This window comes from Actinomadura rupiterrae (assembly GCF_024172125.1).
Classification (GTDB): Bacteria; Actinomycetota; Actinomycetes; order Streptosporangiales; family Streptosporangiaceae; genus Spirillospora; species Spirillospora rupiterrae.
The window spans coordinates 683,831-741,501 of record NZ_JAMZEA010000004.1 but is presented as its reverse complement, the minus strand read 5'-3'; the positions used below and the strand labels follow the sequence as shown (position 1 = coordinate 741,501).

The window sequence follows — 57,671 nt, the reverse complement described above, 5'->3', positions numbered from 1 at the left end:
TACTTGCCGACCTTGACCCGCGGCCCCGGCTCGATCACGTGGGTGACCTTGAACCGGCCGGTCCCGAGCTTGATCAGGGAGGTCTTGCCCGGCAGCCCGTTCGCGCTCAGGCCCTTGTAGCCGAGCGACTTCTGGTACTTGGTGTAGGCCGCGGTCGTGGTCGTCCCGAAGTAGCCGTCCACGTACTTCTTGTCCAGCAGGTGGCGGTCGCGCAGCGCCTGCTCGACCAGCAGGACGCTCGCCTTCGCGCCCGGGGTCAGCTTGTTGTCGGCGCGCCGCGGGTCGATCGAGGCGGCCTTGACGACGGCCTCCATGTCCACGCTCGGCAGCGCCCTCTGCGCGGCGACGGCGCCCGCCTTGTGGTCCTGCGCCTGCGCCACGGTCGTCACGGCCGCACCGGCGATCGTGACGGTGAGAGCGGCCGCACCGACGGCGGCGTATCCGGACAGCTTCATCGTTTCTCCTGGTTGCAGGCGGGGGGTGATGCCCAAAGCGATGATCACCTTGGCGGATCCCCGCCGCGTTCCGCAAGAAATCAGGTGTTGTCAGCCTGTTCGACGAACTCTCCGTACACGCACACGCGCCGTCTGACAGCGCGGACCAGCCCGAACACCCCGTCCACCCGCCGTCGACGAGACCCGTTGGTGGACGCCTCGACGCTGCGCCAAGAACCCGAGGCGCGCGTCGGCGAGACCCGTTGGTGGACGGCCCGGACCGCGTGCCAGGACCGGGGCGCGCGTTGGCGAAACCTGTGGAGGACGGTCCGGACGCCGCGACAGGAACCCGAGGCGCGTGTTAGCGAGACCCGTTGGCGGACGGTCCGGACCCCGCGACAGGAAGCCGAACCGTCACGACGAGACCGCCATCAGGACGGGGAACGAGTTCAAGCGTCCCGTCGTGAGCGCGGACGATGCTGTGGACAATGGCCAGTCCAAGTCCGACGCCGGCGTGCTCATCGGTGCGCGCGCGTTCCGTTCCGCGCTGAAAGGGCTCGGTAAGGGTCGGTACCACTTCGTCCGGAACCGGGATGCCCGTGTTCTCGACCCGCAGCGTGCTGACGCCGTACTGAGATTCGGTGTGAACCGTCACGGTGCCATCACTGGGCAGATTGTGGACGATGGCATTCTGAATGAGATTCGTGACCATCCGCAAAAGAAGCGCGGCGGAACCAATGGCCGGAGTCGCATCGCCGGTCACCTCAAGGGTGATTTTCCGCTGCTCGGCAAGCGGAAGCAGCGTTTCGGCCGCCTCCTCGGCAATCAGCGACAGATCGACGGGCTCGCGAGTGAAACTCCTGCGGTCGCTGCGGCTGAGCAAGAGAAGGGCCTCGGTCAGGTCGATCGCCCGCGTGTTGACGTTGTGAAGCCGTTCGATCAACTCGGCGCGGTCGCGCGTCGGGTCGTTGCGGGCGACGTCCAGCAGCGTCCGCGAGATCGCCAGCGGCGTCCGCAGCTCGTGCGAGGCGTTCGCCGCGAACCGCTGCTGCTCGGCGACGTGGGATTCGAGCTGTTCGAGCATCGTGTCGAACACGTCCGAAAGCTCGCGGAACTCGTCCTGCGGGCCCTTCATCCGGATCCGGTGGGACAGCGACCCGCCCGCGGCCATCCGCGCCGCGTTCGTGATCTGCGTGAGCGGCCTGAGCATCCGGCCGGCCAGGAACCACCCGCCCAGCAGGCCGAACAGCAGCAGGAAGACGATCGACGCGCCCGCGGCGGGCAGGAAGCCGCGCACGAGGGTCACGCGGTCGGGCGCGAACTTGCAGCTGGCGATCGTGATCGCGCCCACCGGCACGTACCGGATCAGGAACGCCCACACCACCGCGAGCATGAACAGCCCCGCGACGAACAGGAACCCCGCGTAGCTGATCGTGAGCTTGAGCCGGACGCTGAACCCCGGCGCCCTATCCATCGCCGTCAACGTCGCCGTCCCCTTCACCGGTGTCAATGCGGTAGCCGACGCCCGGCACGGTGGTGATCAGCCAGGGCTCGCCGAGCCGCTTCCGCAGCGCGGAGACGGTGATCCGGACGGCGTTGGTGAACGGGTCGGCGTTCTCATCCCAGGCCCGCTCCAGCAGCTCCTCGGCGCTGATAACCCCGCCCTCGGCCGCGACCAGCACTTCGAGGACGGCGAACTGCTTGCGGGTGAGCGCGACGTACCGCCCGTCCCGGAAGACCTCGCGGCGGAACGGGTCCAGCCGCAGCCCCGCGATCTCCAGGACCGGCGGCCGCAGGTGCCCGCGCCGGCGGTCCAGCGCGCGCAGCCGCATGACCAGCTCGCGCAGCTCGAACGGCTTGGTGAGGTAGTCGTCCGCGCCGAGCTCGAACCCCGAGGCCTTGTCGTCGATGCGGTCGGCCGCGGTCAGCATCAGGATCGGCACCCCGCTCCCGGACGCGACGATCCGCCGCGCGACCTCGTCCCCGGACGGCCCGGGGATGTCCCGGTCCAGGACCGCGAGATCGTAGGAGTTGACGGCGAGCAGCTCCAGGGCGGTGTGGCCGTCCCCGGCGATGTCCGCGGCGATCGCCTCCAGCCGCAGGCCGTCCCGGACGGCCTCGGCCAGGTAGGGCTCGTCCTCCACGATCAGCACGCGCATACCCCCAGGCTAGGCAGCCGCCCGTATCGCCCGCATATGCAAAACGCCTCAGACCGGCCAGGACCCCCAGACCCGGAGCCCGCCGTCCTCGGCCAGCCAGGCCGCGGCCCCCGGATGCGGCAACCGCACCGGCTCGACCAGGCGGAACTCGAAATGCCACCACTCGTTGTCATATGTCCGGTAGAGCCCGTACCGCGCCCCGTGCCGTTCGAGCCACTGCGCGCCCTCCGTCGGCCGGACGTCCAGCGCGAGCCCCCGCACATGGCTGGACTCCTCCGGCGGCAACACCCGCCGCCGGGCCGCCTCCACCGACCCCGTCCGCCAGACCTCCTCGCCGAAGATCCGGTGCTGCTCCACCGCGTCCCGATGCCCCGAGGTGAGCCCGATCAGCTGCCCGTCCCGCCAGAACGCCTCGGCCCGCGCCCTCGTGAACGCCGCCAGCGCGTCCGGCGCCAACCCCCGCAGATCCTCGGCCGGAAACCGCATCCCCAGCGCCCACTGGCAGGCCACGAACCGAGCCCGCCCGGGCGCCCGGCAGAACGCGACGGGCACCAAGAGCACGCCGACGACCCGAGTGATCCCCGCCAGGACCCGAACCTTGATCCCCACGCCTCACCACCGAGACGCGAAGGCCGCTGACCAGCCCAAACCAGTACTTCTCATACCCCCACTGAAACCACCACCCCGTTGCACCCCCGTATGCGATTCCCCATACACCCGCGATACGCCTGCCGGAAACTCTCGACAAAGGACGTGTCGGATCGGGACGGCGGCGTTCGTAGCAGTAGTAAGGCACCAAGGGGCGCCGGACCGGCTACAGACGAGGACGGAACGATGAGCGAGACGACGACGAACGGCACGACCAGGCCCTTCCGATTCGGGGTCGTCGCCCCCGTCACCACAGACATGCCCACGTGGCGAGACCAGGTGCGCCGCCTCGCCGGCGACGGCTACTCCACGCTCCTCATGCCGGACGTCCCGCGATGGCAGCCGGCTCCCGCGCCCACGCTGGCCGTCGCGGCCTCCCTCACCGACATGCGCATCGGCTCCTGGGTGTACGCATCGCCGCTGCGCCCGCCGTGGAGCACCGCGTGGGAAGCGCACTCGCTGTCGGTCCTCACCGAGGGCCGCTTCGAGCTGGGCATCGGCACCGGCAGGCCCGGCATCGAGGACGAACTCCGCGACCTGAAACTGCCCACCGCACCGCCGGCCGAGCGGCTCGTCCAGATCCGCGAGACCGTGACGGCGCTACGCGATCTGGACGGCGCCCTGCAAACACCGGTAGTCATGGCAGTCCGCGGCCCCAAGGCCCAAGCCCTGGCCGCCGAAATAGCCGACACCGTCGCCTTCGCAGTGATGCCCGGAGACGACCGGACCGCGACCACACAAGCCGTGCACGACTTCCGCGCCCTCACCACCCGGGACATCGAATTCGCGCAGCACGTGGCGGTGATCGGCGACACCGTCGCGCCGTTCATGGCGTCCCCCGACACCGACCCCGCAGCGCTGCGCGCGATGGACTCCCTGAACGTCCTCCCGGACGACCCCGCGGCCGCCGCCGAGGAGATCCAGCGGCGCCGCGAGGAACTCGGCATCTCCTACTTCGTCTTCGGCGCCTGCTCCGCCGACGCCCTGGCCCCCGTAGTAGCCGCCCTGACCGGCCGCTAAGGGTTAGCAATCAACGAGCCGCCAGACTCCCGACCTGTCCTGACCCCGAGGATGACGCGCTCAGGCCTCGCCTCGTGCACTCCAGGCCCATCAAAGCGGACATCTCGGAACGAGACAGGGGCTTCGCCGGTGATCATGCTGTCGGCGAAGCCCCTGGTCAGATGCGGAGGATCGGGGATTTGAACCCCGGATGGGCGGTAAACCCAAACCGCATTAGCAGCTCTCTGTAACCGGTACTACGTCATGATTTGTGGTCCCCCAAATTACCGTTTTCCCAGCTCAACAGTCCACCAGGTGCACCGCCGTCGGCCATATCCACCGACAGTCCGTGCCCACCATGTGCCCACCAGAAGGCCAAAGTCGCCCTCCAACGAGGACCGTAAGTCAGTTACTTAACGTAATTGGAGCACTAGCCGACTGAGCGGCGACTTCGGCCATCCCTGTGCGCGAATGGCTCTGTCCAGTGTTCCGCGCGAGGCCGGGGGCGGAACATCCCCGCGGACGCGGGGAACACCACCGGCCCGAGCTCGTGCAGCGAACCACCCCCGCGTGCGCGGGGACGACGTCGGCCGCCGGGTCGCGAACCCTTGCCGGGGCGATGAGGACCGGCGATCTCCTTTCAACACCGCGCTCGCCGTGGCAGGTTGCGAACCCTCGTAGGGGCGATGAGGACGATGCTCATGACTGCTGCGCTCACCGAGATCCACGAGTTGCGAACCCTCGTAGGGGCGATGAGGACCCTCGATCCGCCGTTTCGGCATGGGCGTTCCGAACGTGTTGCGAACCCTCGTAGGGGCGATGAGGACCGTGGTGCGGGTGAGGAGGATGTTGGTGGTCGACGCCATGTTGCGAACCCTCGTAGAGGCGATGAGGACTCCAGCAGGAGCGGCACGACCGGGACGTCTGGTAGTTGCGAACCCTCGTAGGGGCGATGAGGACCTGCACCACGCCGACCCCATGACGCCCGGCGACGACTCGTTGCGAACCCTCGTAGGGCGATGAGGACTGGACGTCCCGGACCTGCAACACCTCGGGCTCTTCCAGTTGCGAACCCTCGTAGGGGCGATGAGGACCGCTGAACCGCGCCGAGGCGACCGCCTACACGGCGTTGCGAACCCTCGTAGGGGCGATGAGGACCGCTGAACCGCGCCGAGGCGACCGCCTACACGGCGTTGCGAACCCTCGTAGGGGCGATGAGGACCGCTGAACCGCGCCGAGGCGACCGCCTACACGGCGTTGCGAACCCTCGTAGGGGCGATGAGGACCGCCGAGAAGGCCGGGGAGGACGTGGCGACCTCCGCGTTGCGAACCCTCGTAGGGGCGATGAGGACCTGCGTGGGGCTCCACCGACCGTGTCGCGCTGCATGTTGCGAACCCTCGTAGGGGCGATGAGGACCCGTCATCTGGTCCGTCGTCCGCGGCGAATCCCCGTTGCGAACCCTCGTAGGGGCGATGAGGACGACACCCGCGTCCAGCGCGGCCTTGCTGACGCGGGGTTGCGAACCCTCGTAGGGGCGATGAGGACCTGTCGCCGCCGCGAAGGTTTCCGGCCGCTGGGTCATGTTGCGAACCCTCGTAGGGGCGATGAGGACTGCCGATCAAGGCGAACCACGGCCACTGGTGGCTAAGTTGCGAACCCTCGTAGGGGCGATGAGGACCTCCGGCGGTCGCGCCGGCCATGTCCCACACGCCGCCCTGTTGCGAACCCTCGTAGGGGCGATGAGGACCCGAAACCGGATCTGCCGCTCGCGGTGGTGATCGTGGAGTTGCGAACCCTCGTAGGGGCGATGAGGACGTCCGGGTCGGCGGTGGAGTCGATCAGCTCCTCCAGTTGCGAACCCTCGTAGGGGCGATGAGGACGGGTTCAGGCGCGCATCGGCCAAGCGCTCCTGACCGTGTTGCGAACCCTCGTAGGGGCGATGAGGACGACGTCGCCAACCGGCTCATGGGCGAACTCCGCCTCATGTTGCGAACCCTCGTAGGGGCGATGAGGACCCCACGGTAAAGCCGCAGGTGCGCTGAGGGAAGGTGGGCCCGCCGAAAGCGGATTTTGCAGCGATCCGCCGGTTGTGCTGTCGAGCCCGGCGTGTCGCTGAAAAATGCTTGATCAACTCGGTCCGTAGACTGGATGGTTGAAGAGGCTACAAGGCTGGTGAGAGCACGGTCGCGGCCCCGGACCGTCACCGCTCGAGCAACCATGGGCATCCGGCCCACCGCCATTGAGAACCATGGTCGATTCCACCGAAGCGCGCCAAGACCGTGCGCCTTCGTATCCTGGAGACTGAGCGCCTGCGCATCGCCGACAACGACACCTTCACCCACCATGCCCGTCACGCCAAGGTGGAAGGAAGTCGGGCGCCTGTGCCGAGGTCATGGTGTCCGGTGCGCCGGAGACGCTTTCGACCCTGCACTACTGGGGCCTCGGGCAGCCACAGTGCTGACAGTTGGGTCGGTGCCTGCCGCCGCCTCGGACGTCCAGACATCCGGCCAGGTAGAGGTGCCCGTCGACCCTTCGAGGGGTCGCAACGCGTAAGGGAAGAAATGCTCGGTGGCCACCACCATCAGGTCCTCATCGCCTCTACAAGGGGTGCAATAAACCGAAATCGCCCCGCTGCTGTAATTCCAGCAGTGTACTCATTATCCCTGCGAGGGGGTCGTTAGGTCACTTCGGCGGGGAAGGGTTCGTAGGTGTTGGAGGTGTTGTCGAATACGAAGGCCGTCCAGCGGTCGGGCTGGATGTTCGCAAGGCGCGCTCCGAGGGCGACGGAGATGGCTACCGGGCCGGTGAGGAAGGCGGCGTGGCGGCCGGTGCGGGCGGCGGACGGTAGTGGGGCGTCCCGCCAGGCGCGGCAGATTTGTTCGACGACTGCGGTGTAGGTCTCGGCGGTCTCGTCCAAGGGGCCGGCGGTCTTGCGGCGGAAGAGCAGCAGGGTGCCGATGCCGTGTCGGCGGCAGGCGGCGCGGACGGGCTGGACGAAGTCGGGGCCGAGGTTCTGCAGGTCCACGGCGAGGGCGGCCCGGGACGGAGCGCCGCCTTCGATGTTCTCCACCGGTTCCGCGATGAGCGGTTCAGCGGTGAGCGGGTTCTCGCGCAGGCTGGTGGCCGGGAAGTAGGAGGGGTTGCCGTCTTGCTGGCGCATGGCGTGGACGACGATCTCGCGGGAGTGGGTGTGCCCGATCCTGGCGCCGAATCGGAAGGCGGCCGGCAGGGGCATGGTCGGGATCACGTTGATGCGGGCCGCGCCGGCGACGAGGCGTTCGGCGATGCCTGCGGCGGCGAGGGTTTCGTCGGCGAGGGCGTCGATGCCTTCTTTCGGCCATGGATGTGTGGCGGGAAGGGTGAGGTGCGTCTTAACCGTGACGGTGTTCTCCCGGCTGTACTCGACCGCCTTGCTGTCCAGCAGTTCGGCTCGCCGAGCCCCCCGGACGGGATCGGCTGCGGTGACGACCAGCCCGATCTGCGTCTTGGCCGATTTGCGGAGGCGCAGCCAGGCGCCGACCCCCATCAGGGCGAGCCCGACCAGGCAACCGAGGACGAGCCCCCAGCGTCCGGCCGGTTGATCGGTCATGAGCGACTTGGCGGCTTCGATGCCGAACCCGCCCGCGAGGACCCCGCCGAGCCCGCTCCAGACCGCGCCGTCCTCGGTCAGGCGTCGGGCCGCCGAGGGGGTGGCGGATGGGCCGCCGACGACGGTCATCGTCGGTGCGTTCACGGTCTCGGACACTGCGAGCCTCTCTTCCGTCGTGGGGCACAACGTACCGATGGACGGCCGTTGCATCCCGTCCGTTTCCGGTCACGCGGGGACGCGATGAGCAGGTCATTCCGCCGTTGCCCGCCTGCGGCCTGCCCCGCCTCAGTCACCTCCTGGGAAGAGCCGAAGGGCGAGCAGGAAGCGTGGCGGTCGGCCGGAGTCGGTCATCGGGGGATACGGCGGTTTGGTCGCGATGCTGTAGGTCGGCGCCCTTAGCATGCCGCTCTGGACGACCGTGGAGGTTCGTCCATCAGTACCCGGTGTCAATGCGGTAGACGTGAAGGGGGGCCGGGGTGAAGGTGCACGCGGTGGTGCTGAGCACGGCGGGCAACCAGAACTACATCTTCGGCTCGAACAAGCGGCGGGAGAATGTCGGCGCGTCGCAACTGATCACCCGTGTCGAGGGCGAATGGCTGGACAGGGCCCTGGCGGCGGTCGGGGTGTCGGGGCCGGACGCCCGGCGGCGGCGCGTCGAGGAGCACGGCGTCGAGGTGGTGACCGCGAACGCGGGCGGCGTGACGATGCTCGTCAGAGACCAGGAGACGGGCAGGCGGGTGGTCGGCGTCATCACCGAGGCGGCGCTGCGGGAGGCGCCGGGGCTGGACGTGTGCGGTGCGGTCGGCGAGGCGATCGAGTGGGGGGACGCCCAGGAACTCGCGCACGGTATCGCGGACGCCCGCGAGCTCCTCGCGGTGGCGCGTGCGAAGAGGCGTGGTCCGAGGCTGCGGTTCCCGGGGGTGCCGATCGCGGCGCGGTGCGGGTCCAGCGGTCTTCCCGCCCGCCGGGTCGTCGAGTTCGGTGGCGACCGGCGACCGGAGGCCCGTTCGGCGCCGAGCCTGGCGAAGCTGGATGCCTTCGGTCCGGCGCTGCTGCGGCTCGCCGTCGAGATGGGCCTGTGCGACGAGGATGACGAGGAAGGCAAGGCGGCGGCCCGCCAGAAGCTCCTCGAGGTCGTTGACCACCTGAACGACAAGGCGGAGTGGGTCGCGGTCGTCCACGCGGACGGCAACGGGATGGGGAGGATCTTCCAGGGGTTCGCGTCCGGCAGTGGAATCAAGCGCGCGGACGAGTACACCAGGCGGCTGCGCGGGCTGTCCGAAGGCGTGGACGAAAGCGCCCGGCAGGCTTTCCGGTCGGCGTTCGGCATGCTGCGCGACAGCGCATGGTCGGCGCGGACGCCGGAACCGCCGGTTCTTCCGCTCATTCTCGGTGGCGACGATCTCACCGTGGTCTGCGATGGGGAACTGGCCCTGCCGTTCGCCCGCCGCTACCTGGAGGAGTTCACTCGTCTGGCCAACGCCGACGAAGCGGTCTGCAGAGCGCTCGAACACATCGAAGACCTGAACGGGCTGGGCGCGTGCGCGGGTGTGGCGATCGTGAAGCGCGCCTACCCGTTCCACAGCGCCGTCCAGCTCGCCGAGGAACTGACCATTGAGGCGAAGGCGGTGAAAGAGGAGCTGGGCCAGGACAGGAGCGCCCTTTCGTTCCATGTCCTTTTCGAGAGCGCGTTCGCCGACCTGGAGCGGCTGCGCAAGCAGCAGACCCTCGACGACGAGGGCACCTGCCTGACCGGCCAGCCCTACATCGTAGGAGAAGCGGAAGACGCGGAGTGGGCGCGGCACCGGCACTGGGACGACCTGGAAAGACGTGTCGCCGCCCTGACGGACACGCGGGACGGGACCCGCGTGATATCGGCCGGGCAGGTACACGAACTGCGGTCCGCCCTGTTCCGGGGGCACCGGGCCGCGGACGCGCGGTTGAGAATGGTGTCCACATGGCTCGGCGAGGATGCGGTCAAGGGACTCGCCGATGACGGTTCGCTGTTCTGGCATGACGGCCGGTACCGCCGCACCGGCCTTCTGGACGCCTTGAACGCCGCTCCCTTCCTCTCCTCGAAGGAGCGGGTATGAGATACACCATTTCCCTGACGTTGCGGATGCTGAGCGATTGGCACATCGGTGCCGGGACCGGACAGCACGGCCGCCTCAGCCGGCAGGTGCTTCGTGACGAGAACCGGCTCCCGTTCGTCCCGGCCAAGTCGCTCAACGGAGTCTGGCGGGACGGCTGCGAGATCGCCGCCCGCGCCCTCGACGGGAAGGGCGGCGGCCGCCGCGTCTGGCATGACTGGGTGGACTACCTGTTCGGGTACCAGCCGGCATTCCCCGGCGCCGAGGCGGCCGCGGCACCAGTGCGTTCCGCGGTGCATCCGCGTCCCGCCGCACTCCGCTATCTCGGTCCGTTGCGTGTGCCGGGCGGTCTCGGTCCCGCCGTCGCCCGGAACCGGCGCCTCGTGGACGCGGCGACGTTCGTGAAGCCGGGCGTCGCGCATGATCCGGTGACCGGCGCGGCGCGGGAGGACATGCTGCGTTTCGACGAGATGGCGCGCGGCGGTATGACGCTGGAGGGAACGGCGGAACTGCCGGACGGGCTGTCCGAGGAGCAGCTCGGATGCGCCCGGGCTCTGCTGTGGGCGGGTGCGCGCCTGGTGGAGGGCATCGGCGCCAAGCGACGCCGCGGGTCGGGGCGGTGCCGGCTCGATCTGGGCGGCGCGGGCCTGCCGCCGAGCGTCGGCGACCTGGAGCGCTGGACCGCGGACCCGGTGCCGCCGCCGGAACCCGAGCAACCGCCGGGACCCCACTCCGCCGAGCGGTACGCGGCGGACGGCGGATGGGAAGGCGCCGTCCTGCACATGACCCTGGAGACGCCGCTGCTCGCCCACGACCGCACCGTCGGGAACCTCGTGCAGGGCCGCGACCACGCCCCCGGCTGGATGCTGCTGGGGCCGGTGCTGCGCCGGCTGGACTCGCCTGCCGCCGCCGCGGCGGCACGCTGCGGGGACCTGGTGGTGACCCCGGCCACTCCGCAGGTGGACGGGCTGCCTGGACGTCCCGTCCCGCACGTCTTCGAACGCGACAAGGACAAGAAGGACGTCTACCTCAACCGGGCGGTGGAGGGCGTCCCCAAGGGCCGGGCCTTCAAGCGGGTGCGTAATGGGTATGTCGGCGGCGCTGCCCACGTGACGGTCGAGACACCTGGCTTCGACCTCAGGATGCACAACACCATCGAGGACACGTCACAGCGCCCCACCCAGGCCCTCGGCGGTGTCTACGTGTACGAGGCGCTGGCACCCGGAACCGTGCTGGCGGCCGAGGTCCGGGTCCGGCGCGGCATCCTGGACGCGGGATGGTGGGAGAAGTTGAGCGGCCGATGGCGGCTCGGAAGGTCCCGCAAGGACGACTACGGCCTGATCTCCGTCACCGCCGAGCCCCTCGACATCACGGACGAGCCGGTGCCGGACGAGGCTGCGCCGGTCGTGAGCGGCGACCGGCTGCGCGTCTGGCTGCTGTCGGATGTCCTGGTCCGCGACGCGTGGCTCGCCCCAAGCGACGACCCTGCCGACTTCGCGCGCCTCCTGGAGAGGGCGTTCGCCGCCGCCGGTGCGGACGGAGTGGAGCTCAAACCGCTCCTCCGGGAGCCCGGCCGGATACCGACCAGATACGAGATCGCCCGGACCGACTCCTGGCACCGCGGCTGGCGCCTGCCGAGACCCGCGCTCCTCGGCTTCGCGGCCGGCGGCTGCCTCACGTTCGAGGTCGTGAAAGGCCACATCGACGCCGAGGTCCTGGCTGCGGTCGAACAGTCCGGCATCGGTGAACGGCGCGGCGAGGGGTTCGGCCGCATCCGCATCAACGACCCGCTCGTCACGGGCGAGGTCCTGCGGAGGACCAGCGGCGACGAGGCGACGGGCGACCCGTCCGGAGCACCGCGTCCCGCCAGATCCCTGCTGTCCTCCGTCGACCCCGGCCACGCCGGCGCCCGGCTGATCGAGACGGCTGCGTGGCGCACGGAGATCTGGCGGCTCGCGGAGGAACGGGCGGCCCACCCGGGCAAGGTCCTCGGCCCCCTTGTCGAGCTTTCCGCGACCCGGCTGAACGCGCTCCGCCGCCTCTTCGACCACCTGGACGAGGAGCCCGCTCGGCTCGGCGCCCGTATCACCGCGCTCACCAGGCGCTGGAACGCGCCGCAGGCGACAGCCGCGATCCGCGCGCTGCTCATCGAAAGGGACGTGTGGGAAACGCTCGGGTTCACCGACCAGGCCGAACTGGTCCTCACCGCCGAAGGACTGGACGTCCTGCGCCGTGACCTGCGGGCCGACGCGCTGCGGTCGCTGCTGACCGCGAGCCTGGCCGCCCACACCCGCAGCGAAGCCCACCCCGAAGCCCAGCCCGAGGAGGCCCGCACATGACGCCCGCGAGGGGCCGCCCGATGGACCGGCGGCTCCGGGTGCGCGGCTGGCTGCGTACCCAGACCCCGCTGCACGTCGGCGGCATCGCGCTCGACCCGGCCGAGGCGCTGCCGGTCGCCGTGGACGGCCAGGACCGCGTCTACGTGCCCGGCACCAGCCTCGCCGGCGCCCTGCGCACCTGGATGCGCGGCGCCCACCCCGAGACCGACACGCTGGACGATCTGTGGGGTTTCATCCGGGACGGGGAACCCGACTCCGGGCAGGCCAGCCGGATCATCGTCCGCGACGCCATCATCACCGCCTCCACCAGCACCGACGGCGACGGGATCCCCAACGACCGGCTCGGATCCCGCATGCTGCCCGTCGTCCACGGCGTCGGCATCGACCGCGTCACCGGCGCCGCCGCTTCAGGCTTCCTGTACGCGCGCACCGTCGTCCCGCCCGGCCGCTACCTGTCCTTCGAGGTCGACGTCGAGACGACCGAGGCCGACCTCGACCGGGACCGCGCTCGGCTGCACGCGCTGCTGAGCGCTCTGAAGTCCGAGGAGATCGGTCTCGGGGCCGCCAACGGGAAGGGCCTCGGCATCGTGACGCTGCTGCCGTCACCGCTGGACGTCCACGAGCACGACTTCACCGGCCGCGCGGGCCTGCTCGCCTTTCTCGGCGGCGAACCGGAGGTGTTCGACGAGACGAAGGTGAACGCGGGCGCCGCCGATCTGCCTGCTCGCCGCGAGCTGGTCACCGTGCAGTTGCGGTGGCGACCCGACGCGCCCGTCATGGTCAGGGCCGCCGGCGAAGGCGCGACGATCAAGACGCTGCCGCTGACCACGGAGATCGGGCCGGACGCGCTGACGCTCACGCTGAGCGGCAGCTCCATCAAGGGCGCCCTGCGCACCCACGCCGAATTCATCGAGCGCACCGCCCGCGGCCTGGACGCCCCGCACCCTCCGATGCAGGACGGCGCACGGGACGTCGTGGCCGCGCGGCACCACGCCGAAGCCTTCCTCGACCAGCTCGACGGCCTGGACGCCGTCCGCATGCTGTTCGGCGCGGCCCGCCGCGAACCGGACGGTGACGCGTCCGGTCACCCGCGCGGACGGGGCGCCGTGACCGTCCACGAATGCGTGAGCGAGACGACCGTCCCCGCCGACGTGTGGGACCTGGTCGTGAACGGTGCGCCGAATGGCAACGGCGACGCGGACGGCGGGGGAAACAGCGGTGGTGACGGCGCTCGCCCAGCGCTGCCGCCCGCGGTGCGCGACGCGCTCGCCGCGCGCGGTCTCGACCAGGCCGACCACGTCGCCATCGACCGCTGGACGGGAGGCGCCGCCGAGCACCTGCTGTTCAGCGTGCTCGAACCGCACGGCGTCCGCTGGGAACCGATCCGGCTCACCGTCGACCTGACCAGGCTCGGCGACGACCGGGACGTCGCGCTCGCGCTGCTCCTGCTCGTCCTGCGCGACCTGGAGCAGCGCCGCGTCCCGCTGGGCGGCATGGTCAACCGGGGATTCGGCGACGTCACGATCACCGGGATCGAGTTCTCCGGCAACGGCTGGACACCCGGCACGGCACTCGCGGACGCCCTCCGGAACGACAGGCTGGCGGCCGCATGGCGCGAATACGTGGGGAGCCCGCGATGACCGGCACCATCCTTCACGTCGCGGCGCGCGACGGCCTCACCTTCGCCGAGGCCATGCGGCACGCCCCGGACGGGATCGCGCTACTCACCACGCCGTGGCGGTACGAGGTCGCCACCGCCGCCGAAGCGCGCCGCGCCGCGCCCGAAGGTGTCTTCGAGGCGCGTGTGTTCGACGAGCGCACCGAACTGCGCTGGCTCGGCGGTCCCGACGACCCGGGGCGCACCGTCGTCCTGACCGAGGACCCGGCGGCCCTGCCCGCGGCCTTCCCCGACGCCGGACGGCTGGAGGCCGTCGGCACCGAGACCGGCGGCTACCTGCTGTGGGGCAGGGTCGTCGAGGCGTCGGACGGCTGGACGACGCTCACCACCGAACGCATCGGCACCCTGCGGATCCCGGGGGAGTTCGGCCGCGGCGACCGCGTGGCCCTCACGACCCGCGAGTACATCGCGCGCGAGCCCGACCACGGCAACGCCTACATCGCGGAAGAGCGCCTGCTGTCCTTCGAGGTCTCCGCACCGCACAGGGAGAAGGCATGACTGCAGACAAGCCGCCCAATCCCGCCTCGGCCAAGATCTGCAACAAGTTCGACTCCGCAACGAGAGGGGCGAGGACAGGAAGTCGGACCCGACCGGGGCCGCTCCCTCCCCTACGCCGCCGGAGACCCCCAAGGACGTGATCTCGACGTCTACGAACGCGAGGACTGATCCGACCGGCGCACCGCCGCCGCTGCTGATCCACCCGGTCGGCGGCGGCGATCTCGGTTGGCCGCCGCTGGCGACGTCCCCGGCACCGATCGACTTCCACGGCGGCCCGGACGACCGCAGGCCACTGCACAAGGTCTTCGACGGCCTCACCGAGACCGGCACCGAGATCAGCGGCCTCCTCCTCATCGGAACAACGAACCTCCACGGTCCCTCGCAGCAGCCCTTCGTGGAACACGCGCGGCGGATGGGGGAACTGCTGTGCTCCGCCAAGGGCCTGTGCGGCCGGACGTTCCCCAAGGACCGGCTCCACATCGTCAAGGTCGCCGAACCCACCGTCCGCCACAGCGTCGGCCCCCTGAAGACCGCGCTCACCGCACTGGCCGACGGCGAATGCCTCCTGACGTCCGGCAGCGGCTCCTACGCCCTTGGCGCGGGCGTCCTGCTCGCCGGCATCGAGACCGGCGTACCGATGACCCTCCTGCCGGTCGACGAACCGTCCGCCGCCTACCGTCTGCGCGACCTGATCGACCCGCGCGACACGCTTCGCAACTGGCTCCTGCGACACCGCTTCTGGGACGAACTCGCCGCCGTCGACCCGTCCAACGCCGACATCTGGCGGTTGCTGGCCGCACGCCAGCGCGCCGACATCGGTCCCGCCGAGAACACCACGCCCATTCCGGGCCTCGACCAGGGGAAACTAGCCAAGCTCACTGAACTGTGGCCGACCGTGCAGGCCGCGTTCTACGAACGCCTCGCGCGCGGCGAGGCCCTCGACCACGCGCTGCTGCGCACCTGGTTCACCCAGCGGATCAGCAGCCCGTCCGCCAAGGAGGCCTCCGCGGTCCCCGCGTCGGCGCGCAGGGTGATCGAGGACCTCGCGAGGAGCCTCGGCGACCCGGAACGGCGCGGCGGCGCGAGCCAGATCAAGGAGGCCCGCCGCCGACTCGTGCCGGTGCCCCGGGCGCGGCACGCGGCGCTGATAGGCGACGCCGAGTTCATCGACTTCTTCGAGCGGAGCGCCTCGCACGAGGCGCACCTCGCCCCGCCGGGAGCCCGCCGCCTGCCCGGCTCGCTGCTCGCCAACGCGGACCAGTGGGAGGCGAGCGACCTGGTTCCCGGCCTGCTGGGAAAGCGCGGCCTGACAGCATGGCCCGTCCTGGGAACCGGCGACGTCCTGGTCTTGATGTGCGTCGGCAAGGTCACCAAGGACGACCCGGCCGACAGGGCGGGCCAAGCGGCTGTACGGGAAGTCATCGGCTGGGCATCCCAGCGCCGCGGGTCTCTCGCACGCCCCGGCCGCATCAGGCTGCGCCTGCTCGCCAGCCCCGAGACGATGGAGCGCGCCCGCGCCTGGGTGACGCTCGCCCGGTCGACCGCCCCCGCCGGCAGCCTCGACGCCGCCGTCCTCGGCCCGTTCTCCACCGCTCCGGGCGACGCCGCCGACATCAACACCGAGCTCCTCGCCGAACTCGGCAAGGCCGAACCCACAGGACGGTACGGCTCCACCAGTCTGCGGGACGTGGACGAGGTCCTCCTCGTCATCAACTCCGGGAAGCCCGTGACGCTGAACGGCATGGTCGCCGCGGGCGTCCAATGGTCCCTGGACGCGGCGTGCCCGCTGCGCGTCGCCGAACTCGGCCGCGACCGGGCGCTGCGGACCGTGATCAACGAAGCCGGCCTCGCCCTGTGCCGCCTCGGCATGGACGGGTCCCTCGCCCGGCTCGCGTCCGCTGCCGTACGTCGCCTCGACACCCGCACGGCCTGGCAGATGCTCGCCAACGGCTCCCCCGCCCTGGCCGATGCCCGCGACGCCGCCGCCCGGTTCCACCACGACCTGTACGGCCAGCCTGAGCCCACGATGAACACGGCCGCCCGCTGTGCCCTCGCCTGCCGCCGCTTGGAACTGATCGCGCACGTCCTTGCGGGCGAGCCGTGGCCCGCCTGCTACACGGCCGTCGAAGTGCTCCGGCCGGGGCTCTTCGAGTGGGACGCGTGGAAGATCCTTCGGGAACGTTTCCCGGCGCTCAAGAAACTGAACAATCAGCGCAACGAGAGCCCTTACTCCCATCTCCTCGACAGGCTCCGCGACGAGAAACGCCGACAGGCGTCCGGAATGAAAGGACGGAAACTGTCACACACGCCGCCGGCACCCGCAACAGTCATCGACATGCTGCACGGCTCCATCGAGGTGTTCCAGCGACTCGGCCGGATGCGCAATCGACAGACCGAGCCCGGCCCGGACCTCGTCGCCCGCTACACCCACCTCCGCGAGCAACTCGAAGTACTCGGCGGGGACCTGTGTTGACCAGGCAGCCTCGATCAGACGATGCGCGGTCGCTTGCGGAACGAGGCCGACGCCCGATCTTCCCCATACCCGCAGGAGGGACCAACCGGGCGGTCCACAGCGTGTGGCTGCTCGCGCTTCGCCCAACCAGCGGGGAGGTCGACCCCATCGTGTCCCCTGCCCACGGCAACGCCCACGTTGCCGAAGAGCGCCTGCTCCATTTCCACACCATCGCCCCGTCCCGCCCAAAGGACTCCTGATGCCCGAAAAGCCAGGCTTGGACGACTTCCTCAACCCCTATACGTTCGTCCCCGCTTACCCGCGCGAGAACCTGCCGGACGAGTTGGCCGACCGTGCACCGGTCGGGCACGACCGCCTCCACCGGGACGAAGAGCGCTGGTCCGGAACGATCAACGTGACGCTCACCGTCCAGACCCCGCTGCTACTCCTCGACACCGCCCGCGCGGAGACGACCGGCGACGACCACCTCCTCTACCCCGTCCTCACCCGCGATGGAAGACCGCACCTGCCCTCGACGTCCGTCAAGGGCATGCTGCGCTCGGCGTACGAGGCCGTCACCAACTCCCGGTTCGGTGTCTTCGACGTCCGGCAGGGGCCGAACACCCGCGCCCTCGGCTGGCGCCGCGCAGCCGATGACGCCCGGCAAATGTGTCCGGCCCGGGTCCACGAGGTCGATGCCGAGAACGATGTGGTCACAGTTGACATCTTCCAGCCGGCTCGGCTACCGAGATACGGCGCCCACCCGGTCACCTATCCCGACGGAAGCGAACCGGAGCACGGCCAGGTCGTCCGGGCCCGGATCGGCCGGCAGTTCATTGTGCCCAAGAGGGGCAAGAAGTTCCCCGGACCATGGACCGTGAGATCCATGATTCCCATGACGCGGAGCGGTGGGGAACCACCCGATGCCCCGGGAGCCGACGACGCCGAAACCAACGTCGTGACCGGGATCGTCTGTATCACCGGGCGCAACGCCGTAGGCAAGGAACACGAAAGGATCTTCTTCAGCACCGGAAAACCCGACCCGAAGGCGTGCAAAGGCGGCGTCAGCCGCTGGAAAGAGCTGATGAACAGCTACCGGGACCCTGCCGTGCACAGCAAGAAGGAGATCGAGGAACGCGAGGAGAACGGCCGCCGGTACGGACCGGGAGAATGGATCTCCGACGAGATCGGAAAGCTCGCCTGGAGCCCGCAGATCTGGGACGGCGAACGCGCCGAACTCAAGCCCGGCTCCCTCTGCTACGCCGAGATCGTGGACGGCGAGGTTCTGGGCCTCTTCCCCGTACTCATCCCGCGTGACACCTCCACGCGCACACCGCGCGACATGCTCCCCGGATCCCTGCATCCCGCGCCTCGCCTGGACGAATCCTCGCCGGCGGACCGGGTCTTCGGATGGGTCGCCCCCAAAGGTTCGGCCACCCGCTCCTCTTCCTACAAGGGCCGGTTGCGCATCGGACCGGTCACCTGCGCCCGCTCCGAAGCCGACGCGGTCACGCGCTTCGGCGACGAGGGACTGCCGTTGGCCGTCCTGGGACAGCCGAAGCCGAGCCAGGGACGCTTCTACCTGGCGGACAGCCCGGACAGCCCGCACGAACGGATTCCCGACGGCGTGCCGAAGGAAGACATCTTCAAGGGGCCCGAGCGCGGCCTGCGCGGACGCAAGGTCTACTGGCACCACGCGGAAGTCGCCAACAGCAAGAACTACTGGAAGGAAACGGCGGGAGGGCAGGACCCGACCCAGCAGCCCATCGGCGGTCCTCGCCACTTCCGTGAGTACCGCCGCCCCCGAAAAGCCGAGAACGAGAAGAACCCCCGCATGGTCAACGGGGGACGGGCCTTCTTCACCCGAGGCGAGCAGCGTGACAACCAGAACCGATCCATCGGCGGCTGGGTGAACAAGGGGGAGAAGTTCTCCTTCACCATCCACATCAAGGACCTGAATGAAACGGAATTGGGTGCACTTCTGTGGTTGCTGACCCTTCCTCCGGGGCACTTCCACCGCCTCGGCCTCGGCAAGCCCCTCGGATTCGGTAGCGTCCGCCTGGATATCGGCAAGGACGGCACGGATCTGCACAACAGCGAGAGATGGGCGGACTACTACCGCAGCCTTTCCGCGCAACTGCCCTCCGGCAGCGCAGAACAACACCAGCTCCAGGACCGCTGCCGAAATGCGTTCGACAGGCTTCTCGAGCACGACGACCTGCGGCACGTCAGGGATGCGTTCCTCGCGGCGGCCGCCGGAGTGCCCGGCCTGCCCGTCCACTATCCCCGGGCCCGTTACAAGGGCCTCAAAGGGGGCGCACCGATGCCGCCGGACCCGCGCGGCCGCTCCTACTCCTGGTTCGTCGCCAACGAGAAGACCAACAGGGGTACCCCCGTCAGAGGCCGTGGCCGGTCCCTTCCCTCAGCCGAGAGCCGTGCGCCGCTCCCGACTTACGACGAGGAGAAATGACCGCCCGCAGCCCTCTGGCGCCCCGGGAAACGTATGCGGCGGCCGCCGCCAAGCCCATTCCCGCCCGATTGTAGGTTGGTGCACACCCTTCAAAACGCGCTCTGAACTGCGGTGACGTCGCCGCAAAGATCGACTTGACGGCCTCGCCGGGAGGCTCGGCAAGAGGTTGGCGCATGATCTTGCAAACCCGCAGATCAGACACCCATAGTCCAAGGTACTGTCGCAGCACTCAACAAAACCGCATCGGGATTGGGTTTGAAGGCCGTGGGCTTGCTCTCGCGTTTGTCGTGCCGGCCCGCAAAAAGGGGCGTAGATGGGTGATGTTGGGTTTTGCCCACTCGGAGGCGATGATCTCGGGTCTGCGCCGCGCAGCCGGGTTGCCGGGCCAGCGGATCTTGAAGCCCGGCCGGCCGGGAGCGTCGTCCGCTGCGGCGGGTGTTCGGGGGACTTGTGGCGGCCGGTATCGGCGTGGACGGGGTGGTCCTGCGAGCCGTCCCGGAGCCGCCGATCTCACGCTCTTCACCCGGCACGAAGGCATCCGCGCCGTTCTCGACCGGGCGGCGGATCTCCCTTGACCGGCCAGTGCGGGCTTGCGGATACTGGTCGTCGTTCGACGGCTTCGGGCCGAAGAGCATTCTGAGGTTTCCACGCCTCCTGAGGGGGCCGCTGCCACCAGGTGCAGACCTGGCGGGGCGGCCCGGTTTTCCGCTGCCTCAGGAGGTTCCGTGCGGCCCCTCTCCCACGTGGCCGACCGCGATGACGCGATCGCGTTCGCCGCCTTCCATGCTCTCGTGGCCCCGGCGCTGCGCGCCGCCGCCCGACGGCCGCTGTGCCGCGCCCGTCACGCCGGTGTCGCCTGCCGCGCCCCGGCGGAGCCAGGTGGCTGCGCCGACTGCGAGGCGACCATCGACGACCTGCTGCTCGACGGATTCGCCCGGCTCCGGTCGGCGGTGGCCGGGCCGATCCCGGCGACGCGCTCGGGTGAGCCGGTCAGGGAGATGGCTCTACTGTGCGGGCACCTGACGTCCCCGCAGGCACGGGACGAGGACGCCGCCGCGTTCGGCAGGCGGCTCGCGCGCGCAGGGGGCGACGACGAACCGGCGTGGCTGCGCGCGGCCCGGGCGCAGCTCGTCCACTATCCGCTGCGTCACCTGGAGGAACGGGTGCGGCGCGCGGACGCGGTCCGGCGGGGTGCGTCCGCACGGCCCGACCGGGACCTGCGGCAGGCGGCGTGGGCCGCCCCGCTCCGCGCGGACCCCGCCGTGCTGGACATGCTCGTGCTCGCGGTGTTCCGCGTCCGGCGCGGCGTCACCGAACCGTTCGAGGTACCGGACGACCTTCGGGACCGGCACGGTCTGACGCGCCCGGACGCGGCCCGCCGGATGGGGGAGGCATTGAGGGCGCTGCGCGGGACCAATCCCGCGTTCTTCGCCGCCAACATCGGCGAGCCCCCGTTCGAGGTCCCCGCTGCGCCCGTGGCCGACCCGCAGGAGCGGCTCGACACCGCCGTGGACCGGGAGATCGCGCGGGCATCGATGTGCCGTCTGGTGTCAGCCAGACTCGGTGATCAGCGGCGGCGAGCGGACCGCCGGACCGGATACCGCGCCGTCATCGCGGCGGTGTGCGCGGTCGGCGCGGGCCGCAGCGGCGACCCGGTCGCGGTGGCGACGAGGAACCTGGGGCTCGCTCCCAGGTCGGCGAGGCATCTGGTGCGGCGGCTGGCGATCCTGGTGGCTGCCGCCGGCGTGGACTGGTCCGAGCAGCTCATCCGCGATGCGACCACCGGTAGATCTCCCATCTGATGCGCGCGGCGTCGGACGTGCTGAGCGGTACTTCGATCCTCCTGCCGCCGGTGTCCACGGTGAGCCGCGCCCCCTCCGGGCCGGGCCGCACGGCGACGCTCCGCACCACGGTCGGACTGCGGCCGGCGAGCGCCTGTTCACCGGCGAGCAGCTCGGGGCGCGGCAGGCACGCCCCGCGCTCGGCCTCGGCCGCGGCGAACAACTCGATGAGATCGGCGCCGATCCCGCCGTCGTCGAGGTCGACCCGAACGGTCAGGGCCGACTCCCCGGTGAAGGTCAGCACGGCGAAAGGGCCGTGGAACCAGGCGGTGACGCCGCCGGCGAGGACCTCCCGCGGCCCGTACGGGCGGGCGCGGACCCGCCGCAGATAGCCGTCGGGCGTCGTCATCGGGCTTGCGGCAGGACGTGGCCCATGCCGATGGTGGTGCGGTCGCCGATGCCGGAGTAGGCGCTGAAGCGGACGAGGGCGTCCAACCCGGCCCGGGCTTCGGGCGTCGACCTGCGGGTGTCGGCGACACGGTAGGTGATGGTGCCGATGCTGCCGCGCGCCGGTGGGACGCCGGCTTTGAGCAGGTGCTCGGCCATCGTCAAACGGTAGTCGGCGACTTCGAGGTTCTGCCTGATCGCCTGGCCGGTCGACTCGTCCAGCGCCGCCTCAGGGGCGAAGGCGTTCCACTTGCGGTAAAGGTCGGCGAAGACCCATTCGGATTCGGGGAAGGGACGGACGCGGCGCACCCCTTCCTCGCGGGCGGTGAAGAACGCGACGGGCGTGGCGATCCGCAGCGTCCACCTCTCGGCGGGACGGGCAGCCGCAGCCAGGTCCGGAAACGGCTCGGCCCCTCCCACCCCGACGGCCGCCACCCGGTACACGCACCGTGCCACCCGCACATTCCCGGTGGCCGCCAGCGACTGCAGGATGGGCGCGGTCAGCGAGTCGACCGCGCCGAAGATGAGGTCGGCGCAGCGCAGTGACAGCCAGACGTCGGTGTCCAGGATGGTCTCCGTCATGGCCCGGACGGGGATGCGCCGGACGGTGCGGGCGGCCGCCTCGGCCTTGGGCGTGCCGTCCCTGGCGTCGTCGGGGGTGGCGCCGGCGAGGCGGTTGAGGTTGGTCGCCTCGACGACGTCCGGGTCCACGACGATCAGGCGTCCGATGCCCAGATGCGCCAGTCCTTGGGCGATCAGCGAGCCGATCCCTCCGGCGCCGACCACGGCCGCGGTGGTGGCCCGCAGCCGATGCTGCCCGTGGCGGCCGAACGCGCGGATCTGACGGTCGTGCCGGTCGGCGTCCCGGACGAGGCTTACGGCGTGCATAGCGGGACCTCTCTGACGGTGTCGCCGAGCAGGACGCATGCGGTGAGCGGTGCGAGCCGGTCGGGGTGCGGGGACCAGGCGCTGGCGAGCCCGCCGGGTCCCAGGACGAGCGATGCGGCGATCGCGGGCTGGTCCTCGGGCATGGTGACGGCGAACTCGGCGTGGGTGAGGCGCATGTTGTGCTCGTCGTGGCCGGAGAACCGGACCGGTCCGCCGCCGGCGATATGCGATCTGCCCAGCATGAGGCGCGCGGAAACCATCAGCGAGGCCGGAAGGGGCCTGTTCATCGTGGACCAGTTCTGCCGCTGCTGCGGCGTCCGCCCGCTCGCCGGCAACGTCGGCAAGGTCGTCTTCGCGGTCCTCGACGCGGCATGAAGACCAGCGGAGGGAGGCCCCTCCCGTCCGGCCCTCCGCTTTTGAGAACCCTCGCAGGGGCGATGAGGGCGCTGGCTTGGACTGGCGCGCGCGGCCTGAACGCCGCGTTGCGAACCCTCGCAGGGGCGATGAGGGCGACCGCGCACGCCTCTACCCACGCGACCGGCGGCACGTTGCGAACCCTCGCAGGGGCGATGAGGGCGACCGCGCACGCCTCTACCCACGCGACCGGCGGCACGTTGCGAACCCTCGCAGGGGCGATGAGGGCCGGATCACGAGTTCGATCCGATGGCCCGGGACAAGTTGCGAACCCTAGCAGGGGTGATGAGGGCACGATCGTGCTCGGCCAGACCGTCGCCGACCAGGCGTTGCGAACCCTCGCAGGGGCGATGAGGGCGAGTGCCTGATCATCCTCGGCGGCCTCGACATCAAGGGGTTGCGAACCCTCGCAGGGGCGATGAGGGCTCGGCCGCGCGCTGCTCACCCACCCCGACCGCCCGTTGCGAACCCTCGCAGGGGCGATGAGGGCCGCTCGCGTGGCCCGGCCGGTGCACGTGCGGGCATCTGTTGCGAACCCTCGCAGGGGCGATGAGGGCCCGCTGGTCGACATCATCCAGGCGCTCCTGGGCATGTTGCGAACCCTCGCAGGGGCGATGAGGGCCCCAGAGTAAAGCCGCAGGTGAAGCAGGTGTTAACACCGGCGATGTCGGTCGATTTTTCAGCAACCCTCCGGTTGTGCAGTAGACCCCGGGGTCCTGCTGAAAACGGGGCCTGTAAAACGGGTTGTCGCAGCGTTGGCTGAGCCATGCGTAGAGCACTGCGGTGACCCCTCTTAGGGGCGATGAGGGCGAGTCTGTGGACGTATCCAGCAAGAAACTCGATCAGTTGTGACCCCGGCGGATGCTGTCCGGGCGGGACGATCTCCCTAGTCAGGATAGCTGCCCCTGCGCTTAAGGCCACATCCGGACAGGCGATGTCGTGATCGAGTTTTTTGAAAGCCCATCTTGTCGATCGGGAGGCCCGTACCGTCCCGAGACGTGAGCGGAGAGTCAGATGGGACTCACGCTTGCAGGCGGGTCTGACAAAGGCCGTCCATCTGTACTCGCTGAAGGTTCATGTCACCGCCCGCTACCGATGGACGAGGAAGGACGGGGTGCGATGCGTTTGCGAGTGACCTTCCATACGGGGGCTCAGGAGCTGCCGTGGGATGACGTGCTGTCTCCTGGCCGGGCGCTGTTGTACGCGCTGCTGGAGCGGGGCGCGCCCGAGTTGGGGAAGGCTCTTCACAAGGACGGTTGGGGGCCGCACGGGCTGGTGCCGTTCGGGTATGGCGCGCCGGTGTTTCCTGCGGCGCGGCGGCGGCGCGGTGTGTACGCCACCGATGGTCCCGGGATCGTGGAGTTCGGGAGTCCGCTGATCGCGGTGGTCGAGGGGTGGGCGAAGGCGCTGGCGTCGATCCCTGTGCTGGCGTGGGGAGCGACCGCGTTCATCGTCGACAAGGTCGAGCCGGTGGAGGCACCGAAGTTCGAGACCGGGAAGGCGGTCTTCCGCACCGAGACGCCCGTGGTGATGAAGAGCTCGGGGCGTGATGAGTCCGGTGCTCGCGTGCGTCGGCAGGCGTGGTGTCTTCCGGGCGAGCCTGAGTGGGACGTCTACGTGCAGAACAACCTGCGACGCAAGGCGGAGTCCCTGAGTCTGGATCCGGACGTCACCCTGGAGAACATCGGGTGGGTCGGGCCGAAGCGCTCGTTCACGGTGGGGAGCGGCGGGGGCGGGAAGAAGCCGGGTGCCTGCGTCGAGGTCATGGTTTCCGGTGCGCCGGAGACGCTTTCGGCGCTGCACTCCTGGGGGCTGGGACAGGCCAACAGTACGGGGATGGGCTGGATCGGTGCCTGACACCGCATCGGATGTCTCGGGGACGATTGCGTCCAAGGGCTCGGCCGATTCAGGGGTCCTGGTGTTGACCGCGAGTCCGTTGCAGCGTGTGGGGGCGTTCGCCTTGGCGGCGCTCGCCAAGGCGGACCATCCCCGCAAGGTGACGGGTGAGGTTCTCCTCAAGACGGTCGACCAGATGACGGGCCATCTCGTGGAAACAGTTCGAGCGGCGAAGGCCACCGATGTGGGCGGATTCTGGCTCGGAGCCAGTTACTTGCTGTGGCCGAACTCGAAGCTGAATCCGACCGCGCGTGGCAAGCAGTCTTCCTCGGAGCGAGAGCGGCTGATCCGGGAGTGGCGGGCGTATCCGGATCCGGCGGGCTGGCCGGGGGTGCCGTGTGCGTACTGCGGGCGGCCGGCCTGCGACTGGTACGGGAAGGTCGACATTCCGCTGGGGGCGAGCGTCGCGCACCGCAACACCACTGCGCCCGGCCACGAGGGCACGCCGTTGTGCTACCCGTGTGTCGCCAGCCTGTGGGCCTTTCCGTATGGCGCGTCGCTGTCGGGCGGTCGGGCCGCGCTGATGCATTCCTGGGACGACGCGTTCCTTGCGAGGATGACCGCGACGACGGTTGGCCGGACCTTGCGTCAGGCTTCTGCCGGGCCGTCCAAGAAGCAGAAGCCCGGCCCGTACGCGCGTGAGCTGTGGGTGCTGCAAGCGGTGCGCGCCTACAGCCAGCGGATCACCGCCGGTGTGGAGTTGATCGTGTTGTCCAACTCCAACAAGGAGCAGCTCTACGCGGCTCAGGAGTTGAGTCAGCCGGTCGCCGAATGGCTCCGGTCCGCGAACAAGGACTCCAAGCGTCGCGCCGGATATCCGGCGCTGGTCGCGACTCAGGGGACCAAGCAGGTTCCAGGAGAGGCGTTTTTGGCCAAGCGGGCGTTCACTCAGCCGACGCAAGTTCTGGACTTCGCGATCGGTCACGTCCTGAGCCGGATCTCAGCGGCCGTTCTCATTCCCGCCGAGACGACAGTGCTGGCCCCGCTCCTGTACTCCTACTGCCGTGAGGTGCTGACCATGGACGACAAGGACGTCGAACGGATCAAGGAACTGGCGCGCCGGCTGGCCGCGCTGCTCGGGCAGGACAGCCGTCCGGGCCCGTTCCGCGACTTCATCCGCGCCAACGGCAAGGGCGGGAACCTGTACGGCTGGTTCCGCTCCAAGGGCGTGGACTGGCTGCTGTTCCCGCGGCCCAAGGACACCCCGCCGGTCCTGCTGCCGGTGCAGGAGTACCGGCTGCTGTTCGAGGACGAGCGGTCCTGGTCTTGGCGGCGACTGCTGGTCTTCGCCGTCCTGGAGGCGCTGGCGGAGACGGGTTGGGAGCCGAAGGGCTCGCAGGAGGAACTCCAAGAGATCAAGGATCTGGCCGACGCTGCCGGCGGCGACCAGGAGGAAGGGGCGGAACAGTGACGTTCCTGGTGGGACAGCAGATCCTGCAGATCAAGGCCGGGGCGCCAAACAACGGGCGGGGCGAGGACAACCGCGGGATGGTCAAGCAGTTCACGGTCGGCCGGGGGGACAGGTACCCGTATGTGTCGGCGCAGGCGTGCCGCCGGTGGCTGCGGGAGAGCCTGCCGGCCGGCGAGCCGACCTCGCCGGTGATCCGCAGCGGGGAGGGCAAGAAGCAGCAGGCCTACACCCGCGGCCGTCCTGACCTTTATCTGGACGACGACCTGTTCGGCTACATGATCGCGGTCAAGGCGGACGAGACGGGCGCGAAGAGGGGCGAGTCGAAGACGTTCATGCGCGACACGGTGCTGGCGACCGGCACGTTGGTCTCGGTCGTGCCGAGCAAGCCGGTCATGGACTTCGGCACCATGAGCCGCGACTTCGAGCCCGGAACGCATCCCGTCATCCACGAGCACGAGATGTACACCGCGGACCTGGCCGGTGACCTGCTCCTCGACCTGCCGCGCGTCGGGACGTTCGAGATCGGCGGCAGGACCAGCAAGGCCGCGCTGCCCGGCGGCCTGGCCGATGAGGTGGTCGAGAAGGGCGGCAGCGAGATCGTCCTGCGCGACGTGCAGTGCGTGCGGTTGCCGATCGGCGAGCGGCGCCGTCGGGTCGCGGTGCTCCTGCGGACGATGGCGATGGTGAAGGGCGGTGCCAAGCAGTCGGCCCACTACGGTGACCGCACGCCCGGCCTGGTGATCCTCGCGCCGATCAAGGGCGGAACCAACCCGTTCACCAGGGTCGTACGGGAGCGCGAGAAGGCGACGTACTTCGACGCCGACGTCCTGCGCGAGGAGATCGAGGCGTGGGCCGACGAACTGGATGGGCCCGTCCGCATCGGCTGGGCCCCAGGATTCCTGGGCAGCCAGCGCGACCGTGCCGGCAGCGACCTCGCCGACCTGATCAAGAAGGAGCGGCTCGTCCTCGGCCACCCCCGGACCGTGCTGAACGCCCTGGCCGACGAAATTGAAGCCGGTGACCACGACTCCTGGTTCGACGACCCGCAGTAGCGCGACCGCGTCGCTCATCGCCCCTTCGAGGGGAGTTTTCGCTATCTGCGCCGCTCGCCTGCAAGGAGCACCACCATGCCCGAGGCCCTGGAAGTGACCGTCACCGCGCCGGTCGTCAGCTTCCGTAACCCGCTCTACGACGGGCTGCAGGTCGGGCTGCCCTGCCCACCACCGTCCACCGTCGGCGGAATGCTCGCCGCCGCCGCCGGAGGATGGGAGCGAGTGCCCCTGCACACCCGGTTCGCCATGACGTTCCACGCCGCCGGCTCGGGCCAAGACCTGGAGACCTACCACCCGCTCGGCGGCCCCGGCACCCCGACCAACGTCACCATCAAGGACCGCGACTTCCTGGCCCTCGTCACGCTGACGGTATGGCTCACCGAGGACACCGACCTGTGGGCCCGCGCGATCCGCCGTCCGGTCTGGCCACTTCGACTCGGCCGCAGCCAGGACCTGGTCGCCGCCACCACTCGCCACATCGAGCTGACCACATCCAGCGGACGCCAGGGCCATTCCCTCGTCCCGTTCGAAGTGCCGAACGCAGCCGGTACTGCGATGCGGCTGACGACTGTCATCTCCGACGACCGCGCCCGCTTCACCTGGGACGACTACCGGTACGCCCCGGCCGGCGCCCACACCGAAATCGACACCGGGCTCGCCACCAGGCACGGCTACGCCGTCGCGATCCTCCCGCCCGTCCATCCGCACCAGTTGGCACCGATCGTCTGAACCCGCGGAGCACCGACGTGAAGGACCTGCGCGCCAAAAGCTCCACCACGCCGGGAGTGCCCGGTGAGCTGCTGATCAGCCACCTGCTCAACACCCTGCAAGCCGTTCAGCAGATCCGCGCCCGGGTCGGTGACATCCCGGGCATGCCGACCGAGTTCTGGACGTGGGCGGCGCTCGCCGCGCTGCTCCACGACACCGGGAAGCTGCCGGACGGCTTCCAGCGCATGATCGGTAACCCTTCCCAACAGAAGCAGGCCATCTGGGGCGAACGACACGAGGTGCTGTCTCTGGGATTCGTGCACCTGCTCCTCGCGGGCCTGCCGCCTGAACACCGTGATTGGGTCGCCGCAGCGGTCGCCGGCCACCATCGCTCGTTCACCTCCGGCCTCGAAGGTTCGTCCAAACTCCCGCTGCTCACCCAGTACGGCGACGACAAGGCCGAAGACTTCGCCGGCAAGTTCACCCTCGCCGATTCTGAACAACTCGTCGACCTCATGGCGTGGCTACATGCCACGGGACGGCGGCACGGGCTGCCGTTCCCTGAGACCGCACCGCGAACCGATGTCCGGCAACTGACCGACGCCGCTCACCAACTATTCCAGAACGTCATGAAGCGATGGGAATGGCCACTCCCGCGCGGCGATGCCAGCGGCGCAACGGCCGTCCTGCTGCTGGGCGCAGTCACCATGGCGGACCACCTCTCCTCGGCGCACGCCTCGCTGCACACCCACCACCCTCTGGACAGAAGCTACGCCGCCCACCTGGCAGAACGGCTAGCCACCCAAGGCCACACGCTCCGGCCACAACAACGCCAAGCCGCTTGCACCAACGGCAACCTCCTCCTGCGCTCTTGGACCGGGAGCGGCAAAACCGAGGCGGTCCTCCTATGGGCGGCGACCCAAATCGACGACCTGGCGGCCCGCACCAATGGCAATCCCCGCGTCTTCTACCTGTTGCCCTACCTGGCCAGCATCAACGCCATGACCGGCCGTCTCGGCGAAGATCTGAACTCGCCCGATGGAATCGGCGTCGCCCACTCCAGAGCAGCCTCGTACCATCTCGCGCGGTCGCTCGCCGAGGGATGCCCCGACGACGACACCGACCCGGTCGACGCCGCGGGCAAAGCTCATTCCCGCGCTGAAGCCACCAAGAACTTCCGCGAACTCCTGCGCGTCGGCACCCCGTACCAACTGCTTCGAGGCGCGCTCGCGGGACCAGTGCACTCCAGCATCCTGACCGACAGCGCCAACTCGATCTTCATTCTGGACGAGCTGCACGCCTACGACGCCCGCCGCCTCGGCATGATCCTCGCCATCATGAGCTTCTGGCACCGCCTCGGCGGACGCATCGCCGTGCTCTCGGCGACCATGCCCACCGTCCTCGCAGACCTGGTCACGCGTGCCCTCGACGGCCGTACAGCACTGGTCGAACCACCACCAGAGAACCACGCGCCGATTCGCCACCGGCTCCACATCCGCCAAGCTCACGTCACCGACGAACCATCCCTCGACGAGATACGCCAACGGCTCGCCGACGGCCAGTCCGTCCTGGTCGTGGCCAACAACGTCCGCGATGCGATCACGCTCCACCAAACACTTGGGCCCTACTGCATCGAGCTCCACGGCGATGACTCCGCGCACCTCCTGCACTCGCGGTACCGCCGCATGGACCGGACCGCCATCGAAAGCGCCATCCAGGAACGCTTCGCGAGCGGAAGACCCCGCCGGCCAGGCCTGCTGGTCGGAACACAAGCCCTCGAAGTCTCCCTCGACCTTGATCTCGACGCCTGTCACACCTCGGCCGCCGACCTCGAAGCCCTCGTCCAGCGCTTCGGCAGAACCAACCGGCTCGGCACGCTGCCCCCCGCCCCAGTCGTCGTCCATCAACCCGCCTACTCCACCCGGCGCGGCGGCGGAGACGACCTATGGGCCGACGGCGTCTACGAAGCCGAGCCCACCCTGCACGGTTGGGACATCCTCACCCGCCACGACGGACGGACCATCAACGAACAAGTCATCACCGGGTGGCTCGACGAGATCTACAGCAGTCCCTGGGGCCGAGAATGGGCCGAGAGAGTGAACCACCACCGGCACCAGTTCGAACAAGCCTTCTTGGAATTCCTGCACCCCTTCGACGACCGCTCCGACCTCGCAAAAACGTTCGACGAGCAATTCGACGGAACCGAAGCAATCCTCTCGGCGGACCGCGACCAGTACAAGGCCTCCCTGGATCAGGGAGCCAACAAGACTACGGGCCGCCTGTATGCCGACCAGTACCTCATTCCTCTCCCGGGATGGTGCATGGGCCTCGGAGCCTACGACAAGAATCTCAAAGTCCGCATCATCGACGCCGAGTACGATCCGCGTCTCGGCCTGCAAACCGTACATCGCGATGTACGGCACTCTTATGAACCGGGGGAAATCCTTTGATCGATGCGGATGATATCGGCGGCGTACACATCAAGTACCTCTACCACTGCCGCCGCCAGCTCTGGCTCTACCTGCGCGGAATCCGCCCCGAACACCTGAGCGGCACCGTTCAACTCGGCGAAGCCGTCCACGAGACCTCCTATACCCGCAGCAGCCCCATCGACCTCGGCGCCGCCAAACTCGACTTCATCGACGGCCAGCATTGGGTCCACGAAGTCAAGTCATCCACACGGCCGACACCAGCCGACCAGGCACAAGGACAGCACTACTGCTACCGCCTCGAACAGATCGGCATCATCGCCCAAGGCGCTATCCTGCACTACCCCAAAACCCGCCGCACCCATCGCCACCCCTACACAGCCGAAGCCGCCCGACAAGCGCAGAACGACATCGCCGAAATTCTCAGCGTCGCTGCGGCCCTCACCTCGCCGCCCCGCCTGGCCCGCTCCGCCTGCCGCGGATGCAGCTTCACCGACTACTGCTGGACGGAGTGACATGCCTGCCGCCGCACGCACCTACTGGCTCACCAGCCCCTGCCGGATCCGTCGCAAAGACGAATCACTAGTCATCGAACGCGAATCCGCCGGCAAAGTCCACATCCCTATCACCGACGTCCGCGACATCGTCGCCTGCGCCGAAACCGACATCAACACCTCCGTCGTCGCGCTTCTCAACCGCCACCGCATCAACGTCCACCTTCTCAGCTACTACGGCGACTATGCGGGGTCACTTCTCACCTCCGAAACCAGCACGTCCGGCGAAACCGTCCTCGCCCAAGCCCGACTCGCCGAAAACCCCGAAGCCGCACTCCAGATCGCCCGCAGCATCGTCGGCTCCACCGCTTTCAACGCCCGCCGCATCATCGACCGAAAACTCCTCGCCCGCCCATACGACGTTCTGCAGAAGAGCCTCGAATCAGCCGAGAACTCCGCCCATCTCATGGGCATCGAGGGCACGTTCCGCCGTTCCGCATGGGAGGTTCTCGACACCAAACTCCCCGACTGGCTCCAACTCGGCGGTCGCAGCCGCCGCCCACCCAAGAACGCCGGCAACGCGTTCATCAGTTACGTGAACGGAATCATCTACGCCCGAACCCTCACGGCACTGCGGCTGACGCCTCTGCACACCGGCATCGCCTTCTTGCACAGCAGCATGGAACGCCAGCGCCACTCCCTGGTCCTCGACATCTCCGAGATGTTCAAACCGCTGTTCGCCGAGCGGCTAATCCTGCGGATGGCCGCACGGAACCAACTCAAGGAGCACCACTTCGACAGTGAGACCAACCAGGCCATGCTCAGCGAAAGCGGCCGCAAACTCACCGTCCAGGCCGTCCGCGATGAACTCGCCGTCACCGTCGCTCACCGCACCCTTGGCCGCGCCGTCGCCTACGACGAACTCCTCTACCTCGACGCACTCGCGCTGACCCGGCGATGTCTCGAAGGCACTCCCTACAAACCCTTCCGGATCTGGTGGTGAAGTCACGCCGTGCACGTCATCGTCGTCTACGACACCGCAGCCGAACGCAACCCCCGCATCCTGCGGACCTGCCGCAAATACCTGCACCACGTCCAGCGGAGCGTCTTCGAAGGCCAGGTCAGCCCAGCTCAACTACGTCGCTTCCAATCAGAGGTCGAAACCCTCCTGGACCTCAGCTACGACAACGTCATCGTCTACACCTTTCCACCAGGAACAACACCGATCCGCCACGCCTGGGGCGCCGCTGAACCTGCCCCCACCGATATCCTGTAAGTCCCACTAGCTACCGGTCGCCGGAACAAAGTTGATCAAGCATTTTTCAGCGACACGCCGGGCTCGACAGCACAACCGGCGGATCGCTGCAAAAGTCGCCACCCAACCTCCGCCCACACCGGCCGCCACCTGCGGCTTTACTGTGGGGGTGCTCATCGCCCCTGCGAGGGTTCGCAACATGAGTGTCTTGGGTGGGCGCCATCCGCGCTCGTGGTGCTCATCGCCCCTGCGAGGGTTCGCAACGTGACCGGACGCGCCACGTCGGGGACGCGCTCGGCCCAGGTGCTCATCGCCCCTGCGAGGGTTCGCAACCCGAGCCCGAGCCCGGGGACCGGCCCGGACACCCAAGGGGTGCTCATCGCCCCTGCGAGGGTTCGCAACGCGTACTGGTACAGCGTCCATCGCGCCTGGGCCTGGACGGTGCTCATCGCCCCTGCGAGGGTTCGCAACGCAGCCACAAACAGGTGATCCGGGCCGGTCATCTCACGGTGCTCATCGCCCCTGCGAGGGTTCGCAACTCGCAGTACCCGGCACTCTTGCCTGCGTGGATCGCGAGGTGCTCATCGCCCCTGCGAGGGTTCGCAACGTGGAGGGGTGGCTGGGAGAGCGGTGGTGCCCGCCGTGGGTGCTCATCGCCCCTGCGAGGGTTCGCAACGCGGTGGCGTGGGTGTCGGTCAGGTCGCCGATCGTCCGGTGCTCATCGCCCCTGCGAGGGTTCGCAACCTGTACACCTTGACGGCGTCGCGGCCCTCGGCGCCGTAGTGCTCATCGCCCCTGCGAGGGTTCGCAACCGCTCCAGCACGGCCGACAGGACCGAGATCCGGTCGCCGGTGCTCATCGCCCCTGCGAGGGTTCGCAACATGAACGTCAACGCGTCCGCGCGTTCCTCGCGCGTCGGTGCTCATCGCCCCTGCGAGGGTTCGCAACGCGGCGGTTTCCTCGGCGGTCGGCTCGACGATCGCGTGGTGCTCATCGCCCCTGCGAGGGTTCGCAACACACGTGGCGGGGTCGTGGTGATCAGCGGCAGCCACGGGGTGCTCATCGCCCCTGCGAGGGTTCGCAACATGCCGCGGGGGATCGCGGTGGCGAGTTGGCCGAAGTGCTCATCGCCCCTGCGAGGGTTCGCAACCTGGACGGGGTCACTTGGCCCGAACCGCTTCCTGCCGTGCTCATCGCCCCTGCGAGGGTTCGCAACTGGGAGGTGGAGATCAGCGCGGACAGGACCGTGAACGCGTGCTCATCGCCCCTGCGAGGGTTCGCAACCTGGTCACGCCGAAGCAGGCGCATGCGATGGCGCTGGGTGCTCATCGCCCCTGCGAGGGTTCGCAACAATCCGCCGCCAACTGGGGCACCACCTGCCTCAACTGTGCTCATCGCCCCTGCGAGGGTTCGCAACCCGAAGTCGTACATCGGCTCGTTCCCAACGGCGACGCGTGCTCATCGCCCCTGCGAGGGTTCGCAACACGAACCCCACCGGGTCGTCCGCCCACAAGACGTAGGGTGCTCATCGCCCCTGCGAGGGTTCGCAACAGGATGATGCAGTCCGCCGAGAAGCCGCGGCCCGAGCCGGGTGCTCATCGCCCCTGCGAGGGTTCGCAACGTGATGGGGCGGCGGCCATCCATGCAGACCGCCGAGTGCTCATCGCCCCTGCGAGGGTTCGCAACAATCCGAAGGTATTGGCTCCGCGCCCGATGCCGTAGTGTGCTCATCGCCCCTGCGAGGGTTCGCAACACGCGCGGGCGGTGTCGGCGCCGACCTGGATCTCGGTGCTCATCGCCCCTGCGAGGGTTCGCAACTTGCGTTCGTGCGCGTCGGGTGGGGTGAGCAGGTCCATGTGCTCATCGCCCCTGCGAGGGTTCGCAACACGACGGGTTCACCGTCGTCGTCTCCGTCCCGGACGCGCGTGCTCATCGCCCCTGCGAGGGTTCGCAACGCGAAGCGTTCAGGCAGGCCGGCGAAGCCGCGGCCAAGTGCTCATCGCCCCTGCGAGGGTTCGGAACATCCACTGGGACTGGTGGTAGAAGGTTCCGCGGTCGTGCTCATCGCCCCTGCGAGGGTTCGCAACGCGTGGACGAAGGCGATCTGGAAGCGGTTGGGGTCCTGGTGCTCATCGCCCCTGCGAGGGTTCGCAACGCGACGACCGGGCAGAACAGTGGCGACAACCTGTACGTGTGCTCATCGCCCCTGCGTGGGTTCGCAACTCGCCGGCGGCGACGGTTCCGGCGGTGGTGCCGACGGAGTGCTCATCGCCCCTGCGAGGGTTCGCAACCCGACGGACGACCGAATGCCCCTGCGGCTGCACGTCCCGGGTGCTCATCGCCCCTGCGAGGGTTCGCAACAGGACGCGGTCGGGCAGCCACGAGACGGCCCATCCGGTGCTCATCGCCCCTGCGAGGGTTCGCAACCGGCGGAAGCCGTCGGCCCAGCAGCCGGACGAGCGGGTGCTCATCGCCCCTGCGAGGGTTCGCAACCTGATCGGCTCCCCCGGATCCGGGGATCCGCCGACCAGCTCTCTGTGACCGGTACTACGTCATGATTTGCGGTCCTCCAATTTCCCGTTTTCCCAGTTCAACAGTCCACTAGGTACACCGCTGTCGGCCATCTCCATTGACAGTCCGTGCCCACGATGTGCCCACCAGAGGGCCGGAGCCGCCACGCAACGATGACCGCAAGGCAGTTACTTAACGTAACCGGAGCGCTCAGGCTGATTGGCGATGGTTGTTCTCGAAGGACAAACGTGGGCGTTATCCGTCCACCCGAGAGGTCGCGCGTACGGAGAGACCAGAAAGACGGGCGCGTGGTCGATCCGGCCAACGCGCCCATCCGAGGCCGATCTCGGTGTGCAGGTCGGCCAAGCGGCCGCGCGACGAGTCGGTCGGCTCCTTCTGAACTACAGCACGTGCGGGGACGACCCCTGCGTGGTGTAGTGGGGCGTCAGCGTTCTCGGATTGCCCCCGCGTGCGCGGGGACGACGGGTCCGGTGGTGGCGCACCGGACCCCAAAGCCGGACCACCCCCGCGGGCGCGGGGACGACACTTTGCGGCCTGCGGGTTCACAAGTTCACATGACGAGGCTGTCGGCGATTGTCGGTGTTTGAACTCTCGCTTGCTGCTTGCCTTTGGTGTTGAGACACAGGCGTTCCTCTTCGAGGCCAGCTTGCTGGAGCTCGGTTGCTCATGCTCGCTGGCCTCGGACGAGGCTACCTCTGCCGCTGTAGGGCTGTGAGTGCCTCCGCTACCGGCGGTATGTCGAATTCTTGGGTGGATGTGGCGGGCCAGGCGGCGGGGCGTGGGTGGCGGTTGGGGCCGTGGGGCCAGTGGCCGCGAAGCAGGGCGATCAGGTCGAGGCCGCTCCAGTACTCGATTGTTTGGTGGATGACGTCGGTGTGGTCCCCAGGTGTGGTGATCCAGACGGTGATCGGTGCGGTGTGGCCCGCGCGGATGTCATCGGCCTTGGCTTCGAGGTGCTCGACCGAATCCTCCAAGGTTGGGAAGACGTGGAGCCGGTCCCCGAGGGCGTTGTGGAATTCGGCCTGGTGATCGCGGAACATGAGGCTCAGGTCCTGCTGGGTCGTGACGACGTCGGGGAGGCGTTCGTCTTCGATGAGGGCTTCCAGGAAGGCCGCACGAAGCCAGTCGATGGTGAAGGGACCAGTGACTCCGCAGTGGAGCGGCCGGGCGATGCTGTGAAGCAGCCGCTGGGCGGGCAGTCTGCGGTCGCCGTCCGTGCTGGTGAGGCGATGGGGGGCCGTTCTCCTTGGCCTGGGGAGCGGGTGATTGGCGTAGTCCGGTGCCCGGGTGAGGTCGATCATGATGTCGTCCCGAGTTTGCCTGCGCATGGGGTCTCCTTGTTGTCGTTGAACGATTGCCCTGATGGAAGCTGAACGGCCTGGTCAGACGCCACGCCCAAAATCCTCAAGACAGGAAGTGGTCTCGCTGGAGCGCTGACCGCAGGGTGTCAGGAGTGGCCCGAGAGCCTGTTGATCATGGGTTCCTGGGCGGTTCGGGCTGGTGCCGGTTGAGGTGATCAGTTCCGGTCACTGGTGAGAAACGCTCAGCCGCGTCGTGCCCTGTTACTCTTCGTGTCGACATAGTCGCCAACCGTTAAGGAAGTGATGTGGGAGACGGACCTGAGGTGGCCGAGCAACTGCTGGAAGGGATCATTCCGGACGAGCTGTATCGCGCCTACCGAGTGTTGCTGGAAGAGCGGGGATGCTCTTCCAAGCGGGTGCCGGAGACTTTGGGACCGGCGGAAGTTGTTACGGCCCTGCTCGACCGGGGGATGGCCCTTGAAGCACCCGAGCCCGGGGAGGCGCCGCGGCTGATTCCGACGCCGCCGCACCTGGCGCTCCAGGCGGTGCTGGCCGAGATGAACCAGCGGCTGAGTGGTGAGCATGAGCGCTTTCTCGCTGGCCATCGGCGGCTGATCGACTACGTCCCCGCCCCATCGACGGGCGAGAGCGAGCAGGACAAGTCCCGTGGGCTGATCCAGGTCGTCACCGAGCCGGAGGAGATCACGCGGCTGTCGGGGGTTCTCGTGAACGCGGCTAGGCGTGACTGGCTGACGCTGGAGAACTACGTGACCGACCGTCCGATCGACGACACCATGGTCATCGCTCCGCCGCCCGCCCTGCGGAGCGGGGTGCGGTGTCGCACCATCTACGAAAGCCGCTTTGCCGAGCATCCCGTCGTCGCGGAGAACATCGCTGGCGCCGCCGAGCTGGGCGAGGAATCCCGGCTGCTGGCGGGCATCGGGATGAAGATGAAGCTCGTCGATGCGAGCGTGGCGCTTCTCCCGCTCGGGCCGACGGGGATGACAGGCGCGGTCGTCGTTCGTTCGCCGGTCATCGTCGGGGCGCTGCGGGAGTACTTCGAGTTGCTGTGGGAGCGAGCGACTCCGATCGGGGCCGTGCGGCCTGACAACCCGCTCAGCGAAGACCTGCGCGCCGTGCTGGAGCTGCTGGCCCAGGGGGCTGACGACGACGCCATCGCACGCCGTCTGAAGATCAGCACCACGACCGTCCGGCGGCGCTTCAGCCTCATCCGCGAGGAGTTGGGGGCTGCCTCACGCTTCGCCGCCGGCGCTGCCGCCGTCCGCCGCGGCTGGATCCAGTAGCCCTCGACTCCAACCTCAGTAGCTGTTCTTCCAACATCAGGAGCGTCATGCCCTCGTTCCAGTACCAGGACTTCGTTCCCGCCCAACGCTTCCAGCGCACCCTGGCCTTCTCGCCGGAAGGCGACGACATCGCCTACTCCAGCAACGCCGACGGTCGGTCGGCGCTGTGGACAGTACCGACCAAGGGCGGCTCAGCGCGCAAGCTCGCGCAGATGCCTGGCTGGATCGTCCGCCAGGCCGCTTGGACACCGGACGGGACCGGCATCGTCTTCACTGCCGACCACGAGGGTGACGAGCAGTTCGCTCTCTTCCAGATCGGCCTGGACGATGTCGAACCGACAACGCTCGCCTCTGCCCCGGAGTGCCAGCGTCTCCTCGCGCCGACGCCGTTCGACCAGGCGGGACGCCGACTGCTGTATGCGGCTAATGATCGTGACCCCGCTGTGCAGGATCTGCTGATCCGGGACCTGGCCACGGGCGAGACGCAGCGTTTCGAGCCGGAGGAGAACGTGGCATTCACGCCTGTTGCCTTCTCTCCGGATGCCCGCTGGCTGCTGGTCGCGGGCGAGCGCTCCAACACCGAGTCCGATTCCTATCTGATCGACCTCACCCGCTCGGACACCAAACCGCAATGCGTCACGGCAACGCACGGCGAGGGCCTATTCGAGCCGCAGGCATGGGCGACGGACTCCTCCGGCTTCTACCTGCTGACCGACCTGTGGGGATACACCGCCGCGGCGTTCTACAACATCGCGAAAGGCAGCCTGAGCCCGGTCGCGCGTTACGAATGGGACGTCGAGGGGCTCGACGCGGCTAACGGGACGCTCGCCTGGACCGTCAACGAAGCCGGACAGTCGGTCCTGTACGTCCAGCGCGGGGACACGATTGCCCAGCCGGAGGTGCCGAGCGGCGTTGTTTCGATGCTGACGCTGTCGCCGGACGGGCGGACGGCGGCGCTGCTGCTGGACACGCCCGTGCACCCGGAAGAGATCGTGGTCGTGGATCTCGACGAGGCCGCCCCGCGCCGCCTCACCGACGGTCGGCCTCCTGCGCTGCACAAGGTCACGCCGGTACGACCGGAGTCGATCACCTATCCGACGGCTGATGGACGAGAGGTGCACGCGTTCGTCTACCGTCCTACTACGCCAGGACCGCATCCGGTGCTGCTGTCGATCCACGGAGGCCCCGAAGGTCAGGAACGTCCGCGCTACGCGGCGCTCTATCAGCACCTGCTCCACCAAGGGATCGCGGTGTTCGCGCCCAACATCGCCGGCTCAACTGGCTACGGCAGCGCCTACCAGAAGCTGATCTATTGCGACTGGGGCGGCATCGACCTGGCCGACCTGGACCATGCCGTCCAGTACCTGCACACCCGCTCCGACCTCGACTCCAACCGGATCGCGGTGTTCGGTGGCTCCTACGGCGGGTTCGCTGCGCTGTCCTGCCTGGCCCGCCTGCCGTATGACTGGGCTGCGGGCGTGTCGATCTGCGGCCCCAGCAATCTGCTCACCCTCGCGACCCAGGCTCCGCCGACCTGGCGCAACGTCATCGACGTCCTGCTGGGCAATCCCGAGCGGGACGCCGAACGCCTGCTCGCCAACTCGCCGATCACCTACGCCGACGCCATCAACGCCCCTCTGATGGTCCTGCAGGGCGCCCGCGACCCGCGCGTTCCTCGCGCCGAATCGGACAATCTCGTCGAACGGCTTCGAGGCCGCGACGTCCACGTCGACTACCAGGTCTTCCCCGACGAAGGCCACGGGTTCGCCATCCAAGCCAACGAAATCCGCGCCTACACCGAAGCTGCTGCATTCCTCGTCAAGCACCTCGGCGAGGACGGCCGGTGACCGCGCTTCGCCTATTCGCCAACCCCGCGGTGGCGCCGCTGCTGACCTCACGGCTCATCTCTTCGGCGGGAGTGGGCTTCGGCCAGGTCGCGTTCGTGTGGGGCATGAAGAGCAACGGCTATAGCGCCGCTGCGATCTCCATGGTGGCGGCTTGCAAGGCCATCCCGGCACTGCTCATCCTGGCCGGGGGCCTCCTGGGAGACCGGTTCAAACGCCACCACGTCCTGGCCGCGGCCGAACTGGCCGCGAGCCTCACCTGGGTGGCCATCGGCGTGTGCCTGCTGAACCGTCACACCCCGACGGCGTTGCTGTGCGCGCTCGCGTTGGTGTCCGGAACGACCTACTTCATCTTCATGCCCGCCGTCCGGAGCATCACCGCCGACCTGCTGCCCAGTGGCCAGCGGCATTGCGCGAACGCGCTCGTCGGGCAGACCGAGGCCATCGGTGCCCTGATCGGCCTGACCGCAGCAGGCGTGGTCGTCACGTCAGCCGGTGCGGCGCCGGCCGCCATCCTCAAAGCCGCTGCGTGTCTGGTCAGCGCCGCGCTGCTTCTCCGGCTGAAGATCACCCGCCGCAGGACGGCCACGCCCGGGCCGCTCTCCGAACTCGCCGCCGGCTGGAAACACTTCGCCGACCACCGCTGGATGTGGGCGATGGCCCTGCAGTTCACCACTGCCGTCATCGCCACCGCCACCCTGGTCGAGATCATCGGTCCGGTCTTCATGGACGACACCCATCGTGGTGCCCAGACCTGGGGAGTCGTGAGTGCTTGCGAAGCGCTGGGGGCAGTCGCCGGAGCACTGCTCGCCGTGCGCTGGAAGCCGCGCCACCCGATCCGGCTCGCCGTCCTACTGCTGATCTTCGCAGGAGCGCCGCCGCTGGCCATTGGTCTCAGCGCATCCTCAGCCGTCATCGCCGCAAGCATGCTCGTTTCGGGCGTCGTCAAAGCGGTGTACATGGTCCTATGGGTCACCCAGCTCCAGCAGGCCCTGCCCATCGAGACGATCGCACGCGTGAACGGCTGGAACTTCGTCCCCGCTTACGCCCTCGCACCCATCGCGCTTGTCCTGGTCGGCCCGCTCGTCAAAGCCGACGGCGCGGGCGTCGCTGCCCTGGTGCTCACGGCAAGTGTCCTTGCCTCAACCGTCGTGGCAACACTCCTTCTGCTGGCGGGAGCATCCAAGGCTGGAGAGCCGGACGCAGCGCGAGCTGACTTGCTTGCCGTCCCGTAGTCACCCTCCCCTCGGGGAGCCAGGGAAGGGAGGCGTGGCTACTCGTCCAACTCGGCTCTTGACTCTTCGTAGTCGCTGGCGCAGTATGGAGCGCAGAGCGCGTTACTTAAGTCCAGTGGTTGTCATCTGTAGTCAGCCGAAGTGGAGGGAGCCGGTGATCAACCTCAACCTGATCAGGGAGTTCCTTCGTGATCGACCTCGACACTTCGGACGATAACCCCATCCTCCAGTTCGCTTGCGACTTCCGTGAGCGGGTTCGATGCCTACCCCATGGGACGTGGGGATAGCTGAGGGCCGCGGCGCAGCCCCATCCGTGTCGATGAATTGCTAGGACCGCTTCGGCCCGCCCGTCCCGCGCTTCCATACGGGCTCGGCACCCAGGCAGCGCAGTAGGACGAGGGCTGCCGGCGCGAAGCAAGAAATGGAAAACGTAACGTTTTCGGGTTGGACCGGGCGCGGTCCAACCGTCGAGAACGGCCAGATCGGGCGCGATCTGGCTGGAGGTGTGAGTGGCTGAAGGGCCTCGTCCAGCAGGCAAGAAGCGGGCAGCGACAAGAAGGAACACCCGCACGCACCAGCGGCCGCGCCGATCGCGGTCGGTGCTGGCCTACCTCTCCGATGCCGAGCACGCAGTGCTGATTTCTGCGGCCGAACGTGACCATCTGGCCCTGGGGGCGTACGTTGCACGAGCCGCGCTTGCCCACGCATCCGGGGAGCCGTCCACGGACCACTTGCTGTTGCGAGAGCTATTGAAAGAGCTGGTCCAAGCACGGGGACAGGTGCGCCGATTGGGCGTGAATCTCAACCAGTCGGTTGCGGCCCTGTATTCGGGCGAGCTGACCGAGCAGCTTGCCGCTTACGCCAGAGCGTGCGCCCGTACCGTCGACAAGCTCGATCAGGCGGCCGACGAGATCTGCCGACGTCTGCCCTGAGTAAGGGGAGGGCGGGACTTGATCGGGAAGGCGCGCCGAGGGACCCGCTTGAGGGGCCTCTTGCTGTATCTGTTCGGACCCGGGACCAACGGCGAGCATCGAGACGTACACCTTGTCGCCGGATTCGACGAACCGCGGCAACTCGAACCACCCCAGCGTCCCGACGGCAGCCGAGACATCTCTCGGTTGGACGCGCTGCTCACTCACCCGATGAAGCTGCTGGGGGAGCGGAACTACCACAAGCCCATCTGGCACCTGCCGCTGCGGGCAGCACCTGAGGACCCGATCCTGTCCGACTCGCAGTGGGCTCGGATCGCAGAACAGGTCATGGACCGGGTCGGGCTCGCTCCGGACGGCGATCCGGACGCGGTCCGCTGGATTGCGGTCCGGCACGCCGACGATCACATTCATCTGGTGGCCACCCTGGCGCGCCTAGATGGCGTTCGTCCGGAGGTGTGGAACGACGCGCACCTCATCCGGGCAGGCTGCCGCGAAGCAGAGGACGAACTCGGACTGCGGCGGACCGCCCCGGCCGATCGGACCGCGCCTCGGCGAGCCACCCGAGGCGAGCAGGAGAAGGCGCGCCGCAATGGCCAGGCCGAAGATCCCCGGTCCGTGCTCCGGCGCCACGTCCAAGAAGCAGCGGCCGCCGCTCGGAGCGAGTCAGAGTTCTATGAGCTGCTGAGCGGAGCTGGAGTCCTGGTGCGACATCGATACAGCCAGCAGAGTTCGGACCAGGTGACCGGATACGCGGTCGCGCTGCCGGATTACCGGACTGCGGCCGGATCGCCTGTCTGGTACGGCGGCGGAAAACTGGCTGCTGACCTGACTCTGCCGAAGCTCCGCGCGCGTTGGTCGTCTGCCGGTCCGGCAGTGTCCGGACGCGGTCTGGACGAGCGGACCGTCCGCGCCTATCTCCGGACCGCCGTCCGCAAGGCTGCGGACCAAGCCCAGACCGTCGGCGATTTCCTGGCCCGTCTTGAGTCCGCCGGGATCATGGTGCGCACCCGACACAGCACCCGTGATTCCGGCCAGATCACCGGGTATGCGGTCACGCTTTCCGATCATCGCGACGCTCAAGGCCAACTCACCTGGTACACCGGTGGAAGGCTCGGTGCTGACTGCTCGTGGCAGCGGTTGACCGACGCCTGGCAGGACGGCTCTGCTCGCAGATGCGAGCCGACCGAGCTGTCGGCCGACGAGCGCCGCGCAATCTATGAAGACGCCGCCTGCGCAGCGGCGGTTGCCAGCGCCGAGGTCCGGCGCCATACCGTCACCAATCCCTACGCGGCCCGTGATGCCTGCTGGGCTACGGCAGACGTGCTTCGATCGGCCGCTCGTGTAACCGGCAACTGCCATCTTCGGCAGGCAGCCGAGGCCTATGATCGTGCAGCGCGTCCCCCCTTCGGCCGCCTGCCCGCGCCGACACCGGCGGGAAGCCGACTTCGCAGCATCGCCCGCGTCTTGGCAATCACCGACTCCGGCGACAGCATCGCGCTACAGCTCGCCACCACCCTGGCGCTCGCCCTCCTGGCACTGATGGAGGCGATCACCGATCTGCACCGCCTTCAGCACCGTCGAGCCCAAGCGGACGCTGCTGGCGCGGCCTCTGCCCACCTCCGCCACATCGATCCCGAAGAACACCCATGGCTCTCAAGGCATCAGGAGACGCCTGAACCGGTCGCACTGGCAATGGCCGACCAGCCTGCGCCTTGGGCGCCGCCAATCTTGGGCGGCTCGTTGTCCATGTCAGCAGCTTCGGGAGGAGCTAGGCAGAAGCAAGGCCGCGGCCCGGCCTTGTGATCTCACGCCAGTCCCGCCATTAGGCGATCCAGGTCGCGAAGGTCGGTCAGCACGACGTCGGCTCCGGCCGAGCTGAGCTCGGTTGCGCTGCTCTTGCCCGACGCGACGGCGATGATGCGGGCGCCGCCCTGGTGGGCGGTGGTGATGTCGCTAGGAGTGTCGCCGATCAGGATCGTGGTCGTAGCGTCAAAGGCCGTCTCGTACCTGGTCGCCGCGCGCTTTTGGGCGATGGCCACCAGGCGCGGGCGGACGGCGTCGTCCGAACCGTATGCGCCGGCCTCGAAGTCCAAGTGTTCGTCCAGTCCGAAGGCGGCGAGCTTGGTTTCGGCGACTGGCCGGATGTTCCCGGTCAGAACTGATTGCACCACACCCGGCTCCTCCGCCAGGACCGCTAGGGCTTTGGCTGCGCCCGGTAGGGCCCGCCCGCGCTGCTGCATTTCGGGAACGCGGTCTCGGTAGCCCTTGGCCAGGTGCTCGGAGAACGCCTCGAACATCTCTGCTGTGACCTTGACGCCGTGCAGCTCGGCGGTCTCGCGGAAAATGTCGGGTTCGGTGCGTCCGCTGACCTCGGCCATCTGTTCCATGGGTTGCCCGACGGCCTGGGCGAACGCGTCGGCGAACACTTCGCGGCCTACTCCGCCGGTCTCCATCAGGGTGTGGTCCACGTCCCAGAGCACCAGGCGGACGGGCGACGGCGGGTTTGCCATGTCGAGGGCCCCTTCGACGGCTTAGGTTGGCGATATGGCAGCAGGTTCGCCGGGAAGCTCGATCGGCGATCGTATTCGGTTCTACCGCCAGTCCAGCCGGAAAACCCAGGCGGTGGTCGCCGGGTTGGCCGGGATCAGCGAGGACTACCTGTCGCAGCTCGAACGCGGGCTGAAGACGCCGTCGGTGACGCTACTGCATGCGTTGTCGCGGATCCTGCTCGTGCCGACATCGGCGTTGCTCGGCGAGCCGGGCAGCGGACCGGTCGCCAGTGCGCGGTCGGTCGCCGCGTCGGAGCTGCACACCGCGCTGATGACCAGGCGGCCGGGAACGGACGAGCCGCGACCGCTGGCCGAACTCCGTGGACGGGTGGACGCGGCGTGGGCGAGTTGGCAGGGCTCGGCGCGCCGGTATTCCGAGACCGGGCCACTCCTGCCCGCACTGATCCGGGACGTCGAGGCAGCCGTCTGGGCGCGGCCGCATGAGCGTCGCCGCGCCTCCGAGGTTGCCGCCGATCTGTACTTCCTGCTGCGCACCTACACCAAGCGCATCGGCCGGACCGACCTGGCGTTGCTGGTGGCAGACCGGGGCCTTCGCGCCGCCGAGGATGCCGACGATCCTCTGCGCATCGCGGCGGCGCAATGGAACGTCGGGCAGGTGCTGCTGACGGTGAACGAGGCCGAGGCGGCCGAAGACATCGCTGCGCATGCCGTCGAGCAGCTCGATGATGAGAAGCACACGACCGAGGAAATGCCGCGTGTGGCGTTGCAGGGCGCGTTGTGGTTGGTGACCACGATCGCCGCCGTCCGCGCCGGCGACGGCTGGACGGCCCGGGACCGCCTCCGCGAGCGGGCCCAACCCGCAGCATCTCGCGTGGGGGAGGGCAACGTGTTCTGGACGGTGTTCGGCCCCACCAACGTCGGCCTCCACGCGGTATCGATCGAGATGGAGACCGGCGAGACCAGTCAGGCCCTGCACCTGGCCGACCGGATCGACCTCGCCCGATGCCCGTCGGTGGAACGCCGCGCCACGTTCTCAATGGAGCTTGCGCGCTGCTACGAGCAGCGCCGCGAGGACCACGCCGTCCTTCTGCATCTGCTTGAGGTGGAGCGCGCGGCGCCGGAGGACATGTGCCACAACCCGCTGGTGCGTGATCTCGTCCAGGGGCTGTTGCGGCGCGCCCGCCCGACCCTCGCCCCGCAGGTTCGGCAGATGGCCGACCGAGTCGGATTGTTCGCCTAGCCGAGCCCGGCGGTAACCCGAGCTGAGAGTTCGGGTTGTCAGCGTTCTGGACTCCTACCGTCAGGGTCGTCTCACCGGCCGCGACCAAGGAGGACCGGGATGACCGAGACTCGACGCAATGCCCGAACACCAGCATGGGTGCCGGGCGTGGACGTGAGTCGTCCGCACCTGATCGGGTGCGACGGCGTGGGGATGTCGGCGCTGGCGGAGCTGTACGCCGGAGCCGACCGCACGTTCACGGGATGGGACCGCAAACGCACGACCGCCCGTCCCGCACTAGGCACCGCCACATGCGCCGTGGTGTCGTCCGCCATCGATGTTGAGGACGCCGAGGTGTTGCGCGCCCGCGCCGCCGGCCTCCCGGTGATCCACCGGGCCCAGGCGCTGGCGGAGCTGATGCGCGACCGGACCAGCGTCGCCGTGACCGGAACCCACGGCAAGACCACCACCAGCGCGATGCTTGCGCACATCCTCGCCGAGACCGGCCAGGACCCCGCCTTCGCGCTGGGCGGTCGGCTGATCGGTGCCGGAAACGCCCGGACCGGACGCGGACCGATGGTGGTGGAGGCCGACGAATCCGATCGCTCGCTGCTGCTTATGTCGCCGCGAATCGCGGTCATCACCAGCGTGGACGACGACCACCCCGAGACCCTCAATGGCTTGGGCGACACCCTGACGCTCTTCGAGGGGTTCGTCCGGCGGCTCCCGGTGACCGGCACCGTGGTCATCTGCTCCGACGACCCGGGCGCGGCGCTGCTGATGGAGCGGCTCCGCGGACCGATCAGCCCTCGCGTGGTGACCTACGGCAGCAGCCCCACCGCCAGTACCGACATTCGCAGCTTGATGCTGCGCCGAGGTAACTCCCACACTGTTGCCCGCGTCGGTGGCCAACAGGTCGAGATCTATCTGCCGTTCCCCGGTCGGCAGCTGGCTTTGGACGCGGTCGCCGCCGTCACCACCGCCCACCTACTCGGCGTCCCACCGGACGAGGCCGCCCGTGCCCTGGCCACCTACCCCGGAGTGCATCGCCGGTTGACGTTGCACGGCAACCACCACGGCGTCGCAGTTGTCGATTCCTTCGCTCACCACCCGACCGCCATCACGGCCGACCTGGCTGCCGCGCGCACCATCGCCTCGCCCCGAGGTCGGATCTGGATCGCCTTCGAGCCGTCCGGCGCGGTGCGCGTCGAGCACTTCGGCCCGCAGATCGGCCGTGCTCTGGCCAGCAGCGCAGGCGTCTTGCTCCTCCCACTCCACAGCCAATTCACTGCTTCCGGGCCGGAGGCGCTGACCGAGATCCGCAACGAGCTGCGCGACCACCACGTCCCGGTCTGGGACGCGCACGATGCTCCGGACGAGGGCACACAGTTGCTGGCCGACCGCGCCAGGCAGGGCGACGTGATCCTCACCATGGGCACCGGCGGCGTCACCGAGCTCGGTCCGCAGCTCTGCAGCCTGCTCGGCGATCTCGCCCTGGCGTCCTGACCTTCAGCCCCTTCCAAACGCTCGCCGCGCCGCTCCTCCCACAGCAGCGCGGCGAGCTTTCAGGAGAACCTCATGGTCTTCAAGATCTCACCCGGGCGGGGCGTCGTGGCTGTGTGCACTGGAGGACGCTCGCGGGAGCGTGACCGGTCGCTGCTGTCGGGGGCCGCGGTCGCGGAGTCGCTGCGCCGCCAGGGTTACAGCGTGATCGAGTTGGATGTCGCCGCGCCGCTGTTCGATCAGCAGGTCCGCAAGGCCGATGTCGCGTTCCTTGCGATCGCCGGTCAGTACGCCGAGGACGGCAAGCTTCAAGGCATGTTGGAGCTGCTGGACATCCCCTACACCGGCTCGGGGGTCTTGGCGTCCGCGCTGGCGATGCACAAGCCGACCGCCAAGAAGCTGCTGCGCCGTACGCTTGCCCGCCCCGTCGAACCCTGGCTGCACTGCACCGAGACGCAGCCGACCCGTCTGGCCGAAGCCTTCGCAGATGACTGGACGAGCCGGATCCTCGCTGTCCTCAAGCCGCCCGTCGTGCTCAAGCCCGCCTCCCAGGGCTGCTCGATCGACCTGCACCTGGCCCACGACGAACCCGAACTCCACGAACTGCTGACCCGGCTCGCCCCCGCCCACCGCCCCGGCCAGGAACTGCTCATCGAGCCCTACTTGGCCGGACGCCACTTGTCAGTCGGCGTCCTGGAGAGCGGCGAAGACACCGTCGTCGCGCTACCCCCGCTGGAGATCGAGCTGACCGGCGAACTGTACGACCACGCCACCAAGCAGCACCCCGCTCACTGCACCTACCGCTGCCCCGCACCGCTGACCACCCAGCGCCACGCCGACCTGACCCGCGCCGCCCTCGCCGCTCACCAACTGCTGGGCTGCCGCAGCCACTCCCGCTCCGACTTCATCCTCGACCACCACGGCCGGCTGTGGTGGCTGGAGACCAACGCCCTGCCTGGCCTCTCCCACACCGGGAACATGGCCACCATGGCGGCCGCCGCCGACCTCGACTACGACACCCTCATCACCCGCATCCTGCACGCCGCCACCCGCGCCGACGGCTACCGACCCTGACCGCGCCGCGCGTGTTTCCGCAGGACAAGCCACTGATCAGCAACAATGAACCGTCCGGACCCGTCCGCCTGCTGGAGTCGCCTCGTGATCCCGATGACCTTGGAAGAGATCGCCCGCACCGTCGGCGGACGGATGGACGTGGCCCCCGACCCCAACCTCCAGGTCACCGCACCGGCCGTGATCGACTCCCGGCTCATCCAGCCCGGCGGCCTGTTCGCCGCCCTTGCCGGCGACCACGCCGACGGCCACGACTTCGCCCCGCAAGCCATCGCCGCCGGAGCCACCGCCGCGCTGGTCACCCGCCCCGTCGGCACCCCCGCCATCGTCGTCGATGACGTCACCGCAGCCATGGGACGCCTCGCCCACACCGTCGCCGCCCGCCTGACCGACACCACCGTGATCGGCCTGACCGGCTCGTCCGGCAAGACCTCCACCAAAGACCTCCTACTGCAAGTCCTCCAGCAGCACGCGCCCACCGTCGCCACCGACCGCTCGTTCAACAACGAGATCGGCCTGCCGCTGACCGTCCTGCGCGCCGAACCCGACACCCGCTACCTGGTGCTGGAGATGGGCGCCCGCAACATCGGCCACATCACCTACCTCACCGACCTGGTCCCACCCCAGATCGGCCTGGTCCTCAACGTCGGCACCGCACACGTCGGGGAGTTCGGCGGCCGGGAGGCCATCGCCACCGCCAAGGGCGAACTCGTCCAAGCCCTCCCCGCTGACGGCCTGGCCGTCCTGAACGCCGACGACGTCCTGGTCGCCGCGATGGGCACCCGCACCAAGGCTCCCGTCGTGATGTTCGGCCGCAACCCCGACGCCACCATCCGCGCCACCGACGTCACCCTCAACCACGGCAAAGCCCGCTTCACCCTGACCACCCCGGACGGCACCACCCCGGTCACCCTCCAGGTCCACGGCGAACACCAGGTCTCCAACGCCCTGGCCGCAGCCGCCGTCGCCCACGGCGTCGGCATGCCCACCCCCGCCATCGCTACCGCCCTCACCCAGGCCAAGCCGCTCTCCTCGGGACGTTTCGAGGTCATCGAACGCGCCGACGGCGTCACCATCATCAACGACGCCTTCAACGCCAACCTCGACTCCATGACCGCCAGCCTCCACGCCGCCATCGCCCTCGCCAACGGCCGCCGCACCATCGCCGTCCTCGGCGAAATGCGCGAACTCGGCGAAGAAAGCCACCGGGCTCACGCAGAGGTCGGGCGCCTCGTCGGCGGCCCGGGCATCGACCACCTCATTACGGTCGGCACCAACGACGCCCAAACGATCGCTGATGCCGCCGGCCAGGCCAACCCTGACCTGCCGATCGACGCTGCCCAAGACCACGATGAGGCCTACAACGCGCTCCTCCCTGTCCTGAAGCCCGGCGACGTCGTCCTCATCAAAGCCAGCCACGCCCTCCACCTCGATCAGCTGGGCAAACAACTCCTCGCCGCCGAGTAGTACTCCCGCGATTCACAGTGGCGATGTCATCAACCGATGGCTCGTCGGTCGGCGGGGGCGGGAATGCAGGTCGTGTCGGAAGTGCGCTGGGTCCCGCCGGGATAAGGGGAACCGCCAGCCGAGGAGAGTTAGCATCGGGCGGAGCACTGATGGTTTCTTCCCGGGGAGGAGGCGAGCCGACGTGGTATCGCATCTGCTGAGCGAGGTCAGCACGGTCGTGACGGTGGAGCGCGGTCAATTCGGTATCGCCGATGGCGACGATCTTGAAGATGCCTCGTGGCTCTCACTGAGAGTTAAGGATCACGGGTTCGCGGTCGGTTCCGGCGGCATCAAAGTGGCCAGCACCATTGCCATGCATGATGCCGACATTGCCATGGAATCGTGGGACGGGGATCCACCGCCCGCGCCCGCTGGATTCGCCTCTCTGGGACGTCAGACTTTCCGTAGTTCCGCGGGTTTCCTGGTGCCGTGGGCCTTCGCGCATGGCCCAACCGATGTGGAACTGGCCTTACCGGGGCCGGGTCGGTATGCCATTGAGGTCTTTCGCCATGGTGGTGGGGCTGACGCTCGTGCAATGCAGGAAACGAGCGATCCGCCGGTGTTCGAGGGGCTGGAGCGCTACCTCGTCCGGCTTTGGCCGCAGGATCTCGGCCCCTGATCTATCCGAGGTGCGGGCGTATGAGCCATGGACGGACGCGGGCCTGTGGCCGGCCTGGAGTGAAGGCCGGCCACGACCGCGCGATGCCAGTCGGCTCAGGTGAAGATCTTCACGTAGAAGGCATCGAAGTGCAGGATTCGGTCGCTGACGTACCAGTTGTTGAGGTCGGTTCCCGCGTTGCCGTTCTGGGTCCCGTTGACGTACTTCACCGAGTAGTTGCCATTGCCGGCCCCGGCGCCCTCCCACGATGAGGCGAACGGGAACTCGTCGCACTCCTCGCCGGCATGGTGTGTGAGCGGTCGGCAGGCACTTGTCACGGTGCTTCGGTTCTTCCTGTAGCGGTCGCGTGCGGCCTTGTTCCAGGTGCTCATGAGCCGGTGCAGCGGCGACTTGGATGCAGGGGATCCGGGAATTTCCTTCCCTCCGCCGGCCTTGGGCGGGTAGGTGGTGTTGGGCTTGGTCTGTGCTTGCTGGATGTGTCGCGCGACGGCCCCGTTACGCGCCGACGTCGTCCTGTACTTGGCCATGGTCGGAACCGATCGGTCGAATACCCCGGCTCCGTTCTTACCGAGATAGCTGGCCGAATCGAACCTCACGCCGTCCACGAAGATGATGGAGTTACCAGATACGTTTGCGGCGTTCACTGCAAAGCTAGAGCGGAAGACATCGTCGCGACTGTAGCCCTTACCTGCCGCTCCGCTGAGGGTGATGGTGGCGGTCTTGCCCTGACGCCAGGAGTTCATGGTCCCGGTCACCCATGGGTAGGGGCTGGCCTTGGCGGGTGGGTTCTTGCCGTCCGAACCGTTGTAGCCGCTGGTGCCGACTCCGATGCGGAGCGGCTGCGTGGTGTCGATACGCCCCCGGAACCTGAACTGGTCCATGCCGGTGATCAGGGTCACCTTCCGTGCCCCCTTGTATCCCTGCCCTGCCGTCGTCTCTCGCCACCAGACTCGGGCGATCTCCTTGGTCCCCACTCTCACCGCGAAGGTGACCTGGTCGACTGCGCAGAAGTTGTAGCGGTTGATCACTCTGTGGCCGTAGTTCCCTAGCGCCTTGCGGCACTGGCGCAGCGTCACTGTCCCAGGCGTCGCTTGTGTGGTGGCGCGGGCTTCTGGGCTGTCGTAGGTGATCCCAAGCCTGCGGGCTGACTCGTCGGCGTGCTCGGTTTCGGCCACGGGGGGCCGGGGCGGCGGTGTCTTGCCCGGCGTAGCGGTCTGGCCTGGTAACGCGACGTATCCGCTGGCGGAGACCTTTTCGATGGGTCCGACAACGATCGGGGCCGGCGTGACGGCGGTGGAAGCGGCTGCGGGGGAGCCGAGTGAAGCCATTCCCACAGCCCCCACGGTAGCTAGGGCCGCAGCATGGCGCAGCTGTCTCTGCCATTTCATGGCATCCTCCGTAAAGGAGAGTAAAAGGACAGAGTCAACCTAATTATCGAAGTTTGTCCGCAGCCATCCGGGTGATCACTGACCGTGAGGCGGTCCGCATCGGTGCCATCACGGACTTCGCTACCCCGACCTGCATCAATCTGCTCATGTGTCACGAACGGCACATAGTGGCCATGTTCACCGGTCAAACCCGATGGGTGTCGATAGCGCTCACGAAATCGGCGGCCTGCGGGGAGCCGGGTGGTCATCGCCTCGGAAGGCGGCATGATGGTGCGGCCCCGCGACTCTCGGAGGCCAGTGCGACTATGCCGAGTCCAAGGGTGCTGGAACGTCGGCACGAGTGAGACGGTAGGCCGACTCCGCCGAATCCATGGTGGCGGCATCCTGGGAGGGGGCGATTCTTCTGCCGCGGACAGTCCGTCTCGCCCAACGAGGATGCCGCCCCGGATTGGCTCGTGGTCAGCCGGATGTCGGGCAGTCCGCCCGCTCCAGGTTCGTGATGATGTGTTCGGTGGTTTCTTGCAGGTCGATGTGCGGATGGGTGCGGCAGGAGCCGGTGGGATCGGTCCAAGAGAACACGGACGGGCGGACCCAGACGTTCAGGCCGGACACGGCTACCAGCGAGATGCCCGAGCGCTCGGTGGTGCGGTTCGTGGCCACTCCGCGCGCGGCCAGGTTCATGGTCAGGCGCTGTGCGGCAACGGCGGGGAAGATTGGGCCTGTGGGGCGCGGCCAGTCTGGGGGGAGCGGGAGCGCCATCCAGACGGCCTTGCCGGGCAGCGGCTGAGGCGTCAGGCGTGACCTGGACGGATGGGAGCCCCAGCCGTTGGTGACGGCTTCGACGATGGTCATGCCGCGCCCGCGCTCGGCCAGCAGGTTGGCGTCTCCGGGGTGCGGCATGACCTGCCGGTCGAGGTCGAACACCGAGACCACAAGTTCGGGCTGGGGCTTCAACCGCGCCCATATCGCCAGCTCGCTGACCGACTCCGGCTGGAGCGGCCAACGGCTGGCGGTGTGCTGGAGCGCGTTGGTCGCGAGCTCGCTGACTGCGAGTTCGGCGCTGTCCACGGCGTCGGTTTCGAAGCCCAGAATCTCCATGGCGCGGCCCAGTTCGGTGCGTGCTACGTGTGCGCAATGTTCGTCGGGTGGAAGCGGCCAAGCGCACGCGCCGCCGTAGGGGAGATCGGCGGGGTGTCCGGCGCTCATCTGGGACTCCACTGTGCGCGAGCCGGGGGCTGGTCCAGAGTGGCCGGGGGCGTCATGCGCTTGGAAGGGCGCGTGGGATCCTGTCTCAAGTCGGACCTCCAGTGTCCGATTGGTCCCGGCTGGTGGTCGCATCACCGGCCGGGACCGCGTGCTTTGGGAGGGGCTTGCCTACGGTTGGCCACTTAGCCTTTCCGGATAGTGGCCTATGCCACTTACCCAGAGTGTCATGAGGCACTACGGTCGGCAATGACTTCCGGGAAACGATCCTCAGTGGATCATGTACGTCTCTTCGAAGGTCCACGCGTCGGGTGGATAGACGGCTTCGGCGAACTCCATGGGGTGCTCGTCCATGTCGTACACGGTGTGCCGCACGACCAGCACGGCCGCCGGCCCGGCCAACCCGAAGACCTCCAGCTCGGCTTCGCTGGCCAGGCGTGCGGAAACACGGTCATGGCCGTGCCTCGCCCGACGACCGGTGGCACCCTCCAGGTATGCGACCGTGCCCTGCCGGATACGCGCCCGGTCCTTCAGCAGCGGCGCGCGCTCGGCGACGGCTTCGGAGTACCAGGAGACGGAGATCTCCACCGGACGGTCGTCGCGGAAGACCGTGCGCTGCCGTCGCAGTGCTCGCGCGCGTTCTGGGAGAGTCAGCGCTTCGGATACATGCGCGGGCGCAGTCACCACTTCGGACGAGACGATCTCGGCGCGCTCGCTTGGCGGATAGATCCGTCCGGTTTGTGATGCGCGTTGGTAGCGTTCCCGAGCGCGGCGGTGCAGCCCGTACCGGTCGAGGACGTAGGTACCCGAGCCGCGCCGCGACTCGACGAGGCCTTGAGTCCGGAGCGCTTCCAGCGCCTTGGTCGCCGTCGGACGCGACACGTCCCATTGGGCGGCGATCTGCCGCTCCGACGGGACCTCGTCGCCAGGTCCCAGGTCACCGCGGAGAATCTGATCGCGGATGTGCGCGGCGATCTGCAGGTACTTCGGCAGCGACTGCTCCAGCTCGGGCACGTGACGCCTCCGGGATGTGGGAGTGGACAGATCCACTAGCCACCATCTTAGCCAGGCGGCTCCGAGCCGACCCTAGGCTGCTGGATATGTCTCGGCTCCTGATCGCGGCGGGTGGCGGGGGAGACGCCTTGGCCGCAGCGATCATCCACGTCGCGGCCGCGATCCGCCGGATGTCTCGGACCGAGCCGGCGGCGATCGCCACCTGGGCGTGGGATCGCCTCGCCGTTGATCCGAGGCCAGGGCCTCGTGGCGTCGCCGACTTCACCGGGCTCGGACGCGTTGGTGAACAGGTCGCTGTGATCACGGAGAACACGCGGCCCCTACCGCCTGCTGGATCGACGCTGCCTCGCTTGGCGGCAGAGCTGGGCATGCCGCTGTTCCTCTTGGACCCGGCAGGTGGTGCAACCGGCCTACACGCCCAGATCCGCGAACTCGTGACCGTGACCGAGTCTCGCAGTGTCGAGGTGGTCGACGTCGGTGGAGACGTCCTCGCGCGGGGAGACGAGGTCGGGTTGCGCAGCCCTCTCGCCGACGCCCTGATCTTGGCAGCCTGCGATGAACTGGGCCTCCCCGTGACGGTTCTGGTCGCCGGCCCGGGCCTCGATGGTGAACTCACCGAGGCTGAAGTTCTCTCCCGTACCGGGAGCGACCTGGCCGGCAAGCTCACTGCGGCCGACGTCGATCGGTATGCGCACATCCTCGACTGGCACCCTTCGGAAGCGACCGCGTTGTTGGTGGCTGCAGCACGCGGCCTCCGCGGGACTGCGGAAATCCGTGGTGGAGGCCTCCCGGTTCGTCTTACCGACCGCAGCCTGGACGTGTACCGCCTTCCTTTGACGAGGGCGTTGGCCCTCAACCCGGCTGCGCGAGCGTTGCGGAGTACGAGGAGTCTGGATGGAGCCGAGGCGGTCATCCGTCGTTACTGCGGCTTCTCTGAGATCGACTTCGAACGCCAGAAGGCTGCCGGCAGCCGCCGACGAGAGCCGCTCAGGGAGGTGCCGGACGATGAGCAGGTCCGAGCATTCGAGCAGCAGACCGCGGCCCGAGGGATCGACTACGTGACATTCCGGCGTGTTGCTGAGGTCTTCTCCCTGCGCCATGACGCAGCCGCGAACCTTCGATCGCAGCTCATCGCGACGCGGCCCAACCACTACGCTCCGCCCTTGTGGCGGACTCGACCGAAGGCTTCTTGACCGCCGAGCAGAGGCTGGGTGCCAGTGGCCTTCGGACTTCCGCAGAAAGGGCCGGTTTCCGAAGTGGCCGAGCGTCGAGGTGTCCCGCTGAAGGGCTTTGACCCAGATCTGAGCATTGCGATCCTGCCACGGCCGTTCCATGATCAGTGGTATGGGCGGGGAACGTGGACCTTTCGCCGAGGTCCCCTTGAGATTATTGTTCGCAGACGCCGCGGAGCGCGACTTCGAAGAGATGCGACGAGCGGCCGACGCGCTGGACGTAGTGGCACCGGCGCCCGCGATCACATGGGAATGGTTTCCCGATCACGTCCCCTACCCCGGGGCGGCGCCCGGCGTCATCCACGAGATCCTGCTGGCTACTGTCGTCATGAAGGCCGAGGATCTGTCCGACTGGCACGAGTTCGGCATCAGTGTCGAGTGGACTGTGGGTGGAGGCTTGGCTGTGGTGGTGACGGTGAATCTCGCTTGCTACTGCGAGACTGATCATGGCACGCACAACGTCGACGAGTTCAGGCTGGGAGTTGGTCGCGACACCCCGCACGGTGAAGCGTTCGAGGCGGCCTGCCGCCAGATGGCCGTCTTGCTCCAGGCCCCCCGGTCCGCACACTGGTGGCGCGTCAAGGCCGGACTTCCGAAGCCCTGAGCCCGGCATTCGAATGAAGCGCGGTGACAGTCGCGTCTAGATCGCTCCGCACTATCCAGACGCGGGTGAGGACTCCGAAGAGGCTGCCAGTAGCTCAGAGCGGCGGGATGCGGCGGGGCATCTTGAAAGCGAGGAGCAGGGCTACTGGCCATGCCAGGACGGTTGCGCAGCACAGGATGTTGAACAGGAGCATGAAGGAGATCGCCTCGGCGCGTCTGAGCACTGCGATCCATGTCGGGAGAAGCGGGAGCAGTACGACGCCGACGGTGATGAGAAAGGCTAGTGCGAGGTTCGCGTCTCCGGTCGGGAACTGCATGGTGGGATCTCCGTCCTGGTCAGAGGTTGCGGCGACGGTTGCGATCGGGCGTTGGGCTCGGCTTCCGACGGGACGGGGGTTGGTCGGTCTGCCGGGCGCCGGACAAGGCGAGGGCCTCGTCGATGGTGAAGGGGAACGCCGTGTCTGCGAGTTCGCCTTCGGGAGTGGCGATTCCGCTGCCCGTCCGGCGGGACGGCCGGACCGGAACGGCCTCGGTGATCGTGTCCTCGGAGAGGTTGGTCGTGGCCTCCAGCATCGCGCGCAGTTCGCCTGTGCCGGGTTCGTGTCCCTTCTCCTGGGACTTCGCGCGTAGGTCGGCGGCGATCTGTTGGGCACGGACGGATTGTTGAGCGGCCACCAGGTCGGCGCGGGTGGGGCCGTGAGGGTTCGCGGCCCAAGTGGTTCCTGTCCCTTCGGGGAGGGCTGGCCGTGTGGGGATGGGGTCGCCTGTGCGGGTGTTCGGGGCTTTGGTGAAGTAGGGAGCCGCTTCCACCATGGCGTCCTGCCGGTCCGCGCCCTCACGGCGCAGTTCGTCGTAACGCTTCATGGCGTAGGGGTGGAGAAGCCGCAGCCGGGCTTCGCATTTGTCGGCGGCGGAACGTGCTGACTTCAAGGTGTCGATGTAGGGGAGCGCCGCGCCCCAGGCTTGCCCGACCTCGTGAAGGCTTGCCTGGCTCAGCCATTCCCGGTCGTGGGCGGGCGTCCAGCGGGTTCGCGCTTCCTCGCGTACTGCGCGAAGTACTGCCTGTTCCCTCTTCACGGCGGCTTGCTTCTGTGCCTGGCGAGCTTCTGCCAACCGGCGGACGATGGCGTTGTGGCCTTGCACTCCCATCACCGCGGCTATGGCGATCTGGCTGAGGCGCTGACCGCTGAGGGTGAGCCCGTCGGTGAACGGGTCGGGATGGTGGTTCTCACTCATGTCTGGGCTCCTGTCGCTTGGGCGTACTAGCGGGCATGTCGTCGGGGCGGGCGGAATGGTGGAGCAGGAGGCGAGGTGGCGGAGGTGCCCGTGTATTCGGGGACGGCCGTGGCTGGGATGTCTGGGCTGATCGCGTCGGCGATCAGAGCGGTGACTGTGGCTCCGGGGACGCCGGTCGCTGTGGCGATGCGGGGGATCTGGCGGGTGATCTGCTCTGCGGACACCTGGGCGATGAGGGTGGCGGCGGCACGGGCGGCTGCCACTCGGGTCTCGGCGTGTTCGAGGGTTCCACCGACGCGTTGGATCTCCGCATCCACGACCAGGTCGGCGAGGGTAGTTACAGATCGTAGTGAATCGCGTACGCCCGTGGGCCCTTGGTAGCGCAGGATGTCGGCCGGGTCCTGGCCTTTCGGGAGGACGATCGCATCTACCGGGCCCTTGACCTGCTGGAGTTCCTTCCAGGCGCGTAGCATCGCGCGCCGTCCCGGTTTGTCGCCGTCGAGTGCCAGCAATAGACCTTGGGTGTTGAGGTCTGCGTGACGGTCCAGGTGCTGGAGCTGGTGAGCGGTGATTGCGGTTCCGCACGGGGCGAGAGGCACGTACTCGTCCAGGTCGGCGGCGCTGATGGCCAGGACGTCCAGCGGGCCTTCAACGATTAAGGGCCGGGCGCCTGAGGCCAGTCGCTCCCGGCCGTGGGCGAGTCCGAACAGGTTTTGGCTTTTGTCGAAGAGGCTTGTTGCCGGGGTGTTGAGGTATTTGGGGCCTCGGCCGGTGTCGCGGCGGCGGGCGATGAAGCCGACGATCGTGCCGTCAGGTGTGCGAAGTGGGAACGAGACTCGGTCGACGAACAACGGATGTGAGCCCGCACTGGCGTTCCTGGTCAGGCCTGCCTCGTGGAGCGCGGTTTTGGTGAAGCCGAGGGACTTGAGGTGTTCGACGAGCCCCCTGGCGGGGGCGTATCCGATTGCCCAGGCGTCCAGTGTGCCGTCCGGGATGCCGCGCTCGGCAAGGTAGGCGGGTCCCCAGCTTGCGGCCAGGTGCTTGCGGAAGAACTGCTGGGCTTGGGCGAGGGCCTCGATCAGCTCTTCGCGTTGAGGCGAGGGTGCCTTCGTTGGCGCGGCCTGGCGCGTGGCGAGGGGAGGCGTGTCCGTGGTTGGCCGGAGGGGGAGTCGTTGGCGGATTCGCTGGGCCGTCCGGACGATTCGCGTCCCCATCGCTTCGACGGCGGCCAAGGGGTGCGCGCGTTCGTCGGTCCCGGCCCAGGTGGGAACTGGCGGGAAGCGCAAT

At 68.5% G+C, this 57,671-nt stretch carries 45 protein-coding genes and 4 CRISPR repeat arrays (2 of these 49 running past the window's edge); of the genes, 29 read left to right on the top strand and 16 right to left on the bottom strand.

What is annotated here, in order from left to right:
* From FHU30_RS16410 to FHU30_RS16395, 4 genes are all read right to left on the bottom strand, one after another.
* A protein-coding gene (locus tag FHU30_RS16410) for a peptidoglycan-binding protein (RefSeq protein ID WP_253876650.1) crosses the window boundary here: on the bottom strand, positions 1 to 455 show its 5' portion. The gene continues 418 nt to the left of window position 1, outside the view; the window shows 455 of its 873 coding nt (coding positions 1–455); it begins with the start codon at positions 453 to 455; its stop codon lies off the left edge, out of view.
* 340 nt (positions 456 to 795) lie between these two features.
* Positions 796 to 1,908, bottom strand: a complete 1,113-nt coding sequence (locus FHU30_RS16405; protein ID WP_253876859.1) for a sensor histidine kinase — start codon at positions 1,906 to 1,908, stop codon at positions 796 to 798.
* Positions 1,901 to 2,593, bottom strand: a complete 693-nt coding sequence (locus FHU30_RS16400; protein ID WP_253876648.1) for a response regulator transcription factor — start codon at positions 2,591 to 2,593, stop codon at positions 1,901 to 1,903. The genes FHU30_RS16405 and FHU30_RS16400 overlap by 8 nt, the downstream gene beginning before the upstream one ends.
* Before the next feature lie 48 nt (positions 2,594 to 2,641).
* The gene (locus FHU30_RS16395) at positions 2,642 to 3,202 is read right to left on the bottom strand and encodes a M15 family metallopeptidase (RefSeq protein ID WP_253876646.1); all 561 of its coding nucleotides are present in this window, start codon (positions 3,200 to 3,202) and stop codon (positions 2,642 to 2,644) included.
* 225 nt (positions 3,203 to 3,427) lie between these two features.
* On the opposite strand from FHU30_RS16395, the gene FHU30_RS16390 reads away from it, so the two are divergent.
* Positions 3,428 to 4,261, top strand: a complete 834-nt coding sequence (locus tag FHU30_RS16390; protein WP_253876644.1) for an LLM class flavin-dependent oxidoreductase — start codon at positions 3,428 to 3,430, stop codon at positions 4,259 to 4,261.
* 576 nt (positions 4,262 to 4,837) lie between these two features.
* Positions 4,838 to 5,200: direct repeats of the CRISPR family, unit length 30 nt; unit sequence GTTGCGAACCCTCGTAGGGGCGATGAGGAC.
* A 103-nt stretch (positions 5,201 to 5,303) separates the two neighbouring features.
* Positions 5,304 to 6,256: direct repeats of the CRISPR family, unit length 30 nt; unit sequence GTTGCGAACCCTCGTAGGGGCGATGAGGAC.
* Between the two features lie 662 nt (positions 6,257 to 6,918).
* Here FHU30_RS16390 and FHU30_RS16385 read toward each other — a convergent pair.
* The gene (locus FHU30_RS16385; protein WP_253876643.1) at positions 6,919 to 7,986 is read right to left on the bottom strand and encodes an SAVED domain-containing protein; all 1,068 of its coding nucleotides are present in this window, start codon (positions 7,984 to 7,986) and stop codon (positions 6,919 to 6,921) included.
* A 320-nt stretch (positions 7,987 to 8,306) separates the two neighbouring features.
* Between FHU30_RS16385 and FHU30_RS16380 the strand changes: the two genes are divergently transcribed.
* The 7 genes from FHU30_RS16380 (at position 8,307) to FHU30_RS16350 (ending at position 21,159) form a co-directional block, all read left to right on the top strand.
* Entirely contained in the window at positions 8,307 to 9,923 is a 1,617-nt protein-coding gene (locus FHU30_RS16380; protein WP_253876642.1) for a Cas10/Cmr2 second palm domain-containing protein, read from the top strand.
* Positions 9,920 to 12,259 carry an RAMP superfamily CRISPR-associated protein gene (locus FHU30_RS16375; protein ID WP_253876641.1) on the top strand — a complete coding sequence of 780 codons (2,340 nt, stop codon included), beginning with the start codon at positions 9,920 to 9,922 and terminating at the stop codon, positions 12,257 to 12,259. Before FHU30_RS16380 ends, FHU30_RS16375 begins: the two co-directional genes overlap by 4 nt.
* A complete protein-coding gene (locus tag FHU30_RS16370) occupies positions 12,256 to 13,899 on the top strand; it encodes an RAMP superfamily CRISPR-associated protein (protein ID WP_253876640.1) in 1,644 nt (547 codons plus the stop codon). Before FHU30_RS16375 ends, FHU30_RS16370 begins: the two co-directional genes overlap by 4 nt.
* On the top strand, positions 13,896 to 14,435 hold the full coding sequence (gene csx19 / locus FHU30_RS16365; protein ID WP_253876639.1) for a type III-D CRISPR-associated protein Csx19: 540 nt from the start codon (positions 13,896 to 13,898) through the stop codon (positions 14,433 to 14,435). The genes FHU30_RS16370 and csx19 overlap by 4 nt, the downstream gene beginning before the upstream one ends.
* A 136-nt stretch (positions 14,436 to 14,571) precedes the next feature.
* Positions 14,572 to 16,908 (top strand): hypothetical protein, encoded by a 2,337-nt coding sequence (locus FHU30_RS16360; RefSeq protein WP_253876638.1) that lies wholly within the window; start codon positions 14,572 to 14,574, stop codon positions 16,906 to 16,908.
* Positions 16,909 to 17,146: 238 nt separating this feature from the next.
* Positions 17,147 to 19,357, top strand: a complete 2,211-nt coding sequence (locus FHU30_RS16355) for a TIGR03986 family type III CRISPR-associated RAMP protein (RefSeq protein ID WP_253876637.1) — start codon at positions 17,147 to 17,149, stop codon at positions 19,355 to 19,357.
* Positions 19,358 to 20,082: 725 nt separating this feature from the next.
* A complete protein-coding gene (locus FHU30_RS16350; protein WP_253876636.1) occupies positions 20,083 to 21,159 on the top strand; it encodes a hypothetical protein in 1,077 nt (358 codons plus the stop codon).
* Here FHU30_RS16350 and FHU30_RS16345 read toward each other — a convergent pair.
* From FHU30_RS16345 to FHU30_RS16335, 3 genes are read right to left on the bottom strand one after another with little or no spacing between them, the layout of a single operon-like run.
* Positions 21,122 to 21,547: a hypothetical protein gene (locus tag FHU30_RS16345; protein ID WP_253876635.1), complete on the bottom strand. Its 426-nt coding sequence runs from the start codon at positions 21,545 to 21,547 to the stop codon at positions 21,122 to 21,124. The genes FHU30_RS16350 and FHU30_RS16345 overlap by 38 nt on opposite strands.
* Entirely contained in the window at positions 21,544 to 22,473 is a 930-nt protein-coding gene (locus FHU30_RS16340; protein WP_253876634.1) for a ThiF family adenylyltransferase, read from the bottom strand. The genes FHU30_RS16345 and FHU30_RS16340 overlap by 4 nt, the downstream gene beginning before the upstream one ends.
* Positions 22,461 to 22,715 carry a hypothetical protein gene (locus FHU30_RS16335; RefSeq protein ID WP_253876633.1) on the bottom strand — a complete coding sequence of 85 codons (255 nt, stop codon included), beginning with the start codon at positions 22,713 to 22,715 and terminating at the stop codon, positions 22,461 to 22,463. The genes FHU30_RS16340 and FHU30_RS16335 overlap by 13 nt, the downstream gene beginning before the upstream one ends.
* On the opposite strand from FHU30_RS16335, the gene FHU30_RS46110 reads away from it, so the two are divergent.
* From FHU30_RS46110 to cas2, 9 genes are all read left to right on the top strand, one after another.
* On the top strand, positions 22,714 to 22,848 hold the full coding sequence (locus FHU30_RS46110) for a hypothetical protein (protein WP_301323140.1): 135 nt from the start codon (positions 22,714 to 22,716) through the stop codon (positions 22,846 to 22,848). The two genes, FHU30_RS16335 and FHU30_RS46110, sit on opposite strands and share 2 nt — an antisense overlap.
* A gap of 40 nt (positions 22,849 to 22,888) precedes the next feature.
* Positions 22,889 to 23,509: direct repeats of the CRISPR family, unit length 30 nt; unit sequence GTTGCGAACCCTCGCAGGGGCGATGAGGGC.
* A gap of 497 nt (positions 23,510 to 24,006) precedes the next feature.
* Positions 24,007 to 24,744 (top strand): CRISPR-associated endoribonuclease Cas6, encoded by a 738-nt coding sequence (locus tag FHU30_RS16330; protein ID WP_253876632.1) that lies wholly within the window; start codon positions 24,007 to 24,009, stop codon positions 24,742 to 24,744.
* Complete coding sequence (locus tag FHU30_RS16325) at positions 24,737 to 26,194, top strand: hypothetical protein (RefSeq protein ID WP_253876631.1); 1,458 nt, start codon at positions 24,737 to 24,739, stop codon at positions 26,192 to 26,194. Before FHU30_RS16330 ends, FHU30_RS16325 begins: the two co-directional genes overlap by 8 nt.
* A complete protein-coding gene (cas7i, locus tag FHU30_RS16320) occupies positions 26,191 to 27,246 on the top strand; it encodes a type I-B CRISPR-associated protein Cas7/Cst2/DevR (protein WP_253876629.1) in 1,056 nt (351 codons plus the stop codon). Before FHU30_RS16325 ends, cas7i begins: the two co-directional genes overlap by 4 nt.
* 75 nt (positions 27,247 to 27,321) lie before the next feature.
* A complete protein-coding gene (gene cas5 / locus FHU30_RS16315) occupies positions 27,322 to 27,975 on the top strand; it encodes a CRISPR-associated protein Cas5 (protein ID WP_253876627.1) in 654 nt (217 codons plus the stop codon).
* Between the two features lie 17 nt (positions 27,976 to 27,992).
* Positions 27,993 to 30,404 (top strand): CRISPR-associated helicase Cas3', encoded by a 2,412-nt coding sequence (gene cas3, locus FHU30_RS16310; protein ID WP_253876625.1) that lies wholly within the window; start codon positions 27,993 to 27,995, stop codon positions 30,402 to 30,404.
* The gene (locus FHU30_RS16305) at positions 30,401 to 30,898 is read left to right on the top strand and encodes a CRISPR-associated protein Cas4 (RefSeq protein WP_253876623.1); all 498 of its coding nucleotides are present in this window, start codon (positions 30,401 to 30,403) and stop codon (positions 30,896 to 30,898) included. The genes cas3 and FHU30_RS16305 overlap by 4 nt, the downstream gene beginning before the upstream one ends.
* Position 30,899: 1 nt before the next feature.
* Positions 30,900 to 31,880 carry a CRISPR-associated endonuclease Cas1 gene (cas1, locus tag FHU30_RS16300; protein WP_253876621.1) on the top strand — a complete coding sequence of 327 codons (981 nt, stop codon included), beginning with the start codon at positions 30,900 to 30,902 and terminating at the stop codon, positions 31,878 to 31,880.
* Positions 31,881 to 31,889: 9 nt separating this feature from the next.
* Positions 31,890 to 32,153, top strand: a complete 264-nt coding sequence (cas2, locus tag FHU30_RS16295) for a CRISPR-associated endonuclease Cas2 (protein WP_253876619.1) — start codon at positions 31,890 to 31,892, stop codon at positions 32,151 to 32,153.
* 148 nt (positions 32,154 to 32,301) lie between these two features.
* Positions 32,302 to 34,625: direct repeats of the CRISPR family, unit length 30 nt; unit sequence GTGCTCATCGCCCCTGCGAGGGTTCGCAAC.
* Between the two features lie 728 nt (positions 34,626 to 35,353).
* Here the strand turns inward: cas2 and FHU30_RS16290 are convergent.
* Positions 35,354 to 35,965: a hypothetical protein gene (locus FHU30_RS16290; RefSeq protein ID WP_253876617.1), complete on the bottom strand. Its 612-nt coding sequence runs from the start codon at positions 35,963 to 35,965 to the stop codon at positions 35,354 to 35,356.
* A 323-nt stretch (positions 35,966 to 36,288) separates the two neighbouring features.
* Between FHU30_RS16290 and FHU30_RS47080 the strand changes: the two genes are divergently transcribed.
* From FHU30_RS47080 to FHU30_RS16265, 5 genes are all read left to right on the top strand, one after another.
* The gene (locus FHU30_RS47080; RefSeq protein WP_253876616.1) at positions 36,289 to 37,269 is read left to right on the top strand and encodes a LuxR C-terminal-related transcriptional regulator; all 981 of its coding nucleotides are present in this window, start codon (positions 36,289 to 36,291) and stop codon (positions 37,267 to 37,269) included.
* A gap of 47 nt (positions 37,270 to 37,316) precedes the next feature.
* Positions 37,317 to 39,116, top strand: coding sequence for a S9 family peptidase (locus tag FHU30_RS16280; RefSeq protein WP_253876614.1), 1,800 nt, complete (start codon positions 37,317 to 37,319; stop codon positions 39,114 to 39,116).
* Entirely contained in the window at positions 39,113 to 40,348 is a 1,236-nt protein-coding gene (locus FHU30_RS16275; protein ID WP_253876612.1) for an MFS transporter, read from the top strand. Before FHU30_RS16280 ends, FHU30_RS16275 begins: the two co-directional genes overlap by 4 nt.
* A gap of 599 nt (positions 40,349 to 40,947) precedes the next feature.
* A complete protein-coding gene (locus tag FHU30_RS16270) occupies positions 40,948 to 41,280 on the top strand; it encodes a hypothetical protein (RefSeq protein ID WP_253876610.1) in 333 nt (110 codons plus the stop codon).
* A gap of 60 nt (positions 41,281 to 41,340) precedes the next feature.
* Entirely contained in the window at positions 41,341 to 43,083 is a 1,743-nt protein-coding gene (locus tag FHU30_RS16265; RefSeq protein ID WP_253876608.1) for a hypothetical protein, read from the top strand.
* Between the two features lie 2 nt (positions 43,084 to 43,085).
* Here FHU30_RS16265 and FHU30_RS16260 read toward each other — a convergent pair whose 3' ends face one another.
* Entirely contained in the window at positions 43,086 to 43,790 is a 705-nt protein-coding gene (locus FHU30_RS16260; RefSeq protein ID WP_253876606.1) for an HAD family hydrolase, read from the bottom strand.
* Between the two features lie 34 nt (positions 43,791 to 43,824).
* Between FHU30_RS16260 and FHU30_RS16255 the strand changes: the two genes are divergently transcribed.
* From FHU30_RS16255 to FHU30_RS16235, 5 genes are all read left to right on the top strand, one after another.
* Positions 43,825 to 45,030 (top strand): helix-turn-helix domain-containing protein, encoded by a 1,206-nt coding sequence (locus tag FHU30_RS16255; protein WP_253876604.1) that lies wholly within the window; start codon positions 43,825 to 43,827, stop codon positions 45,028 to 45,030.
* 99 nt (positions 45,031 to 45,129) lie between these two features.
* Positions 45,130 to 46,515, top strand: coding sequence for a UDP-N-acetylmuramate--L-alanine ligase (locus FHU30_RS16250; protein ID WP_253876602.1), 1,386 nt, complete (start codon positions 45,130 to 45,132; stop codon positions 46,513 to 46,515).
* A gap of 72 nt (positions 46,516 to 46,587) precedes the next feature.
* A complete protein-coding gene (locus FHU30_RS16245; RefSeq protein WP_253876600.1) occupies positions 46,588 to 47,586 on the top strand; it encodes a D-alanine--D-alanine ligase family protein in 999 nt (332 codons plus the stop codon).
* 93 nt (positions 47,587 to 47,679) lie between these two features.
* The gene (locus FHU30_RS16240; protein WP_253876598.1) at positions 47,680 to 49,050 is read left to right on the top strand and encodes a UDP-N-acetylmuramoyl-tripeptide--D-alanyl-D-alanine ligase; all 1,371 of its coding nucleotides are present in this window, start codon (positions 47,680 to 47,682) and stop codon (positions 49,048 to 49,050) included.
* Positions 49,051 to 49,231: 181 nt separating this feature from the next.
* On the top strand, positions 49,232 to 49,708 hold the full coding sequence (locus FHU30_RS16235) for a hypothetical protein (protein ID WP_253876596.1): 477 nt from the start codon (positions 49,232 to 49,234) through the stop codon (positions 49,706 to 49,708).
* 95 nt (positions 49,709 to 49,803) lie between these two features.
* On the opposite strand, the gene FHU30_RS16230 is transcribed toward FHU30_RS16235, so the two are convergent.
* The 3 genes from FHU30_RS16230 to FHU30_RS16220 all read right to left on the bottom strand — a co-directional run bounded on the left by FHU30_RS16230 (position 49,804) and on the right by FHU30_RS16220 (position 53,313).
* The gene (locus FHU30_RS16230; protein WP_253876594.1) at positions 49,804 to 51,036 is read right to left on the bottom strand and encodes a NucA/NucB deoxyribonuclease domain-containing protein; all 1,233 of its coding nucleotides are present in this window, start codon (positions 51,034 to 51,036) and stop codon (positions 49,804 to 49,806) included.
* 519 nt (positions 51,037 to 51,555) lie between these two features.
* Positions 51,556 to 52,302, bottom strand: coding sequence for an ATP-binding protein (locus tag FHU30_RS16225; RefSeq protein WP_253876592.1), 747 nt, complete (start codon positions 52,300 to 52,302; stop codon positions 51,556 to 51,558).
* Between the two features lie 267 nt (positions 52,303 to 52,569).
* Complete coding sequence (locus FHU30_RS16220; RefSeq protein WP_253876590.1) at positions 52,570 to 53,313, bottom strand: GntR family transcriptional regulator; 744 nt, start codon at positions 53,311 to 53,313, stop codon at positions 52,570 to 52,572.
* 86 nt (positions 53,314 to 53,399) lie between these two features.
* Here FHU30_RS16220 and FHU30_RS16215 point away from each other — a divergent pair, with 86 nt between their 5' ends.
* Both FHU30_RS16215 and FHU30_RS16210 read left to right on the top strand, forming a co-directional pair.
* Positions 53,400 to 54,506 carry a DUF1152 domain-containing protein gene (locus FHU30_RS16215; RefSeq protein WP_253876589.1) on the top strand — a complete coding sequence of 369 codons (1,107 nt, stop codon included), beginning with the start codon at positions 53,400 to 53,402 and terminating at the stop codon, positions 54,504 to 54,506.
* A gap of 151 nt (positions 54,507 to 54,657) precedes the next feature.
* Entirely contained in the window at positions 54,658 to 55,149 is a 492-nt protein-coding gene (locus tag FHU30_RS16210) for a hypothetical protein (RefSeq protein ID WP_253876587.1), read from the top strand.
* 94 nt (positions 55,150 to 55,243) lie between these two features.
* Here the strand turns inward: FHU30_RS16210 and FHU30_RS16205 are convergent, their stop codons facing one another.
* The 3 genes in view from FHU30_RS16205 to FHU30_RS16195 are tightly spaced (at most 26 nt apart) and all read right to left on the bottom strand, a layout consistent with a single transcriptional unit that may run on beyond the window.
* On the bottom strand, positions 55,244 to 55,465 hold the full coding sequence (locus tag FHU30_RS16205; protein WP_253876585.1) for a hypothetical protein: 222 nt from the start codon (positions 55,463 to 55,465) through the stop codon (positions 55,244 to 55,246).
* Between the two features lie 19 nt (positions 55,466 to 55,484).
* Complete coding sequence (locus tag FHU30_RS16200; RefSeq protein ID WP_253876583.1) at positions 55,485 to 56,384, bottom strand: hypothetical protein; 900 nt, start codon at positions 56,382 to 56,384, stop codon at positions 55,485 to 55,487.
* A gap of 26 nt (positions 56,385 to 56,410) precedes the next feature.
* On the bottom strand, positions 56,411 to 57,671 hold the 3' portion of the coding sequence (locus FHU30_RS16195) for a toprim domain-containing protein (RefSeq protein ID WP_253876581.1). 695 nt of this gene lie beyond the right edge of the window; 1,261 of the gene's 1,956 nt are visible here — the last part of the coding sequence; its start codon lies off the right edge, out of view; the stop codon is at positions 56,411 to 56,413.

Excerpts from the sequence above, each read along its gene's own strand:
- FHU30_RS16405 (WP_253876859.1), bottom strand. The coding sequence starts at position 1,908 with ATGGATAGGGCGCCGGGGTTCAGCGTCCGGCTCAAGCTCACGATCAGC.
- FHU30_RS16400 (WP_253876648.1), bottom strand. The coding sequence starts at position 2,593 with ATGCGCGTGCTGATCGTGGAGGACGAGCCCTACCTGGCCGAGGCCGTC.
- FHU30_RS16390 (WP_253876644.1), top strand. The coding sequence starts at position 3,428 with ATGAGCGAGACGACGACGAACGGCACGACCAGGCCCTTCCGATTCGGG.
- FHU30_RS16375 (WP_253876641.1), top strand. The coding sequence starts at position 9,920 with ATGAGATACACCATTTCCCTGACGTTGCGGATGCTGAGCGATTGGCAC.
- FHU30_RS16370 (WP_253876640.1), top strand. The coding sequence starts at position 12,256 with ATGACGCCCGCGAGGGGCCGCCCGATGGACCGGCGGCTCCGGGTGCGC.
- csx19 (WP_253876639.1), top strand. The coding sequence starts at position 13,896 with ATGACCGGCACCATCCTTCACGTCGCGGCGCGCGACGGCCTCACCTTC.
- FHU30_RS16355 (WP_253876637.1), top strand. The coding sequence starts at position 17,147 with ATGCCCGAAAAGCCAGGCTTGGACGACTTCCTCAACCCCTATACGTTC.
- FHU30_RS16345 (WP_253876635.1), bottom strand. The coding sequence starts at position 21,547 with ATGACGACGCCCGACGGCTATCTGCGGCGGGTCCGCGCCCGCCCGTAC.
- FHU30_RS16340 (WP_253876634.1), bottom strand. The coding sequence starts at position 22,473 with ATGCACGCCGTAAGCCTCGTCCGGGACGCCGACCGGCACGACCGTCAG.
- FHU30_RS46110 (WP_301323140.1), top strand. The coding sequence starts at position 22,714 with ATGAGGCGCGCGGAAACCATCAGCGAGGCCGGAAGGGGCCTGTTCATC.
- FHU30_RS16335 (WP_253876633.1), bottom strand. The coding sequence starts at position 22,715 with ATGCTGGGCAGATCGCATATCGCCGGCGGCGGACCGGTCCGGTTCTCC.
- FHU30_RS16330 (WP_253876632.1), top strand. The coding sequence starts at position 24,007 with ATGCGTTTGCGAGTGACCTTCCATACGGGGGCTCAGGAGCTGCCGTGG.
- cas5 (WP_253876627.1), top strand. The coding sequence starts at position 27,322 with ATGCCCGAGGCCCTGGAAGTGACCGTCACCGCGCCGGTCGTCAGCTTC.
- cas1 (WP_253876621.1), top strand. The coding sequence starts at position 30,900 with ATGCCTGCCGCCGCACGCACCTACTGGCTCACCAGCCCCTGCCGGATC.
- FHU30_RS16290 (WP_253876617.1), bottom strand. The coding sequence starts at position 35,965 with ATGATCGACCTCACCCGGGCACCGGACTACGCCAATCACCCGCTCCCC.
- FHU30_RS16280 (WP_253876614.1), top strand. The coding sequence starts at position 37,317 with ATGCCCTCGTTCCAGTACCAGGACTTCGTTCCCGCCCAACGCTTCCAG.
- FHU30_RS16260 (WP_253876606.1), bottom strand. The coding sequence starts at position 43,790 with ATGGCAAACCCGCCGTCGCCCGTCCGCCTGGTGCTCTGGGACGTGGAC.
- FHU30_RS16255 (WP_253876604.1), top strand. The coding sequence starts at position 43,825 with ATGGCAGCAGGTTCGCCGGGAAGCTCGATCGGCGATCGTATTCGGTTC.
- FHU30_RS16250 (WP_253876602.1), top strand. The coding sequence starts at position 45,130 with ATGACCGAGACTCGACGCAATGCCCGAACACCAGCATGGGTGCCGGGC.
- FHU30_RS16245 (WP_253876600.1), top strand. The coding sequence starts at position 46,588 with ATGGTCTTCAAGATCTCACCCGGGCGGGGCGTCGTGGCTGTGTGCACT.
- FHU30_RS16240 (WP_253876598.1), top strand. The coding sequence starts at position 47,680 with ATGACCTTGGAAGAGATCGCCCGCACCGTCGGCGGACGGATGGACGTG.
- FHU30_RS16230 (WP_253876594.1), bottom strand. The coding sequence starts at position 51,036 with ATGGCTTCACTCGGCTCCCCCGCAGCCGCTTCCACCGCCGTCACGCCG.
- FHU30_RS16225 (WP_253876592.1), bottom strand. The coding sequence starts at position 52,302 with ATGAGCGCCGGACACCCCGCCGATCTCCCCTACGGCGGCGCGTGCGCT.
- FHU30_RS16215 (WP_253876589.1), top strand. The coding sequence starts at position 53,400 with ATGTCTCGGCTCCTGATCGCGGCGGGTGGCGGGGGAGACGCCTTGGCC.
- FHU30_RS16210 (WP_253876587.1), top strand. The coding sequence starts at position 54,658 with ATGGGCGGGGAACGTGGACCTTTCGCCGAGGTCCCCTTGAGATTATTG.
- FHU30_RS16205 (WP_253876585.1), bottom strand. The coding sequence starts at position 55,465 with ATGCAGTTCCCGACCGGAGACGCGAACCTCGCACTAGCCTTTCTCATC.
- FHU30_RS16200 (WP_253876583.1), bottom strand. The coding sequence starts at position 56,384 with ATGAGTGAGAACCACCATCCCGACCCGTTCACCGACGGGCTCACCCTC.